The organism is Nannocystis pusilla, from assembly GCF_026626665.1.
GTDB lineage: Bacteria > Myxococcota_A > Polyangia > Nannocystales > Nannocystaceae > Nannocystis > Nannocystis pusilla.
In genome coordinates this window covers 4,059,186-4,116,856 of sequence record NZ_JAPNKE010000002.1, presented here as the reverse complement: position 1 = coordinate 4,116,856, position 57,671 = coordinate 4,059,186, and the positions used below count along the sequence as shown (strand labels likewise).

The 57,671-nt window shown below is 70.6% G+C and carries 49 protein-coding genes and 4 pseudogenes (2 of these 53 cut by a window edge); 45 read left to right on the top strand and 8 right to left on the bottom strand.

Going from position 1 to position 57,671, the window contains the following annotated elements; all coding sequences use genetic code 11:
* Together truB and rpsO are read left to right on the top strand one after the other, a co-directional pair.
* Positions 1-533, top strand: a pseudogene (gene truB / locus OV079_RS18060) (tRNA pseudouridine(55) synthase TruB); it begins 488 nt to the left of the window's first position.
* Positions 534-644: 111 nt separating this feature from the next.
* Positions 645-935, top strand: coding sequence for a 30S ribosomal protein S15 (rpsO, locus tag OV079_RS18055; protein ID WP_267778582.1), 291 nt, complete (start codon positions 645-647; stop codon positions 933-935).
* A 64-nt stretch (positions 936-999) separates the two neighbouring features.
* On the opposite strand, the gene OV079_RS18050 is transcribed toward rpsO, so the two are convergent.
* Positions 1,000-1,161, bottom strand: coding sequence for a hypothetical protein (locus OV079_RS18050; RefSeq protein WP_267770039.1), 162 nt, complete (start codon positions 1,159-1,161; stop codon positions 1,000-1,002).
* Here OV079_RS18050 and pnp point away from each other — a divergent pair.
* The 23 genes and pseudogenes from pnp to glmM all read left to right on the top strand — a co-directional run bounded on the left by pnp (position 1,112) and on the right by glmM (position 25,916).
* Positions 1,112-3,216 (top strand): annotated as a pseudogene (pnp, locus tag OV079_RS18045) (polyribonucleotide nucleotidyltransferase). The gene OV079_RS18050 and the pseudogene pnp sit on opposite strands and share 50 nt — an antisense overlap.
* Before the next feature lie 4 nt (positions 3,217-3,220).
* Positions 3,221-3,673 carry a dUTP diphosphatase gene (dut, locus tag OV079_RS18040; RefSeq protein WP_267770037.1) on the top strand — a complete coding sequence of 151 codons (453 nt, stop codon included), beginning with the start codon at positions 3,221-3,223 and terminating at the stop codon, positions 3,671-3,673.
* Between the two features lie 15 nt (positions 3,674-3,688).
* Complete coding sequence (locus OV079_RS18035) at positions 3,689-5,197, top strand: protein kinase (RefSeq protein ID WP_267770036.1); 1,509 nt, start codon at positions 3,689-3,691, stop codon at positions 5,195-5,197.
* Positions 5,198-5,346: 149 nt separating this feature from the next.
* The gene (locus OV079_RS18030; RefSeq protein ID WP_267770035.1) at positions 5,347-6,510 is read left to right on the top strand and encodes a phosphoribosylaminoimidazolesuccinocarboxamide synthase; all 1,164 of its coding nucleotides are present in this window, start codon (positions 5,347-5,349) and stop codon (positions 6,508-6,510) included.
* Positions 6,507-6,872 (top strand): phage holin family protein, encoded by a 366-nt coding sequence (locus OV079_RS18025; RefSeq protein WP_267708582.1) that lies wholly within the window; start codon positions 6,507-6,509, stop codon positions 6,870-6,872. Before OV079_RS18030 ends, OV079_RS18025 begins: the two co-directional genes overlap by 4 nt.
* A gap of 86 nt (positions 6,873-6,958) precedes the next feature.
* Entirely contained in the window at positions 6,959-8,344 is a 1,386-nt protein-coding gene (purF, locus tag OV079_RS18020) for an amidophosphoribosyltransferase (RefSeq protein WP_267770034.1), read from the top strand.
* Positions 8,345-8,357: 13 nt separating this feature from the next.
* A protein-coding gene (prfB, locus tag OV079_RS18015) for a peptide chain release factor 2 (protein ID WP_267770033.1) occupies positions 8,358-9,507 on the top strand; the annotation gives its coding sequence in 2 pieces (ribosomal slippage) (positions 8,358-8,444 and positions 8,446-9,507; 1,149 coding nt in all).
* Complete coding sequence (locus OV079_RS56035) at positions 9,504-11,543, top strand: FtsX-like permease family protein (protein ID WP_267770032.1); 2,040 nt, start codon at positions 9,504-9,506, stop codon at positions 11,541-11,543. Before prfB ends, OV079_RS56035 begins: the two co-directional genes overlap by 4 nt.
* Positions 11,540-12,697 carry a hypothetical protein gene (locus tag OV079_RS18005; RefSeq protein ID WP_267770031.1) on the top strand — a complete coding sequence of 386 codons (1,158 nt, stop codon included), beginning with the start codon at positions 11,540-11,542 and terminating at the stop codon, positions 12,695-12,697. Before OV079_RS56035 ends, OV079_RS18005 begins: the two co-directional genes overlap by 4 nt.
* A gap of 17 nt (positions 12,698-12,714) precedes the next feature.
* Complete coding sequence (locus OV079_RS56030; RefSeq protein WP_338089088.1) at positions 12,715-13,416, top strand: ABC transporter permease; 702 nt, start codon at positions 12,715-12,717, stop codon at positions 13,414-13,416.
* 157 nt (positions 13,417-13,573) lie between these two features.
* The gene (locus OV079_RS17995) at positions 13,574-14,275 is read left to right on the top strand and encodes an ABC transporter ATP-binding protein (protein WP_267778579.1); all 702 of its coding nucleotides are present in this window, start codon (positions 13,574-13,576) and stop codon (positions 14,273-14,275) included.
* A 44-nt stretch (positions 14,276-14,319) separates the two neighbouring features.
* On the top strand, positions 14,320-16,932 hold the full coding sequence (gene bamA / locus OV079_RS17990; RefSeq protein ID WP_267770030.1) for an outer membrane protein assembly factor BamA: 2,613 nt from the start codon (positions 14,320-14,322) through the stop codon (positions 16,930-16,932).
* A 223-nt stretch (positions 16,933-17,155) separates the two neighbouring features.
* Positions 17,156-17,656: an OmpH/Skp family outer membrane protein gene (locus OV079_RS17985; RefSeq protein WP_267770029.1), complete on the top strand. Its 501-nt coding sequence runs from the start codon at positions 17,156-17,158 to the stop codon at positions 17,654-17,656.
* 20 nt (positions 17,657-17,676) lie between these two features.
* Positions 17,677-18,240, top strand: a complete 564-nt coding sequence (locus OV079_RS17980) for an OmpH/Skp family outer membrane protein (protein ID WP_267770028.1) — start codon at positions 17,677-17,679, stop codon at positions 18,238-18,240.
* 137 nt (positions 18,241-18,377) lie between these two features.
* Complete coding sequence (locus OV079_RS17975) at positions 18,378-18,695, top strand: ApeP family dehydratase (protein ID WP_267770026.1); 318 nt, start codon at positions 18,378-18,380, stop codon at positions 18,693-18,695.
* A complete protein-coding gene (locus OV079_RS17970) occupies positions 18,674-18,835 on the top strand; it encodes a hotdog family protein (RefSeq protein WP_267770024.1) in 162 nt (53 codons plus the stop codon). The genes OV079_RS17975 and OV079_RS17970 overlap by 22 nt, the downstream gene beginning before the upstream one ends.
* Positions 18,832-19,470, top strand: a complete 639-nt coding sequence (locus OV079_RS17965; RefSeq protein WP_267770022.1) for a hypothetical protein — start codon at positions 18,832-18,834, stop codon at positions 19,468-19,470. The genes OV079_RS17970 and OV079_RS17965 overlap by 4 nt, the downstream gene beginning before the upstream one ends.
* A 364-nt stretch (positions 19,471-19,834) precedes the next feature.
* Positions 19,835-20,014: a hypothetical protein gene (locus tag OV079_RS17960; RefSeq protein WP_267770021.1), complete on the top strand. Its 180-nt coding sequence runs from the start codon at positions 19,835-19,837 to the stop codon at positions 20,012-20,014.
* A 160-nt stretch (positions 20,015-20,174) separates the two neighbouring features.
* A complete protein-coding gene (locus OV079_RS17955; protein WP_267680006.1) occupies positions 20,175-21,563 on the top strand; it encodes a sigma 54-interacting transcriptional regulator in 1,389 nt (462 codons plus the stop codon).
* 21 nt (positions 21,564-21,584) lie between these two features.
* Entirely contained in the window at positions 21,585-22,559 is a 975-nt protein-coding gene (gene folP, locus OV079_RS17950) for a dihydropteroate synthase (RefSeq protein ID WP_267770019.1), read from the top strand.
* Positions 22,553-23,557, top strand: a complete 1,005-nt coding sequence (locus OV079_RS17945; RefSeq protein ID WP_267770018.1) for a diadenylate cyclase — start codon at positions 22,553-22,555, stop codon at positions 23,555-23,557. Before folP ends, OV079_RS17945 begins: the two co-directional genes overlap by 7 nt.
* Positions 23,554-24,627 carry a YbbR-like domain-containing protein gene (locus OV079_RS17940; RefSeq protein WP_267770017.1) on the top strand — a complete coding sequence of 358 codons (1,074 nt, stop codon included), beginning with the start codon at positions 23,554-23,556 and terminating at the stop codon, positions 24,625-24,627. The genes OV079_RS17945 and OV079_RS17940 overlap by 4 nt, the downstream gene beginning before the upstream one ends.
* Entirely contained in the window at positions 24,561-25,916 is a 1,356-nt protein-coding gene (gene glmM / locus OV079_RS17935; protein WP_267770015.1) for a phosphoglucosamine mutase, read from the top strand. The genes OV079_RS17940 and glmM overlap by 67 nt, the downstream gene beginning before the upstream one ends.
* Positions 25,917-26,396: 480 nt before the next feature.
* Here glmM and OV079_RS17930 read toward each other — a convergent pair whose 3' ends face one another.
* A complete protein-coding gene (locus OV079_RS17930; RefSeq protein WP_267770013.1) occupies positions 26,397-27,674 on the bottom strand; it encodes a DUF1552 domain-containing protein in 1,278 nt (425 codons plus the stop codon).
* Between the two features lie 110 nt (positions 27,675-27,784).
* Positions 27,785-29,800 carry a DUF1592 domain-containing protein gene (locus OV079_RS17925; RefSeq protein WP_267770011.1) on the bottom strand — a complete coding sequence of 672 codons (2,016 nt, stop codon included), beginning with the start codon at positions 29,798-29,800 and terminating at the stop codon, positions 27,785-27,787.
* A 307-nt stretch (positions 29,801-30,107) separates the two neighbouring features.
* Between OV079_RS17925 and OV079_RS17920 the strand changes: the two genes are divergently transcribed.
* Entirely contained in the window at positions 30,108-31,124 is a 1,017-nt protein-coding gene (locus OV079_RS17920; RefSeq protein WP_267770010.1) for a DUF4215 domain-containing protein, read from the top strand.
* A 118-nt stretch (positions 31,125-31,242) separates the two neighbouring features.
* Here OV079_RS17920 and OV079_RS17915 read toward each other — a convergent pair whose 3' ends face one another.
* Together OV079_RS17915 and OV079_RS17910 are read right to left on the bottom strand one after the other, a co-directional pair.
* On the bottom strand, positions 31,243-31,635 hold the full coding sequence (locus tag OV079_RS17915; protein ID WP_267770009.1) for a DUF423 domain-containing protein: 393 nt from the start codon (positions 31,633-31,635) through the stop codon (positions 31,243-31,245).
* Positions 31,632-32,162: a YfeK family protein gene (locus OV079_RS17910; protein ID WP_267770007.1), complete on the bottom strand. Its 531-nt coding sequence runs from the start codon at positions 32,160-32,162 to the stop codon at positions 31,632-31,634. The genes OV079_RS17915 and OV079_RS17910 overlap by 4 nt, the downstream gene beginning before the upstream one ends.
* Positions 32,163-32,369: 207 nt before the next feature.
* On the opposite strand from OV079_RS17910, the pseudogene OV079_RS58115 reads away from it, so the two are divergent.
* Positions 32,370-32,729 (top strand): annotated as a pseudogene (locus OV079_RS58115) (AAA family ATPase); the annotation flags it as partial.
* A gap of 7 nt (positions 32,730-32,736) precedes the next feature.
* The gene (locus OV079_RS17900) at positions 32,737-33,570 is read left to right on the top strand and encodes an AAA family ATPase (RefSeq protein ID WP_338089087.1); all 834 of its coding nucleotides are present in this window, start codon (positions 32,737-32,739) and stop codon (positions 33,568-33,570) included.
* 399 nt (positions 33,571-33,969) lie between these two features.
* Here the strand turns inward: OV079_RS17900 and OV079_RS17895 are convergent, their stop codons facing one another.
* Positions 33,970-35,325, bottom strand: a complete 1,356-nt coding sequence (locus tag OV079_RS17895; protein ID WP_267770006.1) for an FAD/NAD(P)-binding protein — start codon at positions 35,323-35,325, stop codon at positions 33,970-33,972.
* 183 nt (positions 35,326-35,508) lie between these two features.
* Between OV079_RS17895 and OV079_RS17890 the strand changes: the two genes are divergently transcribed.
* The 4 genes and pseudogenes from OV079_RS17890 (at position 35,509) to OV079_RS17865 (ending at position 38,488) form a co-directional block, all read left to right on the top strand.
* Positions 35,509-36,243, top strand: a complete 735-nt coding sequence (locus tag OV079_RS17890; protein ID WP_267770005.1) for a pyridoxine 5'-phosphate synthase — start codon at positions 35,509-35,511, stop codon at positions 36,241-36,243.
* Positions 36,244-36,356: 113 nt separating this feature from the next.
* Positions 36,357-36,602, top strand: a complete 246-nt coding sequence (locus OV079_RS17885; RefSeq protein ID WP_267770004.1) for a (2Fe-2S)-binding protein — start codon at positions 36,357-36,359, stop codon at positions 36,600-36,602.
* A gap of 64 nt (positions 36,603-36,666) precedes the next feature.
* A pseudogene (locus tag OV079_RS58110) lies at positions 36,667-37,941 on the top strand (aspartate kinase); the annotation flags it as partial.
* A 61-nt stretch (positions 37,942-38,002) separates the two neighbouring features.
* Positions 38,003-38,488, top strand: coding sequence for a ComEA family DNA-binding protein (locus OV079_RS17865; RefSeq protein ID WP_267770000.1), 486 nt, complete (start codon positions 38,003-38,005; stop codon positions 38,486-38,488).
* 173 nt (positions 38,489-38,661) lie between these two features.
* Here OV079_RS17865 and OV079_RS17860 read toward each other — a convergent pair whose 3' ends face one another.
* The gene (locus OV079_RS17860; RefSeq protein WP_267769999.1) at positions 38,662-38,808 is read right to left on the bottom strand and encodes a hypothetical protein; all 147 of its coding nucleotides are present in this window, start codon (positions 38,806-38,808) and stop codon (positions 38,662-38,664) included.
* Positions 38,809-38,813: 5 nt separating this feature from the next.
* Here OV079_RS17860 and OV079_RS17855 point away from each other — a divergent pair, with 5 nt between their 5' ends.
* The 5 genes from OV079_RS17855 to OV079_RS17835 all read left to right on the top strand — a co-directional run bounded on the left by OV079_RS17855 (position 38,814) and on the right by OV079_RS17835 (position 46,868).
* On the top strand, positions 38,814-40,598 hold the full coding sequence (locus OV079_RS17855; RefSeq protein ID WP_267769998.1) for a DUF4215 domain-containing protein: 1,785 nt from the start codon (positions 38,814-38,816) through the stop codon (positions 40,596-40,598).
* 394 nt (positions 40,599-40,992) lie between these two features.
* Positions 40,993-42,780 carry a DUF4215 domain-containing protein gene (locus OV079_RS17850; RefSeq protein ID WP_267769997.1) on the top strand — a complete coding sequence of 596 codons (1,788 nt, stop codon included), beginning with the start codon at positions 40,993-40,995 and terminating at the stop codon, positions 42,778-42,780.
* A 195-nt stretch (positions 42,781-42,975) separates the two neighbouring features.
* Complete coding sequence (locus tag OV079_RS17845; RefSeq protein WP_267769996.1) at positions 42,976-44,748, top strand: DUF4215 domain-containing protein; 1,773 nt, start codon at positions 42,976-42,978, stop codon at positions 44,746-44,748.
* Between the two features lie 354 nt (positions 44,749-45,102).
* Positions 45,103-46,152, top strand: a complete 1,050-nt coding sequence (locus OV079_RS17840) for a DUF4215 domain-containing protein (protein WP_267769995.1) — start codon at positions 45,103-45,105, stop codon at positions 46,150-46,152.
* Entirely contained in the window at positions 46,149-46,868 is a 720-nt protein-coding gene (locus OV079_RS17835) for a choice-of-anchor L domain-containing protein (RefSeq protein ID WP_267769994.1), read from the top strand. The genes OV079_RS17840 and OV079_RS17835 overlap by 4 nt, the downstream gene beginning before the upstream one ends.
* 383 nt (positions 46,869-47,251) lie before the next feature.
* Here OV079_RS17835 and OV079_RS17830 read toward each other — a convergent pair whose 3' ends face one another.
* Positions 47,252-49,831 carry a hypothetical protein gene (locus OV079_RS17830; protein WP_267769993.1) on the bottom strand — a complete coding sequence of 860 codons (2,580 nt, stop codon included), beginning with the start codon at positions 49,829-49,831 and terminating at the stop codon, positions 47,252-47,254.
* A gap of 1,656 nt (positions 49,832-51,487) precedes the next feature.
* Between OV079_RS17830 and OV079_RS17825 the strand changes: the two genes are divergently transcribed.
* The 8 genes from OV079_RS17825 to rpiB form a co-directional block, all read left to right on the top strand.
* On the top strand, positions 51,488-52,474 hold the full coding sequence (locus OV079_RS17825; RefSeq protein ID WP_267769992.1) for a YceD family protein: 987 nt from the start codon (positions 51,488-51,490) through the stop codon (positions 52,472-52,474).
* 118 nt (positions 52,475-52,592) lie between these two features.
* Positions 52,593-52,778, top strand: a complete 186-nt coding sequence (gene rpmF / locus OV079_RS17820; protein WP_096325866.1) for a 50S ribosomal protein L32 — start codon at positions 52,593-52,595, stop codon at positions 52,776-52,778.
* Between the two features lie 6 nt (positions 52,779-52,784).
* Positions 52,785-53,846, top strand: a complete 1,062-nt coding sequence (plsX, locus tag OV079_RS17815) for a phosphate acyltransferase PlsX (RefSeq protein ID WP_267769990.1) — start codon at positions 52,785-52,787, stop codon at positions 53,844-53,846.
* A gap of 50 nt (positions 53,847-53,896) precedes the next feature.
* Positions 53,897-54,820, top strand: a complete 924-nt coding sequence (gene fabD / locus OV079_RS17810) for an ACP S-malonyltransferase (RefSeq protein WP_267769989.1) — start codon at positions 53,897-53,899, stop codon at positions 54,818-54,820.
* Complete coding sequence (locus OV079_RS17805; RefSeq protein WP_338088913.1) at positions 54,820-55,668, top strand: 3-oxoacyl-ACP reductase family protein; 849 nt, start codon at positions 54,820-54,822, stop codon at positions 55,666-55,668. The genes fabD and OV079_RS17805 overlap by 1 nt, the downstream gene beginning before the upstream one ends.
* Entirely contained in the window at positions 55,665-55,910 is a 246-nt protein-coding gene (gene acpP / locus OV079_RS17800; protein WP_267769988.1) for an acyl carrier protein, read from the top strand. Before OV079_RS17805 ends, acpP begins: the two co-directional genes overlap by 4 nt.
* Before the next feature lie 9 nt (positions 55,911-55,919).
* Positions 55,920-57,158, top strand: coding sequence for a beta-ketoacyl-ACP synthase II (gene fabF, locus OV079_RS17795; RefSeq protein WP_267769986.1), 1,239 nt, complete (start codon positions 55,920-55,922; stop codon positions 57,156-57,158).
* Between the two features lie 7 nt (positions 57,159-57,165).
* Positions 57,166-57,671, top strand: partial view of a ribose 5-phosphate isomerase B gene (gene rpiB, locus OV079_RS54125; RefSeq protein WP_276602727.1) — the start only. The gene runs 547 nt beyond the window's last position; only the first 506 of its 1,053 coding nucleotides appear in the window; it begins with the start codon at positions 57,166-57,168; the stop codon falls past the right edge of the window.

The following is a 57,671-nucleotide window of genomic DNA, read 5'->3' as shown; positions in this document are numbered from 1 at the left end:
ACGACGCGATCGACGCGACGTGTGCCGTGAGCAAGGGCACCTATATTCGCAGCCTCGCCGAAGAGCTCGGTCGTCGCGTCGGTCTGCCGGCGCACCTCGCCGGGCTGCGCCGTTTGGCCTGCGATCGCCTCGATCTCGCCGAGGCGGTGCCGGTGCTCGTTTCCGCGCGGTTGCCGGACCTGGCCGGTGCCCCGCCCAAGTTCCGCCTCGGTCTCGACGGCGCCGCCACCCGCGAGGCCATGCGAGCGCGGCTCGGGGCGGCGCTGCGAGCACCGGGCGAGGTCTTGCCGTTCCCGGTGCGCCGCGTCGCCGGGCCCGACGCCGACGCGCTGACGGGGCTGCTGCACGGCCGAGTCGTGGGCCAGGGCGCCTTGCCGTCCGTCGCGCCGACTCTGGCCGAGGGTCACGAGGCGGCGGCGAGGCAGGCGCTATGGTTTCCGGACGCGCTGGTCGTCGTCCGCCTCGACGGGGCCGAGTGGCGGCCCGAGAAAGTCCTTCACGTCGCGGCGCCCGCCGCCGAGGCGGACTCGTGACCGGGCCGACGGAAAAGCGTCGACCCATGCGCGAGCGGCCTTGACACGCCGGGGATTTGCCTGGATTTTCCGCCTACACAAAAAGCACAACACCTTCTGCGGGGGCACGGGCTGCCCGCACCCGAGAATCCGAAATGTCTCTCTCCTGATCGCACGGCCGAGATCGTCAGCAAGTTCCAGACCCACCCGAACGACACCGCGTCCCCGGAGGTGCAGATCGCCCTCCTCACGTCGCGGATCAACTACCTCACCGAGCACTTCCGCGGCCACGCCAAGGACTTCCACTCGCGTCGGGGTCTGTTGAAGCTCGTCGGTCAACGCCGCCGCCTCCTCGACTACCTGCGCAACCGCAGCGTCGACCGCTACCGGTCCCTGATCGGGGCGCTCAACATCCGCAAGTAAGGCCGAGAGCAGAAGGGGGACTCGTTCCCCCTTTCACTTTTGTGGCCTCTGGCGCCCGCGCAGGTCAGTCGCGCTGATCGGCCGTGGAGCGCGCCGGCATGTCGGCGCGGGCGCGTCGTGTCCGACGCCCAATGGGCAGGACCAGAGTTTTTTCCCACGGCGGAAAGTTTCCCCCAATGAACGTCATCACCGAGACCTGCGCCGTCGGCGAGGTCCAGATCAGCATCGAGACCGGCAAGCTCGCCAAGCAGTCCAGCGCCGTGGTCGTGCGCTGCGGAGGACAGCCGTGCTCGTCACGGCGGTCAGCAGCAAGGAGCCGAAGGACCTGCCGTTCCTCCCGCTCACCTGCGAGTACCGCGAGTACCCGGCGTCCGCCGGCAAGATCCCCGGCGGCTATTTCAAGCGCGAGGCGCGTCCCACCGAGTGGGAGACGCTGACCTGCCGCTTCATCGACCGGCCGATCCGCCCGCTGTTCCCCAAGAGCTATCGCAGCGACACCCAGATCATCGCCACCGTGCTGTCGCACGACAAGGTGCACGAGCCCGACATTCTGGCGATCACGGGCGCCTCGGCCGCGCTGCACATCAGCGACGCCCCGTGGGCCGGCCCGATCGCCGGCGTCCGGGTGGCCCGCGTGCAGGGCAAGCTGGTCGCGTTCCCGTCGTGGGATCAGATGAAGGCCGCCGACATCCTGCTGGTCGTCGCGGCCAGCCGCGACGCGATCGTGATGGTGGAGGGCGGCGGCGATCAGATCCTCGAGAAGGACATGATCGACGCCCTCATGTTCGCCCACGAGTCGGCGCAGCCGCTGCTCGAGCTGCAGGAGCGCCTGCGCGAGCACGCCGGCAAGCCCAAGCGCGTCCACCTCGAGCCGGCCGTCGACGAGGCGTTCCGGGCCGAGGTCATGGCCGCGGCCGACGCCGACGTGCGGGCCGCGTTCGCCATCACCGGCAAGCACGAGCGCCGCGACGCGCTCGCGGCCGCCAACAAGGCGGTCATCGAGCGCTTCGCCGCCAGCCACCCCGAGCGCACCGGCGAGGTGCTCGCGGCGCTGGGCAAGCTCGAGAAGAAGGTCGTGCGCAGCCGCGTGATCAAGGAGGGCCGCCGGCTCGACGGCCGCGGCACCCGCGACGTGCGCCCGATCTACATCGAGGCCCACCCGTTCCCGCGGCCGCACGGCTCGGCGCTGTTCCAGCGCGGCGAGACGCAGGCGCTGGCGACCGTCACCCTCGGCACCGAGAGCGACGCGCAGCGGCTCGACACCATCCGCGGCGACGTCACGCGCAACTTCATGCTGCACTACAACTTCCTCCCGTTCTGCACCGGCGAGGCCAAGCCGGTGCGCGGCACGTCGCGGCGCGAGGTCGGCCACGGCGCGCTGGCCGAGCGGGCGCTGAAGTACGTCCTGCCGGCGCAGGAGAAGTTCCCGTACACCATCCGCATCGTCAGCGAGACGCTCGAGTCGAATGGCTCGTCGTCGATGGCCGCGGTGTGCGGCGGCTGCCTGGCGATGATGGACGCCGGCGTGCCGATCAAGGCGCCGGTCGCCGGCGTCGCCATGGGCCTCATGCAGGAGGGCGGGGAGATCGCCATCCTCTCCGACATCCTCGGCGACGAGGATCACCTCGGCGACATGGACTTCAAGGTGACCGGCACCAAGGCCGGCATCACCGCGCTGCAGATGGACATCAAGATCGAGGGCCTGACCCGCCAGATCCTCGAGGCCGCGCTCGACCAGGCGCGCGAGAGCCGGCTGCACATCCTCGGCAAGATGCTCGAGGTGCTGGCCGAGCCGCGCGCCGACATCAGCAAGCACGCGCCGCGCATCGTCACGATGCAGGTCAAGGTCGACAAGATCCGCGAGGTCATCGGGCCCGGCGGCAAGACGATCCGCGCGATCATCGAGCAGACCGGCTGCGTCATCAACATCGAGGACTCGGGCCGGGTGGCGATCGCCAGCAACGACATCGCCCAGATCGAGCGGGCCAAGCGGCTCATCGAGGGCCTCATCGCCGAGCCCGAGGTGGGCGCGACCTACCACGGGGTGGTCAAGCGGATCGTCGACTTCGGCGCGTTCGTCGAGATCCTCCCGGGCACCGACGGCCTCGTCCACATCTCGGAGCTCGAGGACAAGCGCGTCGACCGCGTGACCGACGTGGTCCAGGAGGGCGACGAGGTCGTGGTGAAGGTGATCAATGTCGATCCCACCGGCAAGATCCGCCTCAGCCGCCGAGCCGCTTTCGGGGTCGACCCGTCCGAGGTCCAGAACCTGCGAGGGTGAGCGGATGTCCCACGTCCAGCCGACGCTGCTGGTCCGCAAGGTCCACGCCCAGGCCGAGCTGCCGCGCCGCATGAGCGCAGAGGCGGCCGGGATGGACCTGGCGGCCTGTCTGCCGGATGGGCCCGTCGAGCTGGCGCCCGGGGAACGCCGTTTAATTCCCACGGGCGTCGCCGTCGCTATCCCCGGCGGGCACGAGGGTCAGGTGCGTCCGCGATCGGGGCTGGCCCTGCGGCACGGGCTCTCGATCGTGAACGCACCAGGTACAATCGACGCCGACTATCGTGGGGAGCTCAAGGTCATCCTCGTCAATCTCGGGGCCGCGCCGTTCGTCGTCGCGCACGGCGAGCGGATCGCTCAGCTCGTGGTCGCCCCTGTCGTCTTCCCTGCGGTCGTCGAGGTCCAGGACCTCCCGGCGGCCGCGCGTGGTGATGGTGGCTTCGGCAGCACCGGCGTCTAGCCGCGGGAGCGTCTCATGGAGTTGAGCGCCGGAACTTCGCTCGAAGAGCACACCACGCTGTGCGGCCGCTTCGAGCTCATGCGTGAAGAGCCGGCCAACACCGGCGTGCAGTTGTTCGGCCCCACGCTCGCGGTCCTCGACACCCAGACCGGCGAGCCCGCCCGAGCCTGTGTCCTCGACGCCGCGCTGTTGCCCACGCCCGAGGCCCGGGCCGCGTTCGTGCGCGAGCTCGCCGAGCTCGGCGAGGTGCAGGACTCGGCGCTCGTGCCCCAGGTGTTCGTCGGTCAAGACGGCGAGCGCGTGGTCGTCTGTTACGACCCGCTGCAGGGCGCGTTCGCGTTGCGCGACATGGACGACGGCCCGCGCTCGTCGGACCTCGCCAACGAGCTGCAACGGCTGGCGCGGCAGCTGGCGCGGGCGCTGGCCGCCTTGCACGAGCGCGGCCGCGTCCACGGCATGCTCGCCGGCGAGGCGGTGTTCGTGGGTCCCCGCGGCCCGGCGGCCTTCCAGCACGGGTTCGCCCCGCTGTGCGCCCGCGTCGAGCTCGAGCGGCGCTGGAGCAGCGTCGACCCGGCGCTCCTCGCCCCCGAGGTGCTCGCCGGCGGCGGGTTCACGCCCGCCTCCGACACCTACGCGTGGGGCGTCGCGCTCTCCGAGTTCGCCACCGGTCTGCGCGGCGCCGCGGCCCTCCGCGCCGCCGAGCCGCCGGGGCTGCAAGCCGGGCTGTGGGCGCTGATCGGCGCCAGCCTCGCTGCCGACCCGGGCGCTCGCCCGCAAGACGGCGCCGAGCTGGTGCGGCGCCTCGAGGCGCTCGCGCTCGCCGGCACCGCCGAGGCCGCGCCCGAGCCGATCATCGACCTCACGCCGGCTCCGCCGCCGCCGCCCCCGCCGCGCGCCTCGAGGCCCTCGGGCGAGGTCTCGGCGCCGTCGATCGCGGTGCCGCCGGTCGCTCCGCCCGCGGCTCCGCTGCCGCCTGCCCTCGAGAGCCTGTCCGTTCCGACAGGTCCTTCGGCACCTGGCCTTCCGGTCAGAGAGGCGCCGAAGGTCACCGCGTCGGCGCCGGTCGAGCAGCCGGTCATGGGCCTCGAGGATCTGCTGTTCGGCGAGGGCTCGATCCGGCCCAACAGCGTGCAGGCGCTGCGCTCGAGCTCGATCCCCTCGGGCACCTTCGCGGCCGTCAGCGCCGGCGGCTTCGCCAACCCGCAGGATCCCTCGGGGCGCTCGAACAGCGGCCTGCGCCGCGTCCACGTGCTGACCGAGGACAGCATCGTCCGTCGCGGCTCGCCCTCGCCGTCGCGGCCCGACATCATCGTCGAGCCGAGCGGCGGCGACACCAGCCCTTCGGCGGCCCGCTCCGACGCGCGCGAGATCGAGGCGCCGGTGGCCCCGGTGCCGGCTCCGACGCCGCCCGCGTCGCTGCCCGCGCTGCTCGACTCGAAGCCGGCGCCGGCGCTCGAGCCCAAGGCGCCGACGGCCGCCACGTCGCTCAGCGCCGGCTCCTCGCTCAGCGCCAGCTCTCGCTGACGTCGCGGCCGCCGGTGCTGCCCGCGCCGCGGCGCAACGACACCGGCTTCTGGCTGGTGATCGCCGCGCTGGTGGTCGCGGTGGTCCTCGCGTGGGCGTTCACCTGAGCGCGCCCCCGCGCGGCGCGGTCCGGGTATGGTCCGCGCCGCATGGCGGTCACCGACAGCGAATCCCCCGAGATGCGGCGCGCGCTGGCGCCGGGCGGCACCCTCGACGCGCTGCCGGACGACTTCGACGTCCTCGGCGCGCGCTACAGCGGCAAGGTCCGCGAGAACTTCACGCGCGGCGGCGAGCGGCTGATCCTCGTCACCGACCGCGTCAGCGCCTTCGACGTCGTGCTCGGCACCATCCCGTTCAAGGGCCAGGTGCTCAACGGCCTCGCGCGCTTCTGGTTCGACGCCACCGCCGCGATCTTCCCCAACCACATGCTCGGCGTGCCTGACCCTCAGGCCATGCGCGCCGTCGAGTGCACGCCGATCCCGGTCGAGTTCGTGGTCCGCGGTTACCTCACCGGCGTCAGCGACACCAGCATCGCCCGCGCCTACGAGCGCGGCGAGCGGAGCTTCTGCGGTCACGCCTTGCCCGAGGGCCTGCGCCGCCACGAGCAGCTGCCGAAGAACCTGCTGACGCCGTCGACCAAGGCGCCGAAGGGCGAGCACGACATCAGCGTCAGCCGCGACTGGCTGGTCGAGCGCGGGCTCATCGACCGCGAGCGCTACGACGTGCTCGAGCGCCGCTGCCTGGCGCTGTTCGAGGCCGGGCAGAAGATGGCCGCCGAGCGCGGGCTCATCCTCGTCGACACCAAGTACGAGCTCGGCGTGCGGCCCGACGGCGAGGTCGTGCTGATCGACGAGATCCACACGCCCGACAGCTCGCGCTACTGGTACGCCGACAGCTACGCCCAGGCGATGGCGCGCGGCGAAGACCCGCGCAGCCTCGACAAGGAGTACCTGCGGCGCTGGCTGGTCTCGCAGGGCTTCCGCGGCGAGGCGGCCGCCGGCGCTGCCCGACGAGGTCCGCGCCGAGGCGGCGCGGCGCTACATCGAGGTCCACGAGCTCATCACGGGCCGCCGCTTCGAGCCGGACACCGAGCCACCGGTCGCACGCCTGCGGCGGAACCTCGGCCTGCCGCCGCGCTAGCGCCGCGATCGCGGCGCGATCGATCCGTCTCCCTTCGCGCCGCGACCTCGGCCGAGCCCTGCGGCGCGCGAGCGGCTCGCGGGGCTAGCGACCTGGCCGGGCTGGCTGGGGCCGCCCTGAGCCGCGCTCTGGCTTGCAAACGGCAGGCAGGCGGGTCACGCTGGCGGCGATGACGTCGCTCGTCGCTTCCTGCCTCGCGTTCACCTTCGGCCTGATCGTCTGCTCGGCGCTCCTGCCGGGAATGATTGTGCGAGACCTGTGGAGCGCCTTCAAAGCGGCCGTGATCTGCGGGCTGCTCAGCGCCGTGCTCGGCAAGGTGCTGTTCTTCCTGCTGTCGCTGGTGTTCTTCTTCCCGATCCTCATCAGCGGCCCGCTGGGCGCCTTCCTCGTGCAGGCGTTCGTCAACGCGATCTTGCTCGTCATCACCGAGAACCTGGTCGACGGGGTGCGGTTCGTCCGCTGGCGCACGGCGCTGTGGGCGGCGATCGGTCTGACCTTGCTGCAGATGTTGGTCACGCGGGCCGTCTCCGGCTAGCGAGCACCTGTCCGCGCGTCGGCTCACGGTCCTGGCGGCGCCGGCGCCCGGCCTCGTTGCGTGCGTGCTGCTAGGCTTCGCGCGCCATGTGCGGTGTGTTCGGCATCTTCAATCACCCCGAGGCTGCGAACCTCACCTATCTGGGCTTGCACGCGCTTCAGCACCGCGGCCAGGAGTCGGCGGGCATCGTCACCTCGCAGGAGGGCACGCTGCACGCGGTGCGCAAGATGGGCTACGTCGCCGACGTGTTTGACGGCGCCTTCGGGCAGCTGCCGGGGCGCATCGCCGTCGGCCACGTCCGCTACACCACCGCCGGCGGCTCCTTGCCGAAGAACATCCAGCCGCTCACCGCCGAGTACCGCCACGGCTCGGTCGCGCTGGGCCACAACGGCAACCTCGTCAACGCCGAGCAGCTGCGCGAGGAGCTCGAGCACGACGGCGCCATCTTCTCGAGCCAGAGCGACACCGAGGTCATCTTGCAGCTGCTCGCGCGCAGCCGCGAGCCGACCTTCGTCGAGCGCCTGTGCGACGCGCTCGGCCGCGTCCAGGGCGCCTACAGCCTCGTGCTCGTCACCGAGGACAAGCTGCTCGCCGTCCGCGACCCGCACGGCTTCCGCCCGCTGGTGCTCGGCCGCCTGCGCAACCACCCCGACTGCTACGTCGTCGCCTCCGAGACCTGCGCCTTCGACCTCATCGAGGCCGACAAGGTCCGCGACATCGCCCCCGGCGAGATCCTCGTCATCGACCACACCGGCCTGCGCAGCGTCCAGCTGCGCCGCGACAATCGCCGCTTCTGCGTGTTCGAGCACGTCTACTTCGCCCGCCCCGACAGCGTCATCGACGACCTCCCGGTCTACGAGGCGCGGATCGCCATGGGCGAGCAGCTCGCGCGCGAGGCCCCGGTCGAGGCCGACGTGGTCGTGCCGGTGCCCGACAGCGGCGTGGTCGCGGCGCTCGGGTTCGCCAAGGCCAGCCGGATCCCGTTCGAGATGGGGCTCATCCGCAATCACTACGTCGGCCGCACCTTCATCGAGCCGAAGGACTCGATCCGCCACTTCGGCGTCAAGCTCAAGCTGAACCCGGTGCCGTCGGCGCTGCGCGGCAAGCGGGTGGTGGTGGTCGACGACTCGCTGGTGCGCGGCACGACCTCGCGCAAGATCGTCAAGATGATCCGGGCCGCCGGCGCCAGCGAGGTCCACCTGCGGATCTCGTCGCCGCCGGTGATCAGCCCCTGTTACTACGGCATCGACACGCCGACCCGCTCCGAGCTGATCGCCGCCAGCCACACGCCCGACGAGATCGCTCGCTACCTCACGGCCGACTCGCTGGCCTACCTCTCGCCCGAGGGGCTGAGCAAGGCGGTGCGCGGCGATTCTGGTACAACTTATTGCGACGCGTGCTTCTCCGGCCGCTACCCGATCCGCTTCATCCCCCCGCCCGGCCGCCGTCAGCTCCGCCTGATCGAAGCCTGAGCCCCAAAACGCCATGAACGACGCCACCAGCATCCTCCCCGAGCACAACAAGGTCACCGAGCAGCTCGCCCGCCTCGCGCACCGCCTGAACGAGCTGCGGAGGCATCTTTGACTACGACGGCAAACGCGAGAAGTTGGAGGAGCTCGACGCTCAGACCGCCGACCCGTCGTTCTGGGGCAACAATGACCGCGCCCAGGATGTGCTGCGCGAGCAGTCGACGTTGAAGAAGGTCCTCGCCGACCTCGACGACGCGCAGACCCGCTACGACGACGCGCAGACGCTGTACGAGCTCGGCCGTGAAGAGGGCGACGACGCCAGCATCCGCGACGCCTGGTCGGCGCTCGAGACGCTCGACCAGCGCGTCGGCAAGATGGAGTTCCGCCGCATGTTGTCGGGGCCGCACGACGACAAGGGCGCGCTCGTCACCATCAACGCCGGCGCCGGCGGGGTCGACAGCCAGGACTGGGCCCAGATCCTGATGCGCATGTACCTGCGCTGGGGCGAGCGCCACGGCTTCAAGGTCGAGGTGCTCGACGTCCAGGACGCCGAGCAGGCGGGCATCCGCAGCGCCGAGCTCGAGATCACGGGCGAGTTCGCCTACGGCTACCTGCGCTCGGAGATCGGCGTGCACCGGCTGGTCCGGATCTCGCCGTTCGACGCCAACGCGCGCCGCCAGACCAGCTTCGCCAGCGTGATGGCGCTGCCCGACCTCGGCGAGGACGAGATCGACATCGAGGTCAACGAGGCCGACCTCGAGGTCGACACCTTCCGCTCGAGCGGCGCCGGCGGTCAGCACGTCAACAAGACCGACTCGGCGGTGCGCCTGCGCCACTTGCCGACCGGCATCGTCGTCGCTTGCCAAGTCGAGCGCTCGCAGCACAAGAACAAGGCCACGGCGATGCGCATGCTCAAGGCCAAGCTGTGGGACCTCGAGCAGCAGCGCCGCGAGGCCGAGCGCGAGCACCTGCAGGGCGAGCGCAAGAAGATCGAGTGGGGCAGCCAGATCCGCTCGTACGTGCTGCAGCCGTACCAGCAGGTCAACGACCACCGCACGGAGCTGAAGAGCTCGGCCGTCCACGCCGTGCTCGACGGCGACCTCGACGAGTTCATCGAGGCGTACCTCCTGCAACAGTCGCAGTCGTCCGCGGAAGCGCCGTCGTGAGTCGTCCTCGTCCCGCCGCGTCGTCCCGGGCGGAGGCTCCGCCGAGCCTCCACTGGCAGATCGCGTGGCGGCACCTGCGAGCGGGCGATCGCCCGCCCTCGTGGGCCTGGCCGGCCGTCGGCCTGGCCCTCTACTTGCTCGTGGTCGGCGGGGGCTTCGTGCTCTACGCGCTCTACGGCTTCTCGCCGGTCGAGGCCGGCCTGCCCGAGCGCGTCGCCCTCGACTCGAGCCTCGTCGGCCTCGGCTTCGACCCCACCACCGACCTGCCGCCGCCGGCGCAGGCCTACTTCGGGGTCCTCGGCGCGATCACCCTGCTGCTCGGCGCGGGCCTGTTGCTGGGCGCCGTGCTGTCGCTGGTGTTCACGCTGCTCGCCACCGTCATCACCGTCAGCGTCATGCTCGGCTGCATGGCGCTGGTGGTGGTGCTCAGCCTCATGACCGGCCTCGAGCTCGAGCTGCGCGACAAGATCCTCGGCCAGCGCGCCCACATCCGCGTGGCTTCGGCCGACGGCCGGCCGTTCGCGGACTACCGCGACCTCGCCAAGGCGATCGCCGACAAGCCCGGCATCCTCGGCGCCAGCCCCTACCTGCAGGGCGAGGTCATGGTCCGCAGCGGCTTCCAGCGCCAGGGCGGGATCCTCCTCGGCATCGACCCCGAGCTGCACCGCAGCGTGTCGAACCTGCCCGACATCATGCGCGAGGGCGACTACGAGTTCCTGTCGCACCCGGAGAAGATCCCGGAGTCGGAGTTCGGCTTCGAGATCACGCCGGTCGAGCCGCCGCCGGCGCAGGCCGACGCGGACGCGCCGAAGGAAGGGCAGGGCGCCACGGCCCTGCCTCATGTGACAGGTGCCGAAGGACATGTCCCCGAGGACAAGCCCCAGCTCGTCGACGACGATCCCGACGAGGGCTGGGAGGACCCGGAGGTCGAGATCCCGGCGCTGCGCAAGAAGGGCGCGCTGCCGCCGGCCAAGGCCGAGAAGCCGGACGTCGTGAAGCCCATGGGGGTGCCGACCTCGCCGGCCGCGGCGATCCCGACCATGCCGCGCAGCCCGTTCGGCGTCGTCTCGGTCGGCGACGAGGACGAGGGCTGGGAGGACCCGGAGGTCGAGATCGGCAAGCTGCGCGCGGCGGGCAAGCTGGCGCCGGCGCAGCCCGAGGCCGCGCCCGAGCCCGAGCCGGCCCCCGAGGTCGTGACGGAGCTCGAGACGCCGACCGACAAGCCGCTGGTCGACGGTCTCCTGATCGGCGCCGAGAAGGCCAAGGAGCTGGCGGCGCGCACCGGCGATCAGGTCCAGCTGATCACTCCTATTGGGCGCATGACCCCGGCCGGCCGGATCCCCGGCGTCATGGCCGTGCGGATCGCCGGAGTGTTCGACGCCGACCACTACGACTACGACCGCTGGCTGGTGTACGCCTCGCTGCCGGTGGCCCAGGCCTTCCTCCGCGCCGGCGACCGCGTCACCGGCCTCGAGGTCAAGGTCGACGACATCGAGCAGCTTGACGTCCGCAAGCAAGAGGTCCAGGACGCGGTCGACGCCGCCGGCCGCGACGACCTCCTCGTCCAGGACTGGCAGGAGCTGAACCGCAGCCTGTTCTCGGCGATGGCGCTGGAGAAGATCGCGGTGTTCGTCGCGCTGCTGTGCGTGATCCTGGTCGCCTCGTTCGGCATCCTCGGCTCCAACTTGATGAGCGTGATCGAGAAGTCGAAGGAGATCGCGATCCTCAAGACGATGGGCTGCACCGACTCGCTCATCCAGCGGATCTTCATCTCCGAGGGGCTGTGCCTCGGGATCCTCGGCGGAATCCTCGGCATCGCCACCGGCATCGGCCTCTGCGGCCTGCTCGATCGCTTCGGCCTGCCGCTCAGCGGCTCGCTGCAGAGCTTCGAGCAGCTGCCGGTCGCGATCGACGCCTTCGAGGTCGTGCTCGTCGGCGTGTCGTCGCTCGTCATCGTCTGGCTGTCGAGCCTCTATCCGGCGCGGATCGCCTCGCGCATGCGCCCGGTCGACGCCCTGCGACAGGCGGAGCGATGAACCTGCCGCTGCGGGTCGCCTGGCGGCACCTGCGGACGCGCCGACCGCCGCGCTGGACCCGGGCGGTCGGCGCCGCCGCGCTCGTGCTGGTCGTCGCCGGCGCGTCCGCGATCGTCTGGTCTTTCGGACAGCCGCCCTCCGAGCCCGGCCTCGAGCTGTCGCCCGCCGACCTGGCGTACGTCATCGGCAGCTTCGCCGCCGCGATCGGCCTGCTCGTGTTCAGCTTCGCCGCGACCGTCCGCGGCTTCACCCTGCTGGTGGCGATCACCGGCTACTCGGTGGCCCAGGGCTGCGCGGCGCTGGTGCTGGTCTTGAGCCTCCTGGGCGGCCTCGAGGGCGACCTGCAGCGCCGGCTGCTCGGCCACCGCGCCCACCTCCGGATCGCGCCGCCGGCCGGCTCCGAGATCGTCAACCCCGAGCCGCTGGTGACCCGCGTGCAGGCGGTGCCCGACGTCGTCGGCGTCAGCCCCGAGCTCGCCGGGCCGATCATGATCCGCAGCGGCTTCGGCCGCGCCGGCGTCAACCTCGTCGGCGTCGATCCGGCCCTGCACGCGACCGCCTCGGGCCTGCCGGACGAGGTCGTCGAGGGCGACTACGCCTCCTTCGTCGACCCCTCGCGGCTGCCGCGGCGCCCGTTCCCGTTCATCGACGCCGCGGGGGTCGTGTCGACGGATGACCCTTCGGACATGCCCGATGAGACAGGGTCCGAAGGCCCGGTCGAGGCGCCGCCCGCCGACGAGCACGGGGACGCGACGACGGTCGCCGAGGCGAGCGAGGACTCGGGCGGCTGGGAGGACCCGGCGCAGGAGATCCCGCGGCTGCGCGCCGAGGGTAAATCCCGCCGGCCCGCGCCCCGGCGCCCGCACCGTCGCCCGCTCCCGAGGAGGATGACGGCGGCGGCTGGGAGGACCCGGAGCAGGAGATCCCGCGGCTGCGCGCGGAGGGCAAGATCCCGCCCGCTCGCCCGCCGGTCGCCGAGGCGCCCGCCGAGGCGCCGTCGCTCGCCGAGCAACTTCCGCCTCCCCCTGATTTGCCGGCCGCCGAGCCCGCGGGCGAGCCCGTCGGCGAGGACGAGCCGCGGACCGTCCCGGTCCTCCTCGGCATCGAGCTCGCGGCCGAGCTCAGCGTCAGCGCCGGCGACCCCGTACAGCTGATCACGCCCGAGGGCCGCATGACCCCCGCCGGGCTGGTGCCGGGCGTCCTTCAGGCCCGCGTCGCCGGGGTCTACGCCACCGGCGTCTACGACGACGATCGCGACTACGCCTACGTCCCGCTGCCCGACGCGCAGGCGTTCTTGCGGGCGCCCGGCGCGGTGACCTCCATCGCCGTCCGCCTGGGCGACCCCGACGCGCTCGCGGCGGCCAAGTCCGGCGTCGTCGCCGTCGCCGGCCCGGAGCTGGTGGTCGAGGACTGGCGCCAGATCCACCGCGGCCTGTTCTCGGCGATGTTCCTCGAGAAGGTCGCGATGTTCGTCGCGCTCTTGTTCGTGATCCTCGTCGCGGCCTTCGGGATCCTCGCCACCAACATGATGAGCGTCATGGAGCGGTCGGCCGAGATCGCCATCTTGAAGGCCATGGGGGCCCGCGATCGCCTGATCGCCACGATCTTCGCGCTCGAAGGAATAATCGTCGGCGGCGTCGGTTGTGTCGGTGGGATCGCCGCGGGTCTGGCCCTGTGCGCGTGGTTCAGCGAGCGCGGCATCCCCCTGCGCAGCGACGCCTTCACCCTCGAGGCGTTGCCGCTGCACGTCGATCCGTGGGAGGTCGCGCTCGTCGCTGCCGCCGCGCTGGTGCTCGTGAGCCTGGCCAGCGTGCTCCCCGCGCGTGCCGCGGCGGTGCTGCGCCCCGTCGACGGCCTCCGGCGCGGCGAGTGACCCGCAACTCGCATTGACAGGGGAATGGGGCGCGTCTAGGGTTGCGCCCGCAACGGCCCCCATGAGTGCGAGTGCTGATCGAGCTGTAAGGCCCGCGGCGGCCAGCCCCGCGGGTTCTGTGGTGCCTGGCGCCACGCCGCTCGTGCGCGTCGTCAACATGGTCAAGGAATTCACGCACGGCGCCCAGGTGCTGCAGGTGCTGCGAGGCGTCGACCTCACGCTCGAGCCGGGCGAGATGGTGACGATCATCGGCGCCTCGGGGGCGGGCAAGTCGACCTTGCTGCACTGCCTCGGCACGCTCGACCTGCCGACGCGCGGCAGCATCTACTTCGGCGACACCGACATCACGCGCCTGTCGCCGCCGCAGCTGGCGAGCTTCCGCAACCAGACGATCGGCTTCGTGTTCCAGTTCCACCACCTGCTGGCCGAGTTCACCGCGCTGGAGAACGCGATGATGCCGGCGCTGATCGGGCGCGTCGCCGTGAAGGAGGCGCGCGAGCGGGCAGGGGAGATGCTCAAGGCCGTCGGCCTGTCGCACCGCCTCGCGCACCGGCCGGGCGAGCTGTCGGGCGGCGAGCAGCAGCGGGTCGCCATCGCCCGCGCGCTGGTCATGCAGCCGGCGCTGCTCCTGGCCGACGAGCCGACCGGCAACCTCGACACCCGCACCAGCGACGAGGTGCACGACCTTTTGTTCCGCCTCAACGACGAGCGGAAGATGACGCTGCTGATCGTCACCCACAACATGGAGCTTGCGCGCCAGGTGCCGCGCCAGATCCGCATGGAAGACGGGCGTCTCGTCGACGATCAGCGCGGCCCAGGTCGCGCCCGCGACGAGCGGAGCGCCGCGAAAGCCCCGTGACGGAGCCTCGCCTTCACAGCTCCGCGCGCGGAGAGCCGCTCCGCGTGTCGCTGACCCGCCGCCGCCCGTGGTCCCGCGCGCTGGCGCTGCTGGTGTCCGCGCTGATCTGTCTCGTCGGACAGGTCTCCGTCGCCATGCCGAGCATGGCCGACATCGGCAGCGAGTTCTTCTTCCGGGCCGCCGCCGCCGGCGTGCCGCAGGAGCTCTACGGCCAGCCGATCGTCGACATCCGCTTCGAGGGCAACCGCCGCGTCGAGAGCGAGGCGATGATGCTCGAGCTCGAGAGCCACATCGACGCGGTCGTCAACCCGCGCAACCTGGCGACCGACATCAAGCGCCTGTGGGGCCTCGGCAAGTTCGACGACATCCGCGTCGAGGGCGAGCTGACGCCGTCGGGCGTGGTGCTCACCTACGTCGTCAAGGAGCGGCCGACGATCCGCAAGATCGTCGTCGAGGGCAACAGCAAGATCAAGCTCGACGACATCAACGAGCAGCTCGACCTCAAGCTCAACGCGATCCTCGACGTCGGCGCCGTGCGGGCCAACGTCGAGAAGGTCAAGCAGCTCTACGTCGAGAAGGGCTTCTTCCTGGCCGAGGTGACCTACGGCCTGCGTCCGGTCGAGGACGAGGTCGGCAAGGTCGACATCCAGATCGTGATCAGCGAGGCGGCCGAGACCATCGTCCGCAAGATCACCTTCATCGGCAACCAAGCGTTCACCGACGACGAGCTGCGCAAGCACATGATCACGCGCGTCGGCGGCTACCTCAGCGTCGTCACGAAGAAGGCCGGCGGCGTCTTCAACAAGGAGGCGTTCGCCGGCGACTTCCAGATGTTGAAGCAGTTCTACACCGACAACGGCTACCTCGACGCCAACGTCAAGGACCCGGAGCTGAGCCTCAGCCCCGACCGTCGGTTCGTCTACGTCACCGTGCCGGTCGACGAGGGCCCGCAGTACCGCGTCGGCAAGATCCGCGCGAAGGAGGTCCTCGGGCGCGGCGAGAAGGCGCTCTACAACGAGAACGTCCTGGCCGACTCGATCACCCCCGTGATCAAGGAGGGCGACGTCGCCTCGATGGGGAAGATCCAGACGATCATCCAGGACATCGAGCGCCGCTACAAGGACGCCGGCCACGCCTACGTCAACGTCATCCCCGACGGCCGCCAGGACCGCGAGAACCTCAAGCTCTACATGACGCTCGAGGTCGGCAAGGGCCCGCTGGTCTACGTCGAGCGCATCAACATCAGCGGCAACGACAAGACCGCCGACAAGGTCATCCGCCGCGAGATGGCGCTGCGCGAGGGCGACCTCTACGCCGAGAGCGGCAAGGAGCAGTCCGAGTTCAACGCGATGCGACTCGGCTACTTCAACCAGGTCACGATCTCGACCAGCAAGGGCAGCGCCGAGGACAAGATCGTCCTCAACGTCGAGGTGACCGAGCGCCTGACCGGCACGTTCCAGGTCGGCGCCGGCTTCAGCACGATCGAGAACTTCGTGCTGCAGGCGCAGATCCAGTACGACAACTTCCTCGGCCGCGGCACCACGGTGACGCTCGTGGCCCAGATGTCGAGCCTGCGGCGCCTGTTCAACCTCGCCTACATCACGCGCTACTTCCTCGACTCGCGCTGGAACTTCTCGTTCAACATCTTCAACTCGCGCAACGTGTTCCCCGGGTTCTCGCGCGAGAGCACCGGCGTGCGCCTGTCGTGGGGTTACCCGATCCCGCGGATCCCGAACCTCATCCTGTTCGCCGGCTACTCGTTCGAGTACATCAAGGTCGGCTTCGGCAACTTCGGCTCGTTCGGCGGCTACTACGGCGGCGGCGCCGGCCTGTTCACAGGCGGCGCCTACTCGACGCTGTACAGCGGTCAGGCGCTGATCTCGAACCTGTTCAACAACGGCATCACCTCGGCGATCACGGCCAGCCTCCGCTACGACACGACCGACAATTACCTGTTCCCGACCGAGGGCATGCGCCACGAGATCCGGGCCGAGTTCGCCAACAAGTACTGGGGCTCGCAGAACCGGTTCAACCGCTACGACGCCAACTTCCGCTTCTACTTCCCGATCATCCGCAGCAAGCAGGCGTTCCGCGCCTGGCTCGTGTTCAAGACCCGCCTGCAGGTCGGCTTCATCCACAGCCCGCAGGACAAGGGCGTGCCGGTGTTCGAGCGCTACTTCCCCGGCGGTATCTTCGGCGACGGCGGTATCCGCGGCTATCGCCTGCGCAGCCTCGGCCCGGCGATCAAGGTGCTCGGCAGCTCCGACCCGACGGCGACGCTCATCCCGTACACGATCGGCGGCAACCTGCTGACCGCGCTGAACCTCGAGCTCGAGTTCATGATGGTCCCGCCCGCCAACATCAAGGGCGTGGTCTTCATGGACATCGGCAACGCCTACAACACCGAGCCCCTGTACTGCGTCGAGGCCAACCCGGTCGAGCAGCCGAAGAGCGACCCGTGCACGCTCCTGCGCCCCGGCGCGCCCGGCTTCCTCAAGTCGCTGCGCCGCTCGGTCGGCTTCGGCTTCCGCTGGCAGTCGCCGATCGGCCCGCTGCGGTTCGAGTGGGGCTTCCCGCTCGACCGCCTGCCGCCCACCGAGTTCTATTACGGCGATGAACCGGTCGTCTTCGAGTTCAACGTCGGCAACAGCTTCTGAGAATTCCCGCCAGGCCCGGTTTGCGGCGCGCGCAGCGGCAAATCGGGTGAGCTAGGCCACAACCTGACGTGCGCTCCAGGTCCGCAGGCCGCATGAATGCGGCTGTAAGTCCGCGCGTCCGAGGCCAGCCCGGTTGCCCCCCTGCGCGGCCCCGGCTAAGGTCCCGCCCGTTATGCCCTCTACCTCGCGCGTTCTCCTCCTCGCAGCGGCCATGACAGCCGGCGTGCTCGGCGCCTCCCCGGTCGCCGCCGCGCCGGCTGCCACGCTTAACGCCCTCAAACAGGTCGCCCTCGTCGACCTGCAGCGCTGCCTGCTGGAGACCACGCAAGGCACCAAGGGCAAGAAGGACCTCGAGTCGGTGTTTGCGAAGGGTCAGTCGCAGCTCGACAAGAAGACCGAGGACCTCAAGAAGAAGTACGAGGACCTGATGGCCAAGCGGGCGATGCTCTCCGACGAGGAGATCGCCAAGCGCCAGCAAGAGCTCGTGGTCAAGGACCAGGAGCTGCAGCAGCTCTACGCCCAGCTCCAGGAGGACGTGGCGACGAAAGAGGCGCAGCTCACCGAGAAGATCTACAAGAACGTCGCGGCCATCGTGAAAGACATCGCGGCCGAGGAGGGTCTTCAGATCGTACTGGTCCGCTCGCCGGCGACGGTCCTGTACGCCAACCCCAAGCTCGACATCACCAACCGCGTGATCGTCGCCTACGACAAGAAGCACAAGTGACTCACCTGAAGGATCCCGCCATGTTCACCCCCCAGCGCCGTTTCACTCGCCTCTTGTCCGCCGCTGCCGTCGCGCTCGCCTTCGTCGGCGGCGCCGGCCTCGCCCCGGGCGCCGTCACCTCCGCCCAGGCGACCATCCCGCAGATCCGCGGCGTCGCCGTCGTCGACATGCAGAAGGTCCTGGGCGACACCAAGCAGGGCCAGGCCGCCCGCAAGAAGCTCGAGGACAGCTCCAAGGCCAAGCAGGAGAAGCTCGAGCAGAAGCGCAAGAAGCTCGAGGCCGACACCGGCAAGCTCAAGAGCCTCCAGGGCGACAAGCTCGCCGCCGCCGAGGAGGCGCTGCAGAAGGAGTACATGGAGATGCAGCAGATCTACATGACCATGCAGCAGGAGCTCACGCAGCAGGAGTCGCGTGTCCTCGAGGACATCTACAAGAACTGCCAGACGATCATCGACAAGCTGGCCGCCGAGAAGAACGTCGACCTCGTGCTGATCCGCGACGACTCCACCGTGCTGTTCGTCGAGCCGGGCCTCGACATCACCGCCGAGCTGGTCAAGCGCTACAACGCCAAGTACCCGTCGTAAGCCGCTTCGGTTCGCTCGTCCCGGGCTCGCGCACGCACCTGCGCGCCCGGGACTTTCGCGTTTAAGGCCGGCGTGGCGCTCGCCCCGGCCGGGCGGTGGGCGCGGCCGCGGCGGCCTGATAAGCTAGCCGCCGACCGATGCTCCTCGACGCCGTCCAGATCCAGAAGATCCTGCCGCACCGGTATCCCTTCCTCTTCATCGACCGCGTGCTCTCGGCGACCCCGGGCGAATCGATCGTGGCGCAGAAGCTGGTGTCGATCGGCGACCCGATCCTGCAGGGACACTTCCCGGACTATCCGATCCTCCCGGGCGTGGTCCAGGTCGAGGCGATGGCGCAGGCGGCGGTCGTGCTCGCCAACCTGTCCGGCGTGTTCGACCCGGCGCTGCACAACTGCCTCTTCCTGGGCATCCAGGAGGCGAAGTTCCGGGGCCGGTGGTCCCCGGCGACGTGCTGACGATCGAGGTCAAGGCGCAGCGCATGGGCCGGATCGGCAAGTTCTCCGGCGAGACCCGTGTCGGCGATCAGGTGAAGAGCTCGGGCGTCTTCACCGCGATCATCGACCCCAAGCGCAGCGACGCCGGGGGCGCTGCGTGAAGATCTTCGCGGTGGGCGTGGCGCTGCTGCTCGCATCCTGCGCACAGCGAGACGTCCGCGGCCTCGCGCGCGCGAGCGAAGCCGCCGCCGGTGCGGTTCGCCGCGGCGACGCGAAGGAACTGTCGAGCCACGTGCTCGTCGGCGCGCGCGCGCGTGTGGATTACGCGGCGGTCCTGGGCGACAAGGCGGCGCGGCAGCGCTGGGCGAAGTCGTTGAAGAAGCCGGAGGAGATCCGCCCCCGGGCGGTGGTGTTCCTCGCGCCCGACGCTCCGGTCGACGTGCGCTGGACGCCGCGCGGCTGGGTGTTCGCCGAGGACCCGACCCTCGTATACGACCAGTCGACGCCTCGCGCGGCGTTGCGGAGCCTGGTGCGGGCGAGCCTGCAGCGCCGCTGGGACGTGCTTCTGGGCCTCGCGCCCGAGCGTTACCGGCTCGGGCTGTCGGAGGACGATCTCCGTGCGGCCTGGACCGAGGGCGAGCATGCCGACGCCTTGCAGACGGCCCGCGATCGCCTGGCGGCCCGACTGGGCGATCCCATCGTCGCCGACGCGCACGAAGCCGTCCTCGACCTGGGGAACGCCGAGGTCGCCCGACTCGAGCGGGAAGGCACCCGCTGGGTCGTGGTTGACTTCTGAGTTTGTCGCCACGACCGCGTCGGGGCAAGGTCGTCAGCGCCGCCTGGGCTCAATTCGAGCGTCGTAGACCTGGCTCCGGTGTACGCCTGGCGCACACTGGAACAGCGCTCAACGGCGCGAAGACAATTCTTGCCAACAAGCGTGGCGGCGTTAGTCTCAAACGTAAGGTGGCGAACCAAGATTCAGGCGCTCCGAACCGGATGGTGGGCACATCAGGGTCGAAGCTGCATGGGGAACGAGCCACCTCGTTCGTGGGGAGGATTGGTACTCCCCGCGAGGAGGCGGTGCAAGCGCCGACCTCGTGAGCTTTGAAACACACAGCCCGGTAGCTTATTCGGATTTCTGGCGAAAAAGGCAGGTGTTCATGCGACCAGCCCTCGAGAAGCAGAAGCAGGTCCCTGGCAAGAAGATCCCGGGCAAGCGGACTCCGACGCTGCAGATCGAGCTCGAGCTGCCGCGAGTGCCCACCGACGAGCTCGATGAGCGTCCTTCGCCGCCGGAGCCGTCGGAGCGCGGCGTGGCCATCGTCGACTTCTACGTCTGAAGAAGTTTTTCGCGCGAGGTTCGGGGTGCTTCGGGGCCGAGGCACCCCTATTTTTTTTGTCTGCGGCCGAGCGACCTCAACGCTGTAAATCTTCGCCAGACGCTCCGTACCGGCCGTTGTGTGCTTCCCGCAGAGGGAGCCCCCTGGTAGCGTGGAGGACATGGCGCACGAGATCGAAGCAGCGGTGGATTCGACGGTGGTCCAGGACGATGCCGAGCCCATGCGGCACTCGGGTTTTCGGCTGGTCGTCCTGAACGGCGAGCTCCGCGGCCGCGAGATTGATGTCACCCAGGATGTCGTCCAGCTCGGCAAGTCACGCCAGTGCGACGTGGTGTTGCCCGACGAGTCGGTGAGCCGAATCCACGCGGAGATCCGGCGGCAAGGCGACAGCTATCGGGTCCTGGATCAACAGTCCACGAACGGCATGTTCATCGGCGGCGTGCGGGTCAGCGACGGCTTCCTGCGCCCGGGCGATGTCCTCGGGCTCGGCAAGGTCCAGGTCCGATTCATGCCCAGGGACTCGCGTGTCGAACTTCTTCCTAGCGAAGCCGACAGCTTCGGTCCGGTCTGCGGACGCAGCCTAGCGATGCGCAAGATCTTCGGTGTCCTCGAGCGCGTGGCGGGCGCCGAGGCGACCATTCTCCTGGATGGAGAGACAGGCACCGGCAAGGCGCTGCTGGCTAGGGCCATCCACGATATCTCGCCGCGGCGCGACGGCCCCTTCGTGGTCGTCGACTGCGGTGGCACGGCCGCGGCTCAGCTCGAGGTGGAGCTGTTCGGCCACGAGGACCGTCGCGGCGCCTTCGAGCTCGCGCACGGCGGCACGCTGGTGTTCGACGACATCGGCGAACTGCCCGCGGACCTCCAGCCCAAGCTCACCCGGGCGCTCGAGAACGGCAAGGTCCGCCGCCACGGCGTGACCGAGGAGCTCGAGGTCGACATCCGCGTGCTGGCGACCGCGAGCCGCGGGCTGCGAGAGCAGGTCAAGTCGGGCGAGTTCCGCGAGGACCTGTACTTCCTGCTCGCCGTCGTTCACATCGAGGTGCCGGCGCTGCGCGACCGTCGCGAGGACATCCCGATGCTCATCGACCAGTTCTCGCGGCGCCTGCCTCCGGGCATGTGGCGCGCGCCTGGCCCCGAGGCCATGGCCCGCCTGGTCGGCTACGACTGGCCCGGCAACGTCCGCGAGCTCCGCAACGTGGTCGAGCGCTCGGCGTACCTGTCGCCGGACGGGGTCATCGACCTCATCACGACCGGCAACCTCGGGCGCGCCGGGCGCGAGCAGCAGGTCGCGTTCGACCCGACCTTGACGTTCCGCGAGCAGAAGGAACGCGCGGTCGAGCTGTTCGAGGAGACGTACCTGAACTGGCTGCTGCAGCGGGCCGAGGGCAACATCTCGCGGGCCGCCCGCGAGGCCGATATGGACCGCAAGTACCTGCACAAGCTGCTGCGTCGCTACGGGATCGACGCCAAGCAGTTCGCCGCAGGGCGGGGCGGGGCGGCTGGCGGGCACAGCGACAACAGCGACCCGGGCGTGTCATTGGCGTAATGGCGCGCTACCATGGCGGCGATGTCCTTCGCCGCCGACCGCGCCCCCGCCCGTGACGCTGGCGCGCGGCCCGAGCCCGCGCTCGCGTGGGTGCACGCTCGCGGAGCGCTCGACGTGAGCGCGCCGCGAGTGATGGCGATCGTCAACGTCACGCCCGACAGCTTCTTCGACGGCGGCAACCTGCTCGCGCCCGAGACCGACGATCCGAGCGTCAGCGTGGCGGCGCGGCTGTGCCGGACGTATCGCCAACAAGGCGCCGACATCCTCGACGTCGGCGGTGAGTCGACACGTCCGGGCGCGACGCCGGTGGCGCCCGACGTCGAGCTGCGGCGCGTGCTGCCGGTGATCCGCGGGCTGATGGCCGATGCAGATCTGGCCGGCGTGCCCATCAGCGTCGACACGCGCCACGCTTCGGTCGCTGCGGCGGCGATGGCGGCCGGCGCGGCGATCATCAACGACGTCAGCGGGCTCGCCGACCCGGAGATGGCGCGCGTGGCCGCCGACAGCGGGGCCGGGCTCGTCATCGGTCACCTGCGCGGCGAGCCGGCGACGATGATGCGGGAGATCCGGTTCGAGCGCGTGCTCGTCGAGGTCGCGGCCGAGCTCGGACGCGCCGTCGAGCGGGCGTTGCGGGCCGGCGTCGCCGCCGATCGGATCGCGGTCGATCCGGGCATCGGCTTCGGCAAGACGGCCGAGCACAGCGCGGCGCTGGTCGGCGCGTCCGACTACCTGATGCGAGAGACAGGTTGCCCGGTGCTCATCGGCGCCAGCCGCAAGGCGTTCCTCAGCGTGGTCGGCGGGCGCCCGCGGCCGGTCGAGGAGCGGCTCGTCGGCAGCGTGGTGGCGGCGGTGATGGCGGCGCTCGGCGGCGCGGCGGTCGTGCGCGTGCACGACGTCGCGGCCACGGCCGAGGCGCTGCGCGTGGCGTGGGCGATCCGCACCGCTTCGGCGGCGGCCCGCGACGAGGCGGAGGAGGTCGAACGGGGGCGATGGTGACGCCGCGGGACTTCATCGAGGCGCTCACGTGGCGCGACGGGCTCGACTTCGGGATCTTGCTGATCCTGGTCTACGCCGCGCTGCGCCTGCTCCAAGGGACACGTGCGGTGCCGGTGCTGCTGTCGGTCGCGGTGTTCGGGGGCATCGCCGCCGCCGCGAGCGCGCTCGACATGGTCGCGGTGGCGGCGCTGGTCCGCTACTTCCTCGAGTACGTCATCATCATCCTCATCGTCGTGTTCCATCAGGAGCTGCGGCGGATCTTGCTGCACATGGGTCAGCGGCTGCTGCCGCAGGGGCACCGCGACGCGGCTCGCAGCGCCGTCAGCGAGCTGGTGGTGGCGTGCGAGCGGCTGCAACGCGCGCGGCTCGGCGCGCTGTTCATCCTCCAGGGCGAGATCGACGTCCTCGACGTCGTCAGCGACCGCGGCCGCGAGATCGACGCGTCGCTGCACGCCGACACGCTGGTCGCGCTGCTCATCCCGTACTCGATCAACCTCACTCACGACGGCGCGGTGTTGATTCAGAACCTGCGGATCGCCCGCGCCGGCGTCATCTGCCCGCTGACCCAGCGCGACCGGCTCGACCCGGCGTTCGGCACGCGTCACCGCGGGGCCATCGGTGTCAGCGAGGAGAGCGACGCGCTGGTCGTCGTGCTCAGCGAGGAGCGCGGCGAGATCCGCACCGTGCATCGCGGCGCGATCTCCGAGCCGTTGACGCCCGAGCAGCTCGAGGAGCGGATCACCCGCTGGCTCGACCAGCCGCGCGCCGAGGCGTCGCGGCCCGCGCCGCCGAGCGAGAGCCTGGCGGTCGCCAAGGGCGCGGCGCGCAGCTACATGGACCTGCGCAAGGCCGGCGACAGCGGCAGCGACATGACGGCGGTGCGGAAGCGCGGCAAGGACGGCGCCGCGGCCGACGAGAAGTGGAACGACAACGACTTCCTGCACGCGCCCTCGGTGGCCGACTTCCCGCCGGCCGCGCGCAAGGGAGGTGAGGGGTGACGCGCGCGCTGCGGTGGCTCTACGGAGCCCTGTTCAACCATCTGCTGACCAAGCTGACGGCGCTCGTGCTGGCCAGCGGGTTCTTCGTCTTCACCCGCGACGACGTCACGCGGCGCTTCACGATCCCGCTCAAGGTCAACACCGACCCGCGGCGCGTGCTGCAGACGAAGCTGCCGGACACGGTGACGGTCGAGCTGCACGGCTCGTGGGCGCGGATGAATCGGCTGTCGAGCCACGACCTCGGCAGCGCCCAGCTCGACCTCGCCGGCGCGCGTCCGGGCCCGCTCGAGCTCGACCCGGCGACGATCGTGATGCCGCCGGGGGTGATCTTCCGCGGCATGGACTACGAGAAGGTCGACCTGCGCTTCGACCCGGTGATCGAGCGCGCGGTGCTCATCAGCGCCGCGGTGCGCGGGCTGGTCCACCCGGACTACGAGCACACCGGCACGCGCGTCGACCCGCCGCGCTGGCGCGTCCACGGCGGCAGCAAGATCGTCGGCGAGCTGGCCAACCTCAACACCGACCCGATCGACGTCAGCGGAGCGACGAGCGACGTCGAGATGGTGGTGGGCCTCGGACAGCTGCGCGAGGGCGCGGAGTACACCGGTGTGGCGCCGGGCGAGGTGCCGAAGGTGACGGTGTCGGTGGCGATCCGGCCGAAGCTCAGCGAGCGCCGCTACGAGGTCCCGCTGACCTGGCCCGTCGAACAGGAAGCGCCGTACGGGGCGCCGCTCAAGGTCGCCGCGGTGGTGCGCGGGCCGGTGCCGTCGCTGCGGCAGATCGACGCGATCCCGAGCGCGGTGGTGGCGACGGTGCAGCTGCAAAAGCCGCAGGAGGACGCGCCGTCCGGCGCGGTGATGGTCGATCTGGGGCTGTCGGAGGCGGTGCCTCCGGCGCTGCGAGCCAACCTGACCTTGGAGCCAGGTCAGAGCGGATCATCCTTCCGCCTCCGCCCGCCGAAAAGCCGCTGGACGGCGCCGGTCGCGGCCATTAGAAAGAGCGCATGGCGAACGAACGTCGGTTGTTCGGCACCGACGGGATCCGCGGCCCCGCGGGCGTCCCGCCGATGACCCCTGAGATCGCGCTGCGGCTGGGCATGGCCGTGGCGGCCCACTTCGGTCGACGCGGCAGCGTCGTCATCGGCAAGGACACGCGCCTGTCGGGCTACATGTTCGAGACGGCGCTGGCCGCCGGGGTGTGCGCGATCGGGGCCGAGGTGCTGCTGGTCGGGCCGCTGCCGACGCCCGGCATCGCCTACATCACGCGCTCGATGCGGGCCGACGCCGGCGTCGTCATCTCGGCCAGTCACAACCCGTTCGCCGACAACGGCATCAAGCTGTTCGCGGCCGACGGCTTCAAGCTGCCCGACGACGTCGAGGCGCACCTCGAGCAGCTGATGGAGCCCGGGGCGGTCGACGAGCGAGTCGCCCGCGGCCGCGAGATCGGCAAGGCCGCGCGCATCGACGACGCGGCGGGCCGCTACCTCACCCACCTCAAGCACAGCTTCCCGTCGTCGCTCGCGCTCGACGGCCTCAAGATCGTCGTCGACTGCGCGCACGGGGCCGCTTACAAGGTGGCGCCCACGGTGCTGCGCGAGCTCGGGGCGACGGTGATCCCGATCGGCGTGACGCCCGACGGCGTCAACATCAACGACGCGTGCGGGGCGGTGCATCCGCAGGCGATGTGCCGCGCCGTGGTCGAGCACGGGGCCGACCTCGGCATCGCGCTCGACGGCGACGCCGATCGCGTGGTCTTCAGCGACGCGAAGGGCGCGGTGGTCGACGGCGACGCGATCCTGGCCATGTGCGCGCTCGACATGCACGCGCGCGGCGCCCTTCGCGGGGCCGCGGTGGTGGCGACGGTGATGTCCAACATGGGCCTTTCGCGCTGCCTGGCGGGCAGCGGGATCGGGGTGGTGCGCACGCCGGTCGGCGACCGTTACGTCGTCGAGGCGATGGTCCAGGGCAGCTACAACCTCGGCGGCGAGCAGTCGGGCCACGTGGTCTTCCTCGACCACGGGACCACCGGCGACGGCATGGTCGCGGCGCTGCAGGTGCTGGCGATCATGCAGCGCAGCGGCCGCTCGCTGGCCGACCTGGCCGGGGTGATGACGCGCTACCCGCAGCTGCTCAAGGCGATCCCGGTCGCGCGCAAGGTCCCGCTCGACCTGCTGCCGGAGCTCGGCGCCGTCGTGCGCGGGGCCGAGGCCGAGCTCGGCGACGACGGCCGCGTGTTGGTCCGCTACTCCGGCACCGAGTCCAGCCTGCGCGTGATGCTCGAGGGCCCCGACCTCGCCCGGCTCGAGGAGCTGGCCGGGCGGATCGGCGAGGTCGCGCGGCGCGAGCTGGAAGCGCCCTGATCTTTCAGACATGTCCGTGCGGGCATGTCCGTTCAGTCATGTCGCTTTGGACCTGCCCCTGAGGGCATGCTGCTCGGGCCCGTTCGCACGGAGGTGCGAGCGCGGCTGTCGCGGCGAAGTCGTGTCTCGGTGATCCGCGCGCGCGAGGAGCGGAGGCTCCGGCTCTCGCGCGGAGGAGCGCCGTGCTCTCGCGCGGAGGAGCGCCGTGCTCGGCCCGCTGCCCTGGCGTGGGTCGGGCACGCGCGGGGAGCGACGTGCTCGGCCGTGGCCGTGGCGTGGGTCCGGGCGCGCGCGGAGGAGCGACGTGCTCGGCCCGGGGCCGTGGCGTGGGGTCCGGGCGCGAGCGGGGAGCGACGTGCCCGGCCGGGGGCCGTGGCGTGGGGTCCGGGCGCTTCGGCCCGCGGTCCTGGCCGGGTGCCAGGAGCGCGGGCCTGCGTCGTTTCCTGCGAGAGCGGGGCGGCTCGGCGCCCGCTCCTGTCTTCAGACCTTGAGGTTCGGCAGCGGGCCGACGCCGTCGTCGCCGAAGCCGTCCACCGGCACGCCGAACATCTCGGCGATCGAGATGAACAGGTTGGAGAGCGGCGGGGTCTCGCCGTACTTGACGTGGCGTCCGGGCGTCAGCTGACCGCCCGCGCGGCCCGCCAGCAGGACCGGCAGGTTGTTGTGGTTGTGGGCGTTGCCGTCGCTGATCTCCGACGACAGGAACACCACGCAGTTGTCGAGCAGCGTGCCATCGCCCTCGGGCGAGGCCTTGAGCTTCTGCAGCAGCTTGGCGAACTGGACCATCTCCCAGCGATCGATGATCTCGAGCTTGGCGAAGTTGTCCGGGTTGTCCATGTGGTGCGAGATCTCGTGGTGCGACCCCTGAGCGCCGATGAACGAGTAGTCGCGGTAGCTGCCGGCGTTCTCGAGCATGAAGGTGATGACGCGGGTCTGGTCGCACTGGAAGGCCAGCACCATCAGCTCGGTCATCAGATCGACGTGCGTCGTGAAGTCGGGGTAGGCGCCCGAGAACATCGCCGGCAGCTCGCACACCGCCTCGGTGTTCTCGGCGGTGAGGCGCTTCTCGAGGTCGCGCAGGCCGGTGAGGTACTGGTCGAGCTTGTCGCGGTCGGTCTTGCCGAGCTTCGTCTGCAGCGTCTCGACCTGATCGGTGGCGTAGTCGATGACGCTGAGCCGGTTGGCGCGCCGCTTGGCCAGCTCCTCGGCGGTCGCCGCGGGGTCGAAGCCGGAGAACAGCAGGTCGAAGATGACCTGCGGGTCGTACAGCTTCGGCAGCGGGGTCTTGGAGTCGGCCCACGAGATGTTGCTGGTGTAGGCGCAGCTGTAGCCGCTGTCGCAGTTGCCCATGGTCGCGCCGTTGGCGGTCCCGAACTGCAGCGAGCGGTGCGGCGTGGCCTCGCCGATGGCGTTGGCGAGCACCTGGTCGATCGAGATGTCGTTGTTGATGTCGGTCTCGGACTTGGTGACGTGGGTGCAGGTCAAGAACGCCGAGGTGCCGCCCGCGTGGTCGCCCGGACCTTCGGGCTTGGCGGGCAGGTTCTGCAGGCCGGTGAGGACCATGACGTCGCCCTTGAGGTCGACCATGGCCTGCGGGTCGACCAGCGGCGAGAGGATCGGCGTGATCTCGTAGCCCGGGCCCTCGGTGGCGGGCGTCCAGGACTGCATGTGGATCCCGTTCGGGAGGTAGTAGAAGAGGGCGCGCAGCGGCGGGGGCTCGGGGTCGGCCCCGCGAGCCCGCCGTGCGACGGGCGCCATCGCCTCCAGCCAGGGCAGGGCGATCAGGGCACCAGCCCCGCCCAGGAGGGTACGGCGCGAGAGAGAAGCGACGCGGCATCGTGATGTCTCCGGAGAATGGGGTGGTGAGGTCACATCGCGGGGTCGCCGCGGCGCATGCGGAACGGCTCGCTGGTGACGAGCGAGACGACGAGGTCGGAGAAGCGACGGTCGTTGGCCGAGAAGGTCTCGGTGACGCCGTCGAGGTAGGGGATGTCCTTGAGCCCGACGGCCCGGCCGAGCGCGTAGATGAAGGTCTTGCGGGCGACGCAGCGCAAGAAGTCGGGCTCGTCGGCGATCAGCGTCTGCATCTCGAGGCCGTTGGCGAACGGGGTGCCGTTGGGCAGCGTGCCCGAGGCGTCGATCGGCAGGCCGTTGTCGAGGTCGCGCCAGGCGCCGAGCGGGTCGTAGTGCTCGAGGCCGAAGCCGAGCGGGTCCATGGTGACGTGACAGCTGATGCACTCGGGCTTGTCGCGGTGCGCCTCGAGGATCTCGCGCTGCGTCTTGCCCTCGACCGGGTTCAGCTTGGTGTCGACGCCGGGCGGCGGCGGCGGCGGGACCTGACACAGCAGGCTCTCCAGCACCCACTTGCCGCGCTTGACCGGCGAGGTGTGGTCGGCGTGCGAGAGCACGGTCATCAGGCCGGCCTTGTTGAGGATGCCCTGGAACGGCCGGTCGCCGAAGTCGGCCGGGACGAACTCGGCGCCGAACTGACCCTCGATGCCGTAGTGCTGCGCGAGCGTGGCGTCGACGAAGGTGTCGGTGGCCGTCAACATCTCGAGCATGTCGCGGTCTTCGGAGAAGAAGGCCTCGGCGAACAGGCGCATCTCGGTCCGCATCGACTCGCGCATGGCGTCGTTCCACTGCGGGAACAGGGCCACGTCCTTGAAGGCGACGGCGATGTTGCGGATGAGCCACCACTGACCGGCGAAGTTGTCGATCAGCGCGCGAGCGCGGTCGTCGGCGAGCATGCGCCGGGCCTGGGTCTCGAGCACCTTCGGGTCCTGCAGCGACCCGGCGGCCGCGGCGGCGAACAGCTCGTCGTCGGGCATGCTGCTCCACAGGAAGTACGACAGGCGCGAGGCGAGCTCGAAGTCGCTGAGCGGGTGCGGCGTGAGGTCGGTCGGGGCCGCGTCGAGCTCGACGCGGTAGATGAAGTAGGGCGAGACCATCACGGCCTGCAGGGCGATGCGCAGGCCGGCCTCCCACGTCTCGCCGGCGCCCTTGGCGTCGCCGATGAACTTCATCAGCGCGTCGAGCTCGGCGCCGGTGACCGGGCGTCGCCAGGCGCGCTCGGTGAACTTGGTCAAGATCTCGCGCAGACAGACCTCTTCGCCGTCGACGTTCGGGTCGCACACCATGATGCGCGTGCGCAGCGGGTTGTCGCCGTCGGGCAGGTTGATCGGACCCTCGACCTTGAACCAGTCGACCAGCAGGTTGCGGTCGGCCATGTTCGGCTCGTCGTAGTAGTCGTTGGTGAACTCGACGGCGAACTTGTGCACGCCGGCGGTGGCGTCGATCGTGACCTCGTAGACCTGGGCGCCGTTCTGCACCGCCTCGACGTCGAACATGCCGACGGGCGCCTGGTCGACGGTGAGGTTCATGTGCGGCAGGTCGGGCCCCGCCTGCTGGCCCCACACGCGGGCGCTGAACTTGTACTGGCCGTCGTAGGGCAGCTCGATGGTCTGGTACACCTCGCCGTTGCTGTAGAGGTTCCAGGCCTCGCCGGACGCGCCGCCGACGGAGGCGAGCGCGTCCTCGGCCTCGATCTGCCAGGAGCCCGGATCGGTGATCGGGATCTCCATCGCCTCGAGGATCAGACCTTCGGCGGCCCGCTCATAGAGCTCGGCCTGCAGCGGCGAGGTGCTGAGGACGTCGGAGATGTTGTCGAAGCCGAGGCCGAAGTCGTCGGCCGGGAAGCTGTCGGCCGGCCGCTGCGCGGTGCCGAGGAGGTCCCGGACGGTGTTGTTGTACTCGGTGCGGTTGAGCCGATGCACGGTCACGCGCCCCGGGTCCGCTTCCTCGCCGCCCTCGGTGGGATCGCCGGCGGTCGGATCTTCGGTCTCTCCCGCGGTGCCCTCGGTAGGCCCCCCGGTCGGCGAAGTCATCGTGTTACCAGCCGTGGCCGGCTCGTCGGTGTCGTTGGCGGTCGGGCTGCTCGGACAGGCAGCCAACCACGAGCCCGAGCGCGGCCCCGAACCAGGGGCGGTGCGTTTGCCTCGTCATCAAAGCCTCAATCGGGCAAGGCCCGCCGGCTGTCAACTGACGCCGAAGCCCGCACCTTCGTGGTCACCCGTCGCGCGCGATCGCGTCGCAGAAGGCCCGGGCCAGCCTGATCGAGGGGTCGGCCTTGCACGGGTACGGGGGCCACGAGTACCTTGAAGTCCTATGTTACGCGCTTGTAGACGGTGGGGGTTGGCGACACGAGCGATTGTTTTTGCGCACCTGATCAGCGGCTGCTTCGCCGTCAAGATCGACACGACGGACACGCTCTCGACCTCCATCACGACCGATACGCTTACGGACACGCTGACCGATACGCTGCCGACGACGATCACGACGCCGACGACGATCGACCCGACCGACACCGGCCCGACGACGATCGAGCCGACCGACACGCTGCCGACGACGATCACGACGCCGACGACGATCGATCCGACCGACACCGACTCGACGATCACCGACCCGACCTTCACGACCATCTTCACCGACCCGACCGTCACGTCGGTGACCGTGACGGTGACGACGGAGCCGCCGACCGACTGCGGCAACGGGATCGTCGAGGACGGCGAGGAGTGCGACGACGGCAACTCCTCCGACACCGACGAGTGTCCGACGACCTGCAAGACCGCGGTGTGCGGCGACGGCTTCGTCCGCGCCGGGGTCGAGGTGTGCGACGACAAGCTCAACGACAACTCGTACGAGGGCTGCGCGCCCGGCTGCTCGGCGCTCGGGCCCCGCTGCGGCGACAACGTGCTGCAGGCGGACGAGGGCGAGCTGTGCGACGACGGCAACCAGACGGCGGGCGACGGCTGCAACGCGTGCCTGACGGAGAACTTGCCGGGCGAGTGCGGGCAGGCGGTGGCGCTGGCGCAGCCGGGTCGCAACGTGGCGTCGCAGGTGGAGGAGGTCGAGTGCGACCTCGGCCTGCCGGCGGAGGGTCAGTGGTCGCGCTTCGTCGGCTCGGCGGGCAAGCGCATGCCGACCGCCGCGCCGCCGCAGTTCTCGTGCGGGACCCACGCGCCGGGCTGGCTGAACGGCGCCGAGCCGGCCCCCGCCGACGGGGTGGTGGCGCGCGAGGTCTGCTTCCACTGGGAAGACGAGACCTGCCACTTCAAGGTGCCGATCGCGGTGCAGAACTGCGGGCCGTTCATCATGTACCGCCTGCCGACGCCGCCGACCTGCGCGCTGCGCTACTGCGGGGTCGACTGACGGCGAGGTGATTCAGGACATGCCTGAACGGACATGCGCATCGGGGCATGTTCGATCGGGCATGTCCTTGGCGACATACGGAGGACGACGAGCCGCGACGCCCCGTCGCGCTCGCCGCCTACGTCACCTGGCGCAGGCCGAGGACCACGATCGTCAGCCAGCCGGCGAGCAGGCACAGGCCGCCCAGCGGAGTGACTGCGCCGAGGACCCGCGGACCGCCGAGGGTGATGGCGTAGAGGGTGCCGGAGAAGACGGCGATGCCGGCGACGAACAGCGACATGGCGACGCCGTGGAGGCCGGTCGGCTCGCCGCGGGCCGAGAGGGTGAGGGCCCACAGCGCGACGGCCAGGAGGACCACCGCGTGCAGCTGCTGGTAGTGCGCGCCGGTGTGCCAGATCTCGAGCTCGCGCGGGCCGACGCGGTCGCGCAAACCGTGGGCGCCGAAGGCCCCGGCGGCGACGCCGAAGAAGCCGAGGAGGCCGGCGAGGATGATGCCTGTCTTTGCGGTCATGGTGACTCCGTGGGCAGGGCCGTCGGCAAGGCCGCGATCTCGGCCTCGATCCAGCTGCGGAAGTTGAGCTCGCGGCCGTCGGGCAGGCGGACGAAGTAGGACCGGCCGCCGAAGAAGGTGCGGCTGCCGATCTGGTCGAGCCAGGCGGGCAGCTCGTCGAGGCCGCGGCCAAGCCAGCGCGACTTGGTCTCGAGCATGGCGGCGAAGTCGAAGCCGCTGTAGCGCTTGCGGCTGCCGTCGGACTTGACCGACACGAAGTCGTAGTCGCTGGTGCGGACGAGGGCGATCGCGGCGCGCACGGGCGGCGAGATCACGGCCTCCTCGGCGGCCTGGCGCTCGGCGTCGCCTTCTTTCTTCTTCTCGCGCTCGACGTGGCGGTCGGAGGCGTTTTTCAGGAAGGACTGGAACTTCTCGTCGCAGGCGGGCCCGGCGGCGGCGGTCACGGCGACCGCGAGGGCCAGCGCACGCGGCGAGACCGGCCGCAGGCGGGCGGTCGCAGGCGCGGAAGGAGCGGCGCGGCGCGTCACGCCTGGTAGGCTACCACGCACCGTGCAGTCCCACGCGAGCGACGACCTCTTCGAGCGCGCCTGGCAACGCGACCCCACGCTGGTGCCGCTGGCCGAGCGCATGCGGCCGCGCCGCCTCGACGAGGTGGTGGGTCAGACGCACTTGCTCGGGCCGGGGAAGATCTTGCGCCGGATCGCCGACACCGGGCGGGTGCCCAGCCTGATCTTGTGGGGCCCCCGGGGACGGGCAAGACGACCCTGGCGCGGCTGCTGGCCGAGCACACCCAGAGCGCGTTCTGCGTGCTGTCAGCGACCTCGGCCGGAGCCCGCGAGCTGCGCGAGGTGGTCGAGGTCGCGCGCCGACGGCGGGCCCACGAGGGCCGCGGGACGCTGCTGTTCGTCGACGAGATCCACCGCTTCAACAAGGCGCAGCAGGACATCCTGCTGCCGCACATCGAGGCGGGGGTGTGCTCGCTGGTCGGGGCGACCACCGAGAACCCGAGCTTCGAGGTCAACGCGGCGCTGCTGAGCCGGGTGCGGGTGCTGCAGCTGCGACCGATCGAGGTCCGCGACCTGGTCGCGCTGCTGCGGCGCGCTGACCGACGAGGAGCGCGGGCTCGGGGCGCGCAAGCTCGAGGCCGAGGACGGGCTGCTGGCGGCGATCGCCCACACCGCGCAGGGCGACGCCCGGCGGGCGCTCGGGTCGCTCGAGCTGGCGGTCGACCTGGTGCCCGAGGGCGAGACGCGGCTCAGCCGAGAGATCGCGCAGCAGGCCGTCGGCGGCCGCGCGCTGCGCTACGACAAGGCCGGCGAGGAGCACTACAACGTCGTCTCGGCCTTCATCAAGAGCATGCGGGCCAGCGACGCCGACGCGGCGGTGTACTGGCTCGCGCGCATGCTCGAGGCCGGCGAGGACGTCGACTTCGTGGCCCGGCGGATCGTGATCTTCGCCGCCGAAGACGTCGGCAACGCCGAGCCGCAGGCGCTGCCGGTGGCGGTGGCCGCGTCCCAGGCGGCCCACCAGATCGGCATGCCCGAGGCGGTGCTGCCGCTGACGCAGGCGGCGCTGTTCCTGGCCCTGGCGCCGAAGAGCAACACGGCCCTGACGGCCTACGCCAACGCGCGCAAGGACGTGCTGCGCGCCGGCAGCCTCGAGGTGCCGCTGGCGGTGCGCAACGCCGTGACGCCGCTGATGCGGGAGGCGCAGTACGGGGTCGGCTACAAGTACCCGCACGATTTCGAAGGCGGGGTGGTGCCGGGCAACGAGAGCTACCTGCCGGAGGCGCTGCGAGGGCAGCGCTACGCCCATCCGGGCCCGCGCGGGTGGGAGGCGGCCGCGTGGGCGCGCCTGCAGCAGCTGCGCGAAGGGACAGGCGAGGGCGGGGAGCCGGGCCTGCGGGCGAGTGAGAGGTGGGGCGGCGAGCGATAGCCTGCCCGAAGAGACAGGTACGCACAGGTCGAGCCTGCCTGGAGGGACGGGCGGGGCTTGGCCCTCTTCTGTCGAGAGGGACAGGTGATTCGAGGCTGAGCTGCCCGGAGGCAGCGGCGGGCGGAGGTCGGGGCTGTCCGGAGGGACAGGCGTAGCGGAGGTCGAGGTCCGGAGGGACAGGCGGGCAGGGGGGGAGGCTGTCCGGAGGGACAGGTGGGCGAATTCGAGGTTGTCCGGAGGGAAAGGCGGGCTGAAGTCGAGACTGTCCGGAGGGACAGGCGGGCGAGGTCGAGGCTGTCCGGAGGGACAGGGGGGCAGGAGTCGAGGCTGTCCGGAGGGACAGGCGGCCGGAGGTTGTGTCTGTCCGTAGGGACAGGCGCTCAGCAAGTCGTCCAGCGCTCAGCTCTGGCCGCGCAGGCGCTCGGCGAGCGCCTGGCACTGGGGGGCCAGCTCGAGCACCGCGGTCGTCTCCCACAGCTGCGGCCGGCGCAGGCTGCCGACGGCGTGCAGCCAGCTCGACGCCTGGCCGTGCGCGTCGATCACCGCCCCGTCGTCGGCGATGCTCGCGCCGAGCGGGTCGGGCACCAGCAGCCCGCGAGCGATCAGGGCGCGCAGCAGCGGGTCGTCGCAGTCGCGCGAATCGGGCGCGGGACCGGTGGCGTTCAGCAGCGCCGCCACGCGCAGGTGGACGCGGGTGGTCTCGCCGCGCGGGCGGATCGTCGCGGTGATCGCGTCTGTCCCGAGGGACATGTCTTCGATGCGCCCGGCGTGGACCCGTAGCCGACCGCTCGCGCGCAGCTCGGCGATCGCGGCGGCGGTCGCCGGCGCGGCGCGGTGGCGGTGGGCCTCCCAGTAGACCCGCAGGTGACGGACGAAGCGTTCGCGCTCGCACGCCGGCCAGCGGCGCCAGATCGCCTGGGTCACCGGGCGCAGGTCGGCGAGCAGGTCGCGCCAGTCACCGCCGCGGGCCGCCTCTGTCCGGGCGGCCATGCGCAGCGCGTGCAGGGCCCCACGCGCCGTGGCTGGCCAGTCGGTGTACGCCGGCGGATGCGGGTCGGGCGGACGGGCCGGGGCGCGGTGGGCCTGCGGCAACAGGCCGTGACGCGAGAGCAGGTGCACAGGTCCGCGGTGGCCGGCGCCGGCGAGCCCGAGGGCGAGGTCGAGCGCCGATAGACCTGTCCCGAAGACCAGCACCGCGGCGTCCCGCGCGATCGCGGGCCCCGGCGCGGTCCAGGGGTCGTGGACGTAGCGCGGATCGGCGCGGACGCGGGCGTCGAGGCCGGCGGGCAGGCGCGGGGGGAGGTTGCCGAGGGCGAGCACGACGTGATCGGCGGCGAGGCGGGTGCCGTCGGCCAGCGCGAGGACGGCCGGTCCGGCGGGCCCGGGCGGCGCGACGTCGACGACATGTCCCGAGAGACATGTGATGGCCGGGCCGGCCGCGGCCACCAGCTGGCGCAGGTAGTCGCCGTAGACGCCGCGCGGCAGGAAGCTGCCGCCGCTGGCCGAGGGGTCGCGCGTCCGGGCCCAGCGGACGAAGTGGTCCGGATCGTCGGCGAGCGCGCTCATCCGTCCGGCGGGCGTGTTGAGGAGGTGGCGCGGGTCGGCTGTCCGATAGGCCAGGCCGGGTCCGAACTCGCCGCGGGCGTCGACGAGCGTCACGCGCGGGCCGCCGGCGCGGGCGAGGTGCCAGGCGACGGCGGCGCCGCAGAAGCCCGCGCCGACGACGACGACTGCGGGCGCGGACGCGGACGGCACCTCGCGAGCCTAGTGCCCGGGCCGCGCGGCTTCAACGGGGGACGCGCCGGCCGAGCTCGCGCAGACCAGGCGACCGACGGCTCGCGCGGCCTGAAGGTCCCGGCCGCGCCCGCGCGGGGCCTCGCGCGTCGGTGGCGACACAAGGGAGGTGACAAGCGCGCGCGCCGGTGCTATCCGCGCGGCATGGCCGCCCGCCTCAGCGTCAACGTCAACAAGGTCGCGACCCTCCGCAACGCCCGCGGCGGCGATGTCCCGAGCGTGATCGCGGCGGTGCGGACGATCGTGGCGGCCGGGGCGCCGGGGATCACGATCCACCCGCGGGCCGACGAGCGGCACATCCGAGCCGTCGACGCGCGGGCGATCGCGGCCGAGCTGGCGCCGCTGCGCGAGCAGATCGAGTTCAACATCGAGGGCGACCCGCGGCCCGACCTGCTGGCGATGGTCGAGGAGCTGCGGCCGCACCAGTGCACGCTGGTGCCGGTGCGGCCTGGCGAGATCACGAGCCAGGCCGGGTGGCCGACCGACACCTCGCGCGCCGAGCTCGGCGCGATCACGTCCCGCCTGCACGGGCTCGGCGTCCGGGTGTCGCTGTTCATCGAGGCCGACCTCGCGGCGGTGCGGTGGGCCAGGGACGTCGGCGCGCAGCGGATCGAGCTGTACACCGAGCCGTACGCGCACGCCTTCGCGGCCGGCCGCGGCGAGGCCGAGCTGGCGCGCTTCGCCGCTGCCGCCGAGCTGGCCCACGATCTCGGCCTCGGCATCAACGCCGGCCACGACCTCGACCTCGACAATTTGCCGCTGTTCAGCCGCCTGCCGCACCTCGACGAGGTCTCGATCGGCCACGCGCTGATCAGCCACGCGCTGTTCGTCGGCCTCGACCGGGCCGTCCGCGACTACATCGCGGTCCTGGTCGAATAGACATGGCGCAAGGGACATGTCCTCGTAGACAGCCATCGCGCTCCGGCGCGCGCGTGCGCCCGCGCTCGCGGACGGGCGTCGACGGGCGGCCGCGGCTGCGGTATCCCAGTGGGGTGCGGGTGCTGCTGTGCCAGTGCAACACGGTCTTCGAGCACGAGGTGATCGCCTGTGTGCGTCGCGGGGCCCGGAGCGTCGAGGAGGTCGGCGACGACTGCGAGGCCGGCACCGGCTGCGGCAGCTGCCGCGGGGCCATCAAGACCATCCTCGAGGAGGAGGCCCAGAAGCGGCGCGGCGGTCGTGACGGCGGGGCGCCCGAGGCGCTGTTCCAGCTACCGCTGTTCAAGACACGAAAAGAGTAGTGCCCTCGCACCGCAATTGCGGTACAGCAACGGCGCACGGGACTGCGCGTCCCGATCGAAAGCCATGCTCATCGTGCAGAAATTCGGCGGCTCTTCGGTCGCCAACCTCGAGCGGATCCGCAACGTCGCCCAGCGGGTCCTCGCGACCCAGCGCGCGGGTCAGGACGTGGTCGTCGTCGTGTCGGCGATGGCGGGCGAGACGAACCGCCTGATCGGCCTCGCCAACCAGCTGGCGCAGGAGGGCGAGGGGCAGGTGGGCGGCGCCAGCAAGGGGCCGTACGTCGCCAGCGAGCGGGCCGGCGACCGCGCCCACGAGCGCGAGCTCGATCAGCTGGTGAGCACCGGCGAGAACGTCAGCGCCGCGCTGCTGGCGATGGCGATCCAGAACGCGGGCGGGCGCGCCATCTCGCTGGTCGGCCACCAGATCGGCCTGCAGACCGACGCGACCTACACCAACGCGCGGATCCTCGGGTTTCCCACGGGCGTATCCGCCAGGAGGTGTCGGCCGGCAACGTGGTGGTGTGCGCCGGTTTTCAGGGGCTAAACGCCGCCGGCAACATCACCACGCTCGGCCGCGGCGGCTCCGACACCTCGGCGGTCGCGCTGGCGGCGGCGCTGAAGGCCGACGTCTGCGAGATCTTGACCGACGTCGACGGGGTCTACACCACCGACCCGCGGGTCGAGCCGCGCGCGCAAGATCCAGCGCATCACGTACGAGGAGATGCTCGAGCTGGCGAGCCTCGGCGCCAAGGTGCTGCAGATCCGCAGCGTCGAGTTCGCCATGAAGTTCGGCGTGCCGGTGCACGTGCGATCGAGCCTGAACGAGAGCGAAGGGACGTGGATCGTGTCTGAGCAGAAGAGTCTGGAGTCCGCGGTCGTGACCGGCGTCGCCCTCGACCGCAACGAGGCCAAGGTCACCCTCACCAACGTGCCCGACGTCCCGGGCACCATCGCGTCGATCTTCGGCGTCCTCGCGGGGGCCGACATCGTCGTCGACATGATCATCCAGAACGCGAGCCGCGGCGGCTCCACCGACGTCACCTTCACGGTGCCGGAGAACGACCTCAAGAAGGCCGTCGCCGGCCTGCGCAGCCTCGAGCTGCCGGACGCCGGGCCGATGGAGATCCTCAGCGACCCCGACATCTGCAAGATCTCGATCGTCGGCGTCGGCATGCGCACCCACGCGGGCGTCGCCTCCAAGGCGTTCGAGATCCTCGCCCGCGAGAACATCAACATCCAGATGGTCTCGACCTCGGAGATCAAGGTCTCGGTGGTCGTCCACGAGCGCTACGGCGAGCTGGCCCTGCGGGCCCTGCACGCCGGGTTCGGCCTCCACGAGGGCCGACGAGCAGCGCCGCCTGAGAGGGGCTGCGGTGGTCCGCGTCGGGGCGACAGTCGCGTTGATCGCCGCGCTCGTCGTGGCGCTGGTCGCCTGGCTGCGGCCGACCGCGCCGGAGCTGCTGGTCTACACGGCCTGCGACTTCGCGGTCGAGGTCGACGGCGTCCTGCGCTGCGACGACGAGGCGCCGCGCGACCTCGCGGCGCTGTGCGGCGTCGGCTCGCCGAGCCTCGCGCTGTCGCACGGCGACGCGGTCACGCGCGCGACGCTGTGCGCCGAGGCGACGCCGGGACCCGGCGCGAACGGCTGGGGCCGCATGCGCGGCGAGGATCTCGAGGCGCTGGCGATCCCCGTAGATCTCAATCGTGCGTCGGCCAGCGAGCTCGAGAGTCTGCCGGGGATCGGTCCCGAGTTGGCGCGGCGGATCGTCGAAGGGAGACCTTACGCGACCGTCGACGACCTGGACCGTGTGCGCGGGATCGGTCCGACGCGGCTGACCGCTGTTCGCCCGCGTGCGCGCGTGGAAATCAGCGGACAGGAACCATAGAACAGGTGTGAAAGTACATGTCGAAAGAGACATGTCGAGCGTCTGCGCGCGCTGGCGGACTCTGCGCGTGAAGACGCGACGGCAGGTTAATCACACCCGTATTCCGGCCGGGCGAGCGACAACGCGCCGGAGGCGCCCGTGCGCGCCTGGATTGGCCGCAGGTGCCGTACGGCTCAGTCTGCGAGCACCACGTCGGCCGACGCTTGATCGAAGCGACGAAGTCCGAAATCGTGGCGCCGTTGTTTCCGCTCGCGCGGCGCGGACGCCGCCCGGGCAGAAAGTTCGCTCGGTTTCGGGCGCACCTCATTCAGGATTTTCACGGACCATGAAGACTCGACCGATCATTCGCCTTCTCACTGCAGGATTCTGCGCTGCCACCCTGTCCGCTTGCGGCGACGACGGCGGCGAGCTGACGGGTGCCACTGCCAACAACACCGAGAGCGGCGCGACGACCGACGACGGCGAGACGACCGCCGGGCCGGGCGGAAACTCGGACACGCAGGGGCCGACCACCACCTCGCCGACCACCGGCATGGGGATGAGCGACACGCAGGCGACGACCGAGGGCACCACGACCGAGGCGGAGACCGGGACGTCGAGCACCACCGAGGCGACCGCGACGACGACGGAGGGCGTGACGGAGGCGTCGCCGGTCTGCGGCGACGGCGTGCAGGAGGGCAGCGAGGAGTGCGACGACGGCAACGACGTGGCGGGCGACGGCTGTGAGCCGGGCTGCGTGTTGTCGGCGGTGTGCGGCAACGGCCAGGTCGAGGCGGGCGAGGCCTGCGACGACGGCAACACCGACGACGGCGACGAGTGCAGCGCCGACTGCCAGACCGCCGCGCCGCCGCAGGAGTGCGGCAACGGGGCCGTCGAGGAGCCGGAGCAGTGCGACGACGGCAACCAGGACGCGGGCGACGGCTGCGAGCCCGACTGCACCTTCACGCCGGCCGAGTGCGGCAACGGCGTCAAGGAGACGGGCGAGCAGTGCGACGACGGCAACGACGTCGACGGCGGTCCCAACGACTTCTGCAAGAACGACTGCACCCCGTACTCCCCGCCGCAGTGCCAGGCGCCGGCCGACTACGTCAACTGCGACGACGCGATCGTCCTGAACGACAAGGCCGACAAGACCAACGCCCTCAAGGCGATCGGCATCTGCAACCAGCAGGCGAACAACTCGATCCAGGTGACCGACTTCGTGTTCGACGCCGCGGCGCAGAACAACACCTGGCAGGTGGCCAAGGGCTTCGGCACCTACACCTACGATCACGACAACGACCCGCAGACGCCGAACCAGCTGCTGTACAGCCCGCGCGAGGGCAGCGCCTTCCTCATGCTGTCGAGCGGCACGATCAACGCGCCCAACAACGCCGGCGTCGTCACCCACGCCGTCAACTCGCAGGTCGGCAACGGCGACAACTTCAACTCCGACGACAACGCCCTGCCGGCGCCCTTCAAGGTCGGCTTCGGCAGCAACAACGGCGCGGGCGGCACCCCGTTCAAGAGCTGCGACAACGGCATCCCGAACGGCGACAAGGACTGCTCGGACACGCTGCAGGCGCAGTGGACCCTCGGCGCCAGCAACCCGAACGACCGCATCTACTTCACGTTCAAGACCACCGTGCCGCAGGGGACCTTCGGGTACTCGTTCGACTTCGTGTTCTGCTCGTCGGAGTGGCCGACCTACGTCGGCACCTCGTTCAACGACATGTTGATCGCGTACCAGGTCGATCCGACGGCGGACAACCCGAACGTCAACCCGCCGGTCGATCCGTACAGCGGCAACGTCACCTTCATCCCCAACCCGAACGACCCGACCACGGGCCTGCCGCTGACGATCACGGCGCTCGACCCGTACTTCGACGGCCCGGGTTACACCTACAACGAGCCGCAGCTGGCGGGCACCGGGTTCGAGCAGCACGCCTGCTCCGACTGGTTCACGGCCAAGGGCGGCGTGCAGCCGGGGGCGCAGGTCACGATCGGCTTCTACCTCGCCGACATGCAGGACAACATCCTGGCGACGCTGGCGCTGCTCGACAACTTCCGCTGGGACTGCGAGGGTTGCATCCCGAGCGAGGTCGACGACTGCGGCGTCCAGCCGATGTGATCGGCCTGCTGGCCTGATGCACGACGAGGCGCGCACGGCGACGTGCGCGCTTCGTCGCGACGTCGGTCTGTGACATTCGTGAATGTGATATTGCGGCGAGTCGAGCGAGTCGAACAAACGCGACGTCCAATCATCGGCGCTGAAATGGCTCGTGCGGAGCGGCCGCGCGACCTTGCGGAGGCGTAACGAGGCGCGATTGGAGACCGCGGGCAAGTTCGTGCGTCTTGCGCCCGAACGGCGGTCCAGTGACGAGAGTCGGGTGTTGCGCTCGGATCTCTGCAGGTTCGGCGGACGGGCGGACGTCCCGGCTTGATCAACCGTGAAATATGGGAAATCGTGGCGATGCCGCCACGCATTCGAGGACGGCCGCCTTCTCTGCGACTAGGACACCACCATGACGACTCGACCGATCATTCGACTCCTTACGACAGGTTTTCTCGCCACGGCGCTCGGCGCGTGCGGTGACGACGGCAACAACGTCTCCTCCGCGTCGGAGGGCCAGACTCAGGGCGACGACACGACCACGACGACGAACGCGTCGAACGCCACGCCGGGCAGCGCCAGCGAATCGGAGACCGCGCAGCCGACGACCGAGTCGCCGACGACGGGCGTCAGCGACAGCGACACGCAGGGCACCACCGACAGCACGACCACGGACGCGACCACCACCACCTCGACGGGGACCGAGACCGAGGGTGTGACGGAGGCGACGCCGGAGTGTGGCAACGGCGTGCAAGAGGGCAGCGAGGAGTGCGACGACGGCAACGACGTCGAGGGCGACGGCTGCGAGCCGACCTGCACGATCACCGCGGTGTGCGGCAACGGCCAGGTCGAGGGCGGCGAGGCTTGCGACGACGGCAACACCGAGGACGGCGACGAGTGCAGCGCCGACTGCCTGACCTCCACGCCGGCGCAGGAGTGCGGCAACGGCAGCGTCGAGGAACCCGAGCAGTGTGACGACGGCAACGTCGACCCGGGCGACGGCTGTGAGCCCGACTGCACGTTCACGCCGGCCGAGTGCGGCAACGGCATCAAGGAGCGGGGCGAGCAGTGTGACGACGGCAACGAGGTCAACGGCGGTCCGAACGACTTCTGCCTCAACGACTGCACCCCGTTCTTCCCGGCCAACTGCCAGGCGCCGGCCGACTACGTGACCTGCGACAACACGCCGGACGTGATCAGCAACAAGGCCGACAAGAACAACGCCCTCAAGGCGATCGGCATCTGCAACGTCGCGCCGAACAACTCGATCATCACCTCGAACTTCCAGTTCTCGCAGGCGGTCGACAACACCTGGCAGGTGGCGAAGGGCTTCGGCAGCTACACCTACGACCACGACAACGACCCGCAGACGCCGAACCAGCTGCTCTACAGCCCGCGCGAGGGCGACACCTTCCTGATGCTGTCGTCGGGCTTCATCGCCGCGCCGAACGGCCAGGGCGTGGTCATCGAGGCGCCCAACTCGCAGACGCACGACAACAACGGCAACCCCGACGGCAACGTCAACCAGGTCCCGCTGCCGCCGCCGTTCAAGAACGTGAACGGCAGCAACAACGGCGTCGGCGGCACCCCGTTCAAGAACTGCGACAACGGCGTCCCGAACGGCGACAAGGACTGCTCGGACACGCTGCAGGCGCAGTGGCAGATGACGAACGGCAACGCCAACGACCGCATCTACTTCACCTTCAACACGACGGTGCCGGCGGGCACGTTCGGCTACACCTTCGACTTCGTGTTCTGCTCGGCCGAGTGGCCGAGCTGGGTCGGCTCCTCGTACAACGACCTGCTGATCGCCTACCAGGTCGACCCGACGCCGGACGACCCGAACCAGGTCCCGCCGGTCGATCCGTACAGCGGCAACGTCACCTTCATCCCCAACCCGAACAACCCGGCCAGCGGGCTGCCGCTGACCATCACCGCGCTCGATCCGTACTACGACGGCCCCGGCTACACCTACGCCGAGCCGCAGCTCGCGGGCACGGGCTTCGAGCAGCACGCGTGCACCGACTGGTTCACCGCCAAGGGCGGCGTGCAGCCGGGCGCGGAGGTGACGATCGGCTTCTTCCTGGCCGACATGTCCGATCAGTACCTGACCACGGTCGCGCTGCTCGACAACTTCCGCTGGGACTGCGAGGGTTGCGTCCCGAGCGAGGTCGACGACTGCGGCGTCCAGCCGATGTGAGTGATGTGGCGTGCGAAGCGGGCCGTGCCTGCGGGCGCGGCCCGCTTCGCGCTAAGCATGTGATGTGTCGCGAGCACGACCTCGCGCCTCGCGCTCTTACGCCCTTGAAAGGGTGTGGCGAATGGGAAACGCTGGCATGCAATCGGCCGAGCCCGCGTGCGGTCGGCCACGACCTTAGAACCCAGGACCATGACCATGAAGATTTCCGTGCTTCGACTCTTCTCCACCGGACTGTGTGTGACCGCGCTCGCGGCGTGCGGCGACGCCGTCGACAACCTCACTGCGACGGTGGGCCAGACCGAGGGCAACACCTCGACCGACGCCACCACCGACAGCAACCCGACCCCCGGGAGCAACAGCAACTCGGAGAGCGACACTGCGCCGACGACCGACACGCCGACGACGGGCGTCAGCGACAGCGACACGCAGGGCACGACCGCCGCGACGACGGACGCCACCACCTCCACCACCACTGATGCCACCTCGACCACGACGGAGGGCGTGACCGAGGCGTCGCCCGAGTGTGGCAACGGCGTGCAGGAGGGCAACGAGGAGTGCGACGACGGCAACGACGTCGCGGGCGACGGTTGCGAGCCCGCGTGCACGATCACCGCGGTGTGCGGCAACGGGACCGTCGAGCTGGGCGAGGCGTGCGACGACGGCAACACCGAGGACGGTGACGAGTGCAGCGCCGACTGCCTCACCGCCACGCCGCAGCAGGACTGCGGCAACGGGTCCGTCGAGGACCCCGAGCAGTGCGACGACGGCAACCAGGAGCCCGGCGACGGCTGCGAGCCGGACTGCACGTTCTCGCCGGTCGAGTGCGGCAACGGCATCAAGGAGCGGGGCGAGCAGTGCGACGACGGCAACGAGGTCAACGGCGGCCCGCAGGACTTCTGCCTCAACAACTGCACGCCGTTCTTCCCGGCCAACTGCCAGGCGCCCGCGGACTACGTCGTCTGCGACAACACCCCGCAGGTGATCTCCGACAAGAACGACAAGACGAACATGCTCAAGGCGATGGGCATCTGCAACGTCGCGCCGAACAACTCGGTCATCACGAGCGACTTCCAGCACTCGAACCCGGTCAACAAGAGCTGGCAGGTGGCCAAGGGCTACGGCACCTACATGTTCGACCACGACAACGACCCGCAGACGCCGAACCAGCGCCTGTACAGCCCGCGCGAGGGCGACGCCTTCCTCATCATCTCGAACGGCGACATCGTCGCGCCGAACGCCGAGGGCATCGTCATCGAGGCGCCGAACAACCAGGGCACCACGAACAACGGCAACCCCGACGGCGGCCCGCTCCCGGCGCCGTTCAAGGCGGTCAACGGCAGCAACAACGGCGTCGGCGGCACCCTGTTCCAGAACTGCGACAACGGTGCCGGCGACAACGACTGCTCCGACACCATCCAGGCGCAGTGGGAGATGACCAACGCCGACGGCAACGACCGCATCTACTTCAGCTTCAAGACCGTCGTGCCGCCGGGGACCTTCGGCTACACCTTCGAGTTCGCGTTCTGCTCGGCCGAGTGGCCGACCTACGTCAACAGCGTGTTCAACGACCTGCTGATCGCCTACCAGGTCGACCCGACGCCGGACGACCCGAACCAGAACCCGCCGGTCGATCCGTACAGCGGCAACGTCACCTTCATCCCCGATCCGAACGACCCGACCAAGGGTCTGCCGATCACCATCACCGCGCTCGACCCGTACTTCGACGGCCCGGGCTACACCTACAACGAGCCGCAGCTGGCCGGCACCGGCTTCGAGCAGCACGCCTGCTCCGACTGGTTCACCGCCAAGGGCGGCGTGCAGCCGGGCGCCGAGATCACGATCGGCTTCTTCCTGGCCGACATGTCCGATCAGTACCTGTCGACCGCCACGCTGCTCGACAACTTCCGCTGGGACTGCGAGGGTTGCGTCCCGAGCGAGGTCGACGACTGCGGCGTCCAGCCGATGTGATCGTCGCGGGAGCGTGAGCTCGAAGGGGGCGTGCACGGCGACGTGCGCGCCCTTTTCACGCCCGAGGCGAGCCGGAAGCGGCGCCGCGAGTGAGGCGAACGATCGCCTCGTTCGATCCTCGCGTCCGACGGAAAGCGGGCGAAGTGGCCATCGAGCCCGGAGCGCCGCGCAGCTCGGCGTCTCGCCGATGTGAGGCCTACGACCTGCGCCCAAGGCCGGCCTGCGACGCCGTCGACGCCGTCGCGTACGGCGGACTTACGCCCTTGAAATGAAGGGGCGGATGGGAAACGCTGGCGTGCGATCGGCCAGGCCCACGTGCGGTCGGCCACGACCTTAGAACCCAGGACCATGACCATGAAGATTTCCGTGCTTCGACTCTTCTCCACCGGGCTTTGCGTGACCGCGCTGGCGGCCTGCGGTGACGCCGTCGACAACATCACGGCGTCGGGCAACCAGACCGAGGGTGACACCTCGACGGACACCACCAGCAACAACCCGACGCCGGGGAGCAACAGCAACTCGGAGAGCGACACCACGCCGACGACGACCACGCCGACGACGGGCGTCAGCGACAGCGACACGCAGGGCACGACCGCCGCGACGACGGACGCGACCACCACTACCACCGATGCCACCACGACCACGACGGAGGGCGTGACCGAGGCGTCGCCCGAGTGCGGCAACGGCGTGCAGGAGGGCAACGAGGAGTGCGACGACGGCAACGACGTCGCGGGCGACGGTTGCGAGCCCGCGTGCACGATCACAGCGGTGTGCGGCAACGGCACCGTGGAGCTGGGCGAGGCGTGCGACGACGGCAACACCGAGGACGGTGACGAGTGCAGCGCCGACTGCCTCACCGCCACACCGCAGCAGGACTGCGGCAACGGGTCCGTCGAGGACCCGGAGCAGTGCGACGACGGCAACCAGGAGCCCGGCGACGGGTGCGAGCCCGACTGCACGTTCTCGCCGGTCGAGTGCGGCAACGGCATCAAGGAGCGGGGCGAGCAGTGCGACGACGGCAACGAGGTCAACGGCGGCCCGAACGACTTCTGCCTCAACAACTGCACCCCGTACCAGCCGGCCAACTGCCAGGCGCCCGCCGACTACGTCGTGTGTGACGACGCCGCCGACGTGGTCACCAACAAGGGCGACAAGAACAACATGCTCAAGGCGATGGGCATCTGCAACGCCGCGCCGAACAACTCGATCCTCACCACGGACTTCCAGCACTCGAACCCGGTCGACGTCAGCGGCAGGTCGCGCGCGGCTACGGCAACTACACGTTCGATCACGACAACGACCCGCAGACCCCGAACAAGCGCCTCTACAGCCCGCGCGAGGGCAACGCCTTCCTCATCATCTCGAGCGGCGAGATCGCCACGCCCAACGCCGAGGGCGTCGTGATCGAGGCGCCGAACAACCAGGGCACCACCAACAACGGCAACCCCGACAACGCCCCGCTGCCGCTGCCCTTCAAGGCCAAGAACGGCAGCAACAACGGCGCCGGCGGCACCCCGTTCAAGAACTGCGACAACGGGGCCGGCGACAACGACTGCTCCGACACCATCCAGGCCCAGTGGGAGATGACGGACGCCGACGGCAACGACCGCATCTACTTCAGCTTCAAGACCACCGTGCCGCCGGGGACCTACGGCTACACCTTCGAGTTCGCGTTCTGCTCGGCCGAGTGGCCGACCTACGTCGGCACCTCGTGGAACGACCTGCTGATCGCCTACCAGGTCGACCCGACCCCGGACGACCCGAACCAGAACCCGCCGGTCGATCCGTACAGCGGCAACGTCACCTTCATCCCCAACCCGAACAACCCGGCGCAGGGCCTGCCGATCTCCATCACCGCGCTCGACCCGTACTTCGACGGCCCGGGCTACACCTACAACGAGCCGCAGCTGTCCGGCACCGGCTTCGAGCAGCACGCCTGCTCCGACTGGTTCACCGCCAAGGGCGGCGTCCAGCCCGGCGCGGAGATCACGGTCGGCTTCTTCCTGGCCGACATGTCCGACGAGTACCTGTCGACCGCCACGCTCCTCGACAACTTCCGCTGGGACTGCGAAGGCTGCGTCCCCAGCGAGGTCGACGACTGCGGCGTCCAGCCGATGTGAGCCGCAGCCTCGCTGCGCGCACGACGAGGGCTCCGAGCGCCGCTCCGGGGCCCTCGGGCCGTTTAACGAGGGGAGTTGCTCGCGGCAACGGGGAGCGGGCGCTCGCCGCGGAGCGCCCCTCCAGCGGCGCGGCGGGCCATGGAGGCGCGGTGGGCGGCGTCTCGGCGCGCGCCGCCCGTCCTGTAGGGGCCGAGGTGCGCCGAAAAGACGCCGAGCTCGCCGCGTCAGGCGCCGACGCGGCACGCGGCAGCTCACGGGCGTCGGGGCGTGGTCACGCCTTGCGCAGGCGAGACGCGCCCGCATGGGAGCAGGTCCCGTGGATACGCTGATGGGACATGTCTAGATAGACATGCCCGCAAGGACATGCTCGCGGGGACATGCCCCTACGCGCAGGCCCGTTCGGCGCTCGCGCCGCTCAGGGCTTCTTCTCGACCGGCGCGACAGGGCCGGCCGGAGCCGCGGCGGGCAGGGCCTTGGGGGCGGCGGGCTGAGCGGCCTTGAGGCGCTTGCGGCGGGGCTCCCACACGGCCTTGGGGCGCAGGGGGATCCGGCCGCCGAACAGCGAGAAGTAGCGCTGGACGCCGTCGTTGCCGCCGCCGAGGATGCCGAACAGGGCGCGCCAGTGGAGGCCCTTCTTGGTGCCGATGCTCTCGCCCTGGGCGTCGCGGATCGGCTGCTCGTCGCGCCACCACCAGCCGAGGCCGGGGCCGACGACCTGGGTGTCGCGGCCGCGGCCGCGGTGGCGGGCCCACAGCGCCGGGACGACCTGCGTGATGCGGCCCTTGCGGCGGATGTCCCACCACATGAAGGCGCCGAAGGTGCCCGAGTTCTCGCCGCGCTCGATGTGCCAGACCAGCGGGAACTGGACCCAGTCGTTGTCCTGGCCGCGCCGGCGCTGGAACAGCAGGGCCGGGAAGACGCTGGTGGTTGGTGTCCTTGGCCCAGTTGTTGTCGCGCAGGAACAGCGGCAGGAGCCAGGTCATGCGCCGCTCGGCGTAGCTGTGCGCGGTGTAGAAGAGCGGCGGCGCGACCACGGTGGTCACCTTGTGCGGCCGGCGGAAGTTCCAAACCATCAGGCCGGCCTGGAACCACCGGTAGTCCTCGCGGCGGGCGCCGACGAACAGCGGCGGCAGCACGACGGTGGTGCTGCGGTCCTTGGTTCGGTAGGCCTTACGGAAGAACAGCGGGAAGAAGACGGTGGTCTTGAACTGCCGCGTGGTGGTGTGGCCGAAGTTGAGCGCGTACCAGGTGAGGCGCTCGCCCGGGCGCACGTTGGCGCCGCCCAGCAGGGTGAGGAACCGGCGGCCGCCCGGGTCCTTGTCGAAGTAGTAGAGCATCAGCGCGCCGTGGCTGGTGCGACCCTTGCCGTCCTTGCCGTAGAGGAACAGCGGCCACGAGCCCCACAGCGTGTAGCGGCAACGATCGTCGTCCTCTTCGCGGAAGCCGCACTTCTGGTAGCGGAACGCGAACGGGACCACGCCGGTGAAGCGGTAGTTCTTGTTGAGGCGGAAGATGTCGAAGAAGATCGGCGGGGTCAGGCTGAAGCGGGTGAAGTTGAACTGACCCTTGACGCCGACGACGAACGGGAAGGCGACCCACGAGCGGCGACCGTTGGCGCGGCGGCGGTCGAACCACAGCGGCACGGCGATGGTGGTGTGCTCGAGCTTGTTCTTGTCGGCCTGGTGGAAGATGAGCGGCAGCGAGATCAGGCGCCGCTTCTCGACCGAGTCGTGCCACCAGTAGACGGGCACCACGCCGGCGTTGAGCGAGGTGCGGGTGAGGCGGTGGAACGCCGGGCCGGCGATGAGCGTGTGCGTGCGCCGGACCTTGTCGCGGCTGTAGAAGAACGGGAGGACGAGGCCGGCGTCGACGTCGATGCCGTCGGGCTGGCGCTGGCGGAAGTAGAACGGGATGACCGCGAGGTTCTTGCGCGGCTTCTCGCCGCGGGTGGCCGTGCGCCAGACCAGCGGCGACCACATGTCGAGGTCCTCGCTGGGCGCGCGGTGGCGGGCGAACAGCGGCGCGACGACGAGGTTGCTGGCGACGCCGCCCTCGACCTTGCGGCGATCGTAGAAGACCAGCGGGATGAGGCCGAAGCCGCGGCGGGTCGGATCTTTGTAGCCGCGGAAGCCGTACAGCAGCGCGGCGGCCGACCACGTGCGCTGCTCCGGCGTGCGGTAGGCGCCGCCCAGCGGGGTGAGGGTGAGCGTCTTGCCCTCGGCGTGGCGGCGGTAGAACAGCGGGAACAGGGCGGTGTGACGCTCGCCGGCGGGGCGCTTCACGTCCCAGAACAGGTTGAGGACGCCGAGCGTGCGGTGGTCGGGGCCCTTGTCGCGGGCGAACACCAGCGACACCGTGCGCGAGCGCTGGGCCTCGACGTCGTGGACGTGGCCGAACAGCAGCGGCGGGACGATGCCGTAGCGGAACTTGTCGTCGCGGCCGGCGAACACCAGCGGGGCGAGGCCGCCGTGGCCGCCCGACTTGACCTTCTTGGCGTAGGCCGGGCCGAGCACCCACAGGTCGCTCGGGTGCTGCGGGTCGGTGTCGCGGCGGTGCCAGAACAGCGGGGTGATGGTCTGGTACGAGCGGGTGCCGTCGCGGCCGACGAACGCGAGCGGGGCGAAGCCGGCGTCCCAGCGCTCGCCGCGGCGGCGGTAGTAGCCGAGCACCGCCGCCGAGACGGTGCGCTCGCCCTTGCCGCCGTAGGCGCTCGGGTCGTGCGAGTGGCCGAACAGCGGCGTGACGACCTGGAAGCTCTTGCCGCCCGGCTCGTTGCGCACGAACGTGAGGAGCGGGGTGATGCCGAAGCCCCAGCGCCCGTTCTTGCCCGAGCGACCGCCGCCGAGCAGCGTGTAGACCCGCGTCTCCTGCGGGCTCTTGCGCGCGTAGACGAGGGGCACGAACACGCTGCTGGTGACGCCGGCCTTGACGTCGCCGAACTGCCAGAACAGCGGGAAGAGCACGCGGTTGCGCTGCTCGGGGTCGCGGTAGCTGACCCACGGGAACACCGACCAGGCGACGCTGCCGCGGTCGCGGTTCTCGAGCGCCACACCAGCGGCGTGGCCGAGAACAGCTTGCGCGTCGGGGTCTGGTGCGAGAACGTCAGCAGCGGCGGGACCGCCCACGAGCGGCGGCTGCGGGCCTTGTCGCTGCGCTGCACGTACAGCAGCGTCCACAGGTCCTTGCGGTTGCCGTACTCGCTCGACTGCCAGTGGACGAACGGCAGCACCGTGTGCCACTTGAGCCCGCGGGCCTTGTTCTGCCCGCCGAGGTACAGCGGCACGCCGACGTTGACCGTGCTCGGGCCGCGGGTCACGCGGTAGAACAGCGGGAAGCCGACGAAGTAGCGCAGGTCGTTGAGCGGGTCCTTGTCGGTGGTGTTCTTGTGGCCGTACCAGAACAGCACCGCCGAGAAGCCGCGCAGGCTGTCGGGCGTCTTCTGGTGGTAGTGGAACGGGACGACGACCAGGTTCTTGACCGACTTGTTGCCCCACCGCCAGACGAACGGGAACTGGCCGAAGCTGTACTGCTCGCCGACCCGCTTGTAGCCCATCAGCAGCGCGACCGCGCCCCAGCCGGTGGTGCGCTCGCTGAACGAGCCGAAGAACAGGATCGCCGGCGACAACCACCGCCGCTTCGCGGTCCGCTGGCTGTACCAACCTGTCGTGAGGGACAGGTCGAAGTGGAACAGCTTCTCCGGGTGGTTGGCGGCGCCGGTGCGGTGGAAGAACAGCGGCGGCAGCGTCAGCGCGCGCGTGCGGTGCGTCGTGTAGGTGCGATCGATCCAGAACGGCGGGACGCTCTTGCCCTTGAGGAAGCGCGAAGCCTCTTCTTGCGGCTCGGGCTCCGGCTCGGCTTTGGGCTCGGTGGTGGCGATCGGCGCGAAGATCTGGCCGTCCTGCGCCGGGGCAGGGGTCGGTGCGTCGGCCTCGGCCTCCGCTTCGACCGCGACCTCGCCCTCCGCGGGGGGCGGCGCCAGGGTGGGCGCCGGGCGGGTCAGCGGGCTGCCCGTTGGGCCAGGTCCCGAAGGCGCTGGCGTTTCGGACATGTCCTCGGGGGCAGGCTCGACCGGCGTCGGCTCGGTGCCGGGCGCCGCGGAGGGCTGCTCGCTCGGCAGGCGCCGCGGGGTCGTGCGCGGCGGGGGGCCGAGCAGCAGCGGCGCGCCGAGGCCGGCGACCAGGTCGGCGGCGCGCAGGCCCGGGGCGGCGCGCAGGCTCGGCAGCAGCGGCGGCGCGGGCGGGGCGATCACTCCGAGCGCGCCGGTGCGGGTGCGGGCGTGGCTGTCCTGAGGGACAAGTCCGATAAGACAGGCGCCGACGAGGCCCGACACCGCGAGGACGCGTGAGCGACGGACACCGGACTCGAGCGCACGCGTCGTCGCGGGCTCGGCGATCGGCGTGACCTCGCCGGGCGCGTCGGTCCGGGGGCTCGCGTCGGCGCCTCCGAGGCGCGCAGTGGGCTCAGAGGCGACCAAGGGCCGGGAGGCAATAGCCAATCCGCGTTTGCCGTGTCAACCAAAGGATCCGGGGCTGGCGGCGAAAGGATCCGGGGCTGGCGGCGAAAGGATCCGGGCTGGCGGCGGTTTGACAGCCCTGGCGCCACGCGCTACATGCGGCCGGATGAAGGCCGCGACCCGCGACGACGGCACGCAGCTCCCGCCGGAGCTTGACCTCGATCTCGTGGCCCTGGCTCGCTCCGGGCCGGGCCCCTACGCCATTCAGGCGGAGCTCCCCGCGCCGTGGATGAAGACGGTGCTGGCGCACACCGACGCCGAAGTCACGAGCGCCGGCTCCACCTCGCTCGAGGTGACGCCGCTGGGCGAGGGCACCAGCTATCTGGTCCGCGGGACCCTCCAGGGCGGCTACAGCGTCCCCTGCGCCCGTTGCCTGGCGCCGGCGGCGGTCTCGGCGGGCGGGGAGATTTGCGTCCACTTCGTCCGTGATCGCGTCGGCGACGCCGAAGACGACGACAGCGAGACCGAGTCGCCGGACGAGCGCAGCTTCTCGGGCACGCGCATCGACCTGCGGCCGCTGCTCGTGGAGCAGGTGCTGCTCAGTTATCCGATCCGGGCGCTGTGCGCCTACGGCGAGGCGTGCCGCGGGCTGTGCATGCGCTGCGGCGCCGAGCTGAACGGTCAGCCGCTGGGGCCGTGCGCGGCGTGCGGAGCGGCCGACGCCCAGGTGCCGCTCGTCACCCTCGACGACAAGGACGAGGGCGAAGAGGAGGCGCCGGCGAAGCCCGCGACGTCGTGGCAGGCGGCCTTGCGGCAGCTGGCCGACTCGGGCGTGGGCGAGGACGACGACACCGACGCCGACAACCAGGGCTTCGCCGGCCCTATTCCCGGCGTCGACGATTTCGATCCCGGGTTCGGCGAGCCCGAGCCGCGGCCCGGCGACAGGGCCCCGAAGGCCGGCAAGCCAGCCGGCAAGCCGGCGGGTAGATCGTCTACGGCGCCCGCGAGCAAGTCGGGCGCCGCCGGCAAGTCGGCGACCCCGTCCGGCAAGTCGGGCAAGGCCCCGAACAAGTCGAGCAAGCCGACCAGCAAGTCCTCCGGCAAGCCCGCGGCGAAGTCTTCGTCGGGGCCTGCCGGCAAGAAGAAGCAGTGATCCCTGCCCGGAGGTTTGAGTTATCTCAGGTCCTCCGGGCGCTCTACCGCCCCCGGCGCCGATTGTGGCGCCGGGAAAAGCGCTAGACTCCGCCCCCGCTTCCAAGGCGGTTCGTGCCATGGCTGTCCCCAAGAAGAAGAAGTCCCAGTCCCGTCGCGACATGCGGCGCGCCCACCACGACAAGCGCTCGGCGCCGACCCTCGTCGCCTGCCCGAACTGCCAGGAGCGCGTGCGTAGCCACCACGTTTGCCCGGCCTGCGGTCACTACAAGGGCCGTGAGGTGATCACGATCGCGCAAGAGTAATAAGAGGTGGCGGCGACGAGGAAGATCGCGCTCGACGCCTTCGGCGGTGATCACTGTCCCTTCGTCGAGGTCGAGGCCGCAGTCCTCGCCGCGCGCGCCGGGCAAGAGGTGATCCTCGTCGGCGACCGGGCGCGCCTCGTCCCGCAGCTCGCGCTCCTCGGGATCTCTCGCTTCGAGGGCGAGGACGGGATCACCGTCCATCACGCGTCGGAGACGATCACCATGGAGGACACCCCCTCCAAGGCGGTCCGCTCCAAGCCCGACGCGTCGATGGTCGTGTGCTTCGACCTGGTCCGCCGCGGTCAGGCTGCCGCGGTGGTCTCGGCCGGCAACTCGGGGGCGATGCTCGCCAGCGGGCTTTTCCGCTTCGGCCGGCTCAAGGGGATCGATCGCCCGGCGATCGTCTCGAGCTTCCCGCGGCCGAAGGGCGGCCCGTGCGTGCTCATCGACATGGGCGCGAACGTCGAGTGCAAGCCGATCAACCTCGTGCAGTTCGCGGTGATGGGGGCGATCTTCTCCAGCACCGCGCACGGCAAGAAGCCGCGCGTCGGTGTGCTCTCGAACGGCAGCGAGGAGGGCAAGGGCACCGACCTCACGCGCGCGGCGCATCGCCTGCTGTCGGCCCACCCGAGCCCGGCGTTCTCCTTCCACGGCTACGTGGAGGGCAAAGACTTCTTTAAGGACACCGTCGACGTGATCGTCACCGACGGGTTCACGGGCAACGTCGCCCTGAAGGTGATGGAAGGCACCGCGAGCGGGATCGTCGGGTTTTTGCGCGCGGCGGTGATGAAGACCGCGCGCACCAAGCTCGGCGGGCTGATCCTGCGCCCGGCCTTCCGCGCCCTCGGCGAGCAGCTCGACCCCGACTCGTACGGCGGCGCGCCGCTGCTCGGCGTCGACGGGGTAGCGATCATCTGTCACGGCGGCGCGGGACCGAAGGCGCTAGCGACCGGGATCCGGATCGCCGCCGACTACGCGGCGCGCGACCTCACGCCGGCGCTACGGGCCGCGATCGGCGATCACCGCGAGCTGTTCGCCGCCGCCAAGCGCGAGGATTCACCTGTATGAACGAACATGTCTCTTCGGACAGCGCTGGGGTCGCAAGGCCGCTCGCGTTTATGTTCCCCGGCCAGGGCAGCCAGGAGCCCGGCATGGGCAAGGCGCTCGCCGAGGCGTTCCCGGCCGCGCGGCGCGTGTTCGCCGAGGCCGACGAGGCGCTCGGCGAGTCGCTGTCGCAGCTGTGCTTCGAGGGCCCGGCCGAGGCGCTGGCGCAGACCGCCAACACCCAGCCGGCGATCCTCACCTGCAGCATCGCCGCGTGGACGGTGGTCACGAGCGAGCTCGGGCTGCAGCCCGCGGCGCTGCTCGGCCACAGCCTCGGCGAGTTCTCGGCGCTGGTCGCCGCGGGCGCGCTGTCGTTCGTCGACGCGGTCAAGCTGGTGCGGCTGCGCGGCCTCGCGATGCAAGAGGCCGTGCCGGCGGGCGTCGGCGCGATGGCGGCGGTGATGGGCGCCGACCCGGCCGCGCTCGAGCAGTGGTGCGAAGAAGCGAGCGTGGGGGGCGAGGTCGTCAGCCCCGCGAACGAGAACGGCGGCGGACAGATCGTGATCGCCGGGCATGCGGCCGCGGTCGAGCGAGTGGTCGCGCGCGCGAAGGAAGGTCGCGCGAAAGCGATGAAGCTCAACGTGTCGGCGCCGTTCCACTGCGCGTTGATGCAGCCGGCGGCCGAGCGCGTCGCCGCGGCGCTCGCCGACATCGCCATCTCCGCGCCGCGTGCGCCCGTGATCGCGAACGTCGACGCCGAGCCGTATCCGTCGACGGGCGATCCGCAGGCCGTCCGCGACAGGCTCGTTCGTCAGATCACCGGCCGCGTCCGGTGGGAGGCGAGCGTGCGAACGGTGATGCGCATGGATATCTCTCGCGGGCTCGAGCTCGGGCACGGCAAAGTGCTCCACAACTTGATTAAACGCATCGACAAGGGCTTCTCGGTCGTCGGCGTCGGTTCCCCGGCGGACCTCGATGTGCTAAAGCTCGGCACCTAGTGTCGGGCCACGAAGCCACTCCTCAAGCCAGGGCGCTGCCGCCGTCGCTCGCGCTCACCGGACGCGTCGCGCTCGTCACCGGCGCGTCGCGAGGCATCGGCCGGGCGATCGCCCGCGTGCTCGCGCAGCGCGGCGCGACGGTGGCGGTCAACTACGCCGCCCGTGAGGACGCCGCCCGCGAGCTGTGCGACGAGATCGTCGGCGAGGGCGGCGCGGCCAGGCCGTTCGGCTTCGACGTCGCCGACGCCGCCGCGGTCGAGGCCGGGGTGCAGAAGATCGTCGCCGAGCTCGGCGGCCTGCACATCCTCGTCAACAACGCCGGGATCTCGATCGACGCGCTGCTGATGCGCGCCGCGCCGGCCGACTTCCAGCGCGTCCTCGACGTGAACCTCAAGGGCGCGTTCTTCTGCGCCAAGGCGGCCGCTCGCCACCTGCTCAAGGCCAAGGCCGACGGCCGCATCATCAACATCAGCAGCGTCATCGGCGAGCAGGGCAACGCCGGGCAGGCGATGTACGCCGCCGCCAAGGCCGGCCTGCTCGGGCTGACCCGCTCGCTCGCCCGCGAGTTCGCCAGCCGCGGCGTGACCGTCAACGCCGTCACGCCGGGCTTCTTCGAGACCGACATGACCGCCGCGAGCGTCCACGGCGACGCCCGCGAGGCGCTGCTCAAGCAGATCCCGCTCGGCCGGATCGGCCGACCCGAAGAGGTCGCCGAGGCCGTCGCTACCTGGCCGCGCCGGCCGCCGCCTACGTCACGGGGCAAGTCCTCGCGATCAACGGCGGCCTGCGCATGTGAAACGCCTTTGTGCGCCGCTTGTGACCCGTCTGGAGAGGGAACCACACTATGACGACAGCCGACATCGAGAAGCAGGTCATCGAAATCGTCCGTGAGCAGCTCGACGTGAAGCCCGAGGACTGCACGCTGGACAAGATCTTCACCGACGACCTCGGCGCCGACTCGCTGGCGATCGTCGAGCTCGTCCTCGCGTTCGAGGAGCACTTCGAGATCAAGATCCCCGACGAAGAGGTCGAGAACATCAAGACCGTCGGCGACGCGGTGAACTACATCCGCGCGCGCCGCAAGGCCTGAGGGGTCGTTGTGACGGGGCGCAGGGTCGCGATCACGGGAGTGGGGCTCATCAGCCCGCTGGGCGTCGGCAACGACGAGAACTGGCGGAGCTTGTGCGCGGGGAAGTCGGGGATCGGACCGATCACGCGGTTCGACGCGAGCGCGATGACGACGCGCATCGCCGGCGAGGTGCGTGACTTCGACCCGACGCGCTGGATCCCGAAGAAGGAGGTCCGACAGATGGACCTCTTCATCCAGTACGCGATCGCGGCCGCGGCGATGGCGGTGGAGGACGCGAAGCTCGGGCCGCCCGACGATCCCGAGCGCTTCGGCGTCTACGTCGGCGCCGGCCTCGGCGGCCTGCCTGTCCTCGAGGCCACGCACGACTCGCTGCGCGAGAAGGGGCCGCGTCACGGCATCAGCCCCTACTTCGTGCCGGCGATCATCGTCAACCTCGCGCCCGGCCAGATCTCGATCCGCCACAACTACCGCGGGCCGAACATGAGCCACGTGTCGGCCTGCTCGACCGGCGCGCACAGCATCGGCGAGGCGTTCCACCTGATCGCCCGCGGCGGCGCCGACGTCATGATCGCCGGCGGCACCGAGGCCACGGTCTCGCCGCTGTGCGTCGGCGGGTTCGCGTCGATGCGGGCGCTGTCGACCCGCAACGACGAGCCCACGAAGGCGTCGCGGCCGTTCACCCTGAGCCGCGACGGCTTCGTGCTCAGCGAGGGCTGCGGCCTCGTCGTGCTCGAGGAGTGGGAGCGCGCGCAGGCCCGCGGGGCTCGCATCTACGCCGAGATCGTCGGCTACGCGGCGACCTCGGACGCACATCACATCACCGCGCCGCCGCCCGACGGCGAGGGCGCCCAGCGCTGCATGCGGCTCGCGCTGCGCGACGCGGGGCTCGCCCCCACGGCGGTCGGCTACATCAACGCCCACGGCACCTCGACCGGCGCCGACGCGACCGAGACCGGCGCGATCAAGGCGGTGTTCGGCGAGCACGCGCGCAAGCTGGCGGTGTCGTCGACGAAGTCGATGCACGGCCACCTGCTCGGGGCCACCGGCGGGCTCGAGGCGGCGATCTGCGCCCTCGCGCTGCACTACCAGGTGCTGCCGCCGACCATCAACCTCGACGATCCCGACCCCGAGTGCGACCTCGACTACGTGCCGCACGGGGCGCGCAAGGTCGCGGTCGACGTCGCCCTCTCGAACAGCTTCGGCTTCGGCGGCACCAACGCGTGCCTCGCGTTCAAGCGGGTGGGGTAGACCGACCATGCGCGTCCACCTCGGCAGCGACCACGCAGCGATCGAGCTCCGGCGCGAGCTCGCGGCCGCGGTCGCGGCGTTCGGCCACGAGGTCGCGAGCGAGACCGGGCCGTCGACCGCCGCCGAGTCGGTCGACTATCCGGACATCGCGGCGACCGTCAGCGCGTGCGTCAGGGCCGACCCGGGCTCGCTCGGCCTCCTGGTCTGTGGGACAGGTCAGGGCATGGCGATGGCGGCCAACAAGCAGGCCGGCATCCGCGCCGCGGTGGTGATGGATCCGTTCAGCGCGGCGATGGCCCGCGAACACAACGACGCCAACGTGCTCTGCCTGGGCGCGCGGGTGGTCGGCGTCGAGCTGGCGAAGGTCCTGCTCAGGACCTTCCTCGACGCCCGCTTCGCCGGGGGGCGCCACGCCCGGCGGGTCGAGAAGCTGGAGCCCGGGGGTAGGTTGCTCTGCCCGGTCTGCCGCAGCGGGAGCATCAAGGTCCTCGACTCGAGGGAGAGTCGGGACGG

Coding starts and splice junctions, on each gene's coding strand:
- OV079_RS18050 (WP_267770039.1), bottom strand. CDS start 1,161: ATGCTGATCTGGACCTCGCCGACGGCGCAGGTCTCGGTGATGACGTTC.
- dut (WP_267770037.1), top strand. CDS start 3,221: ATGTCCCACGTCCAGCCGACGCTGCTGGTCCGCAAGGTCCACGCCCAG.
- OV079_RS18035 (WP_267770036.1), top strand. CDS start 3,689: ATGGAGTTGAGCGCCGGAACTTCGCTCGAAGAGCACACCACGCTGTGC.
- OV079_RS18030 (WP_267770035.1), top strand. CDS start 5,347: ATGGCGGTCACCGACAGCGAATCCCCCGAGATGCGGCGCGCGCTGGCG.
- OV079_RS18025 (WP_267708582.1), top strand. CDS start 6,507: ATGACGTCGCTCGTCGCTTCCTGCCTCGCGTTCACCTTCGGCCTGATC.
- purF (WP_267770034.1), top strand. CDS start 6,959: ATGTGCGGTGTGTTCGGCATCTTCAATCACCCCGAGGCTGCGAACCTC.
- OV079_RS18005 (WP_267770031.1), top strand. CDS start 11,540: ATGAACCTGCCGCTGCGGGTCGCCTGGCGGCACCTGCGGACGCGCCGA.
- OV079_RS56030 (WP_338089088.1), top strand. CDS start 12,715: ATGACCCCCGCCGGGCTGGTGCCGGGCGTCCTTCAGGCCCGCGTCGCC.
- OV079_RS17995 (WP_267778579.1), top strand. CDS start 13,574: ATGGTCAAGGAATTCACGCACGGCGCCCAGGTGCTGCAGGTGCTGCGA.
- OV079_RS17980 (WP_267770028.1), top strand. CDS start 17,677: ATGTTCACCCCCCAGCGCCGTTTCACTCGCCTCTTGTCCGCCGCTGCC.
- OV079_RS17975 (WP_267770026.1), top strand. CDS start 18,378: ATGCTCCTCGACGCCGTCCAGATCCAGAAGATCCTGCCGCACCGGTAT.
- OV079_RS17960 (WP_267770021.1), top strand. CDS start 19,835: ATGCGACCAGCCCTCGAGAAGCAGAAGCAGGTCCCTGGCAAGAAGATC.
- OV079_RS17955 (WP_267680006.1), top strand. CDS start 20,175: ATGGCGCACGAGATCGAAGCAGCGGTGGATTCGACGGTGGTCCAGGAC.
- folP (WP_267770019.1), top strand. CDS start 21,585: ATGTCCTTCGCCGCCGACCGCGCCCCCGCCCGTGACGCTGGCGCGCGG.
- OV079_RS17945 (WP_267770018.1), top strand. CDS start 22,553: ATGGTGACGCCGCGGGACTTCATCGAGGCGCTCACGTGGCGCGACGGG.
- glmM (WP_267770015.1), top strand. CDS start 24,561: ATGGCGAACGAACGTCGGTTGTTCGGCACCGACGGGATCCGCGGCCCC.
- OV079_RS17930 (WP_267770013.1), bottom strand. CDS start 27,674: ATGGCGCCCGTCGCACGGCGGGCTCGCGGGGCCGACCCCGAGCCCCCG.
- OV079_RS17925 (WP_267770011.1), bottom strand. CDS start 29,800: ATGACTTCGCCGACCGGGGGGCCTACCGAGGGCACCGCGGGAGAGACC.
- OV079_RS17915 (WP_267770009.1), bottom strand. CDS start 31,635: ATGACCGCAAAGACAGGCATCATCCTCGCCGGCCTCCTCGGCTTCTTC.
- OV079_RS17890 (WP_267770005.1), top strand. CDS start 35,509: ATGGCCGCCCGCCTCAGCGTCAACGTCAACAAGGTCGCGACCCTCCGC.
- OV079_RS17855 (WP_267769998.1), top strand. CDS start 38,814: ATGAAGACTCGACCGATCATTCGCCTTCTCACTGCAGGATTCTGCGCT.
- OV079_RS17850 (WP_267769997.1), top strand. CDS start 40,993: ATGACGACTCGACCGATCATTCGACTCCTTACGACAGGTTTTCTCGCC.
- OV079_RS17845 (WP_267769996.1), top strand. CDS start 42,976: ATGAAGATTTCCGTGCTTCGACTCTTCTCCACCGGACTGTGTGTGACC.
- OV079_RS17840 (WP_267769995.1), top strand. CDS start 45,103: ATGAAGATTTCCGTGCTTCGACTCTTCTCCACCGGGCTTTGCGTGACC.
- OV079_RS17825 (WP_267769992.1), top strand. CDS start 51,488: ATGAAGGCCGCGACCCGCGACGACGGCACGCAGCTCCCGCCGGAGCTT.
- rpmF (WP_096325866.1), top strand. CDS start 52,593: ATGGCTGTCCCCAAGAAGAAGAAGTCCCAGTCCCGTCGCGACATGCGG.
- fabD (WP_267769989.1), top strand. CDS start 53,897: ATGTTCCCCGGCCAGGGCAGCCAGGAGCCCGGCATGGGCAAGGCGCTC.
- acpP (WP_267769988.1), top strand. CDS start 55,665: ATGACGACAGCCGACATCGAGAAGCAGGTCATCGAAATCGTCCGTGAG.